Raw genomic sequence first — 54,416 nt, 5'->3', positions numbered from 1 at the left:
ATTTAGTCTATTTTTCAATGATTAAGATGCATGTACTGCTAATGGTACTAACTTCTCCACTTTACGTACTTGGATTTTTACTTTTTTCATACTAAAACCTCCCTTACTTATTTAGTCTATTTTTCAATGATTAAGCTGTATGTACCAATGCTAATGGTACTAACTTCTCTACTTTACGTACTTGAATTTTAACTTTTTTCACTATTTCCACTCCCCTCCATATAATACATAAAATGTCTATCTGAGCTGTTGATACTATCTTAACACACTAATTAGAATTTTCTAACTATTTTTTCCGAAAATCCACCTATATTTTACAAATTTTTTTCGACATTCTACATGTGGATTTGTATTCACACCAATTATAAATCAAATAATTCCATCACTACTTAGTTTTATATCCCCTCCACACTTCTATAATCCAACTTTTTATACTCACATAAAAAGTCCAAACTTGAAACACACAAAAAATCAATCCCTATAAAAAAGTATTTCCCGCAATCAATACTCAATTGCAGAAAATACTTTTCGGATTAATAGGACTATTGGAATTTTATTTACTATCTTTTTCTGTTATATAAGCCCACTTAAAGCTATATTCTGGACTAATGTTATGTTTCACAATGCCTTTTACATTAGGTTTCATTACATATGCTCTACCAGTTTGATATAAAGGTACCATTCCTGCATCTTCAAGTAATAATTTTTCTGCTTTCCCTAATGTTTCCCAACGTTTCTTCGTATCACTCAATAATTCATTACCTGCTTTTTCTACCATTTCATCATATTTTGGGTTTGAATAACTCATCTGATTATTCGGACTCTTCGACTCAAACATGTCGATAAATGTCATTGGATCCGCATAGTCTGGACTCCATCCACCATATGAAATTTCATAGTCTTGCGCTGATTCTAATTTTAGTTTTTGTTTGAACGGCTGAATTTTCGTATTAATTGTTACACCTTTTAAGTTTTTCTCAATTTGATCTTTAAAGTAATCGGCAATCTTCTTCGCAGTTCCATCATCATAGCTTAGTAACTCAATCGTAACTTGATCTTTTCCAAGCTCTTTTTTCGCTTCTTCCCAAGCTGCTGCTCCTTTTTTCGGATTATACTTCAGGCCATTTTTAAATGTATCTTGAAAGTCTTTACCATCCGGTCCTGTCGCCAGCCCTTTTGGAACCAATTGATCTGTAGCTTTTGAACCATTGTTTAAAATAACGTTTGCCAAACCTTTTTTATCAATGGATAATGCGATTGCTTCACGAAGTTTTTTACTTTTCAATGGTGTGTCTTGTCCATTACGTTTTTGATTTAAGCGTAAGAAGAATGTGCTTGCTTCTGAATACTCACCGTATTCACCTTTATTCGATTTATATTTATCTACAAATTCTCCAGAGAGTAGTGCAAAATCAAGAGAATCCGTATCATATAAATTCACTCGTGTAGCAACTTCTTTTACTACACTATAATTAATTTCTTCTAATTTCACAGTCTTTTTATCCCAATACTTATCATTTTTCTTCAATTGCCAGCCTTGTTCATGTTTCCATGAAGACATCACAAACGGTCCGTTATACAACGTTGTATCTGCTTCTAAACCGAACTTAGCTCCTTTTTCTTTTACGAACTTTTCATTTAACGGATAGTAGGATGGGAATGCTGTTAAATTTAAAAAATACGGTACTGGCTTTTCTAATTCTACTTCTAGCGTATAATCATCTATAGCTTTCACTCCTAGGTCAGTTACAGGCTTTTCTCCTTTATTAATTACTTCTGCATTTTTAATATAATAAGCTATAAATGCATATTCAGAAGCTGTATTTTTATCTAATAATCTCTGCCATGCATATACAAAGTCTTTTGCTGTCACAGGATCGCCATTTGACCACGTTGCATCTTTCCTTAGCTTAAATGTATATTTCTTACCATCCTCACTTTTTGTGCTAGATTCCGCAGCAGCTGGAATCGGCTTATTATCTTTATCAAGACGATATAAACCTTCCATTGTATTTCCTAAAATTTGCGCGCCAACAACATCAGTTGACTTTGAAGTATCCATCGTCGGAATTTCTTGAGTTTCTGTACGATTTAATACTTGCTTTGCTGCATATTTAATATCAGATTTCTTCTCTTCTCCACCATTACTAGACGTCGTAGTCGTTTTTTTCTCTCCACCAGAACCAGAACATGCTGTTAAAGCCATACTCATTGCTAGCACTGGTGCCACAACCGCCGTGAACTTCTTCATCTTTTTCTTCATTATTGTACCCTCCCCAATTATATGTACGAAAATAACTTTGAGAGATTTTCCACTAACATAGTTATCAGAAAATTCTTATTAATTAATATTCTACTGTTTTTTTCGGTTTTGTAAAGTTATTTTTAAAATATTTATAATATTTTGTGGTAATGATATATTTTTTATTACTACTATGTGGATTATCCCCCCACCTACTATATGTTAGTACCATTTTCCTTATTCCTCTCTTTTTGTATTTCATTTCATAATAAAAAGCACTTCAAAGTGGCTACTTTGAAGTGCTTTTTCAACTCTATTATTTCTCAGTTACATACGCCCACTTATAGCTATATTGCGGGCTAATATTATGTTTAACAACACCTTTAATATTTGGTTTCATAGCATAAGATCTAGCAAGTTGATATACAGGTACAATTGCTACATCCTCTTCAAGAAGTAACTTTTCTGCTTTTCCTAGCTCTTCCCAACGTTTTTTCGCGTCACCCATTAATTCGCCGCCAGCTTTTTTAATCATATCATCATATTTTGAATTAGAGAAACTCATTTGGTTATGAGAATGATTCGATTCAAACATATCTAAGAATGTCATTGGATCTAAATAATCTGGGCTCCATCCGCCATATGAAATATCATAATCTTGCTCTGATTCCAATTTTAGTTTTTGTTTAAACGGTTGAAGTTTAATATTTACTGTTACACCTTTTAAGTTTTTCTCAATTTGATCTTTTACATATTCCCCAACTTTTTTCGCATTACCAGTATCATAGTTCAAGAGTTCAATTGTCACTTGGTCTTTTCCAAGTTCTTTTTTCGCTTCTTCCCATGCAGCAGCTGCTTTTTTCGCATCTGGTTTGAGACCGTTTTTAAACGTTTCTTGGAAGTCTTTCCCATCAGGTCCAATTGCTAAACCTTTCGGTACTACATAATCAGCCGCTTTAGATCCATCATTTAAAATAACATTTGCTAAATTCTTTTTATCAATTGATAACGCAATTGCTTCGCGTAATTTCTTGCTCTTTAATGGTGTATCTTGTCCACCACGTTTTTGATTTAAGCGTATAAAGAACGTACTTGGTTCATTATATACCCCATATTCCTCTTTATTATTTCTAAATTTGTCAACAAATTCTCCTGTTAATAAAGCGAAATCAATTTGACCACTATCATATAAATTCACAATAGTTGCTGGCTCTTTTACAACACTATAGTTAATTTCATCTAATTTTACAGTCTTTTTATCCCAATATTGATCATTCTTCTTCAGTTTCCAACCTTGTTCATGCTTCCAATCAGAAAGAACGAACGGCCCATTATATACTGTTGTATCAGATTCTAAACCGTATTTATCCCCTTTTTCTGTTACGAACTTCTCATTTAATGGATAGTACGATGGGAATGCTACTAAGTTTAAGAAGTATGGTACTGCTTGTTCTAATTCAACTTCTAAAGTAAGGTCGTCTATTGCCTTTACTCCTAGTTCAGTTACAGGTTTTTCCCCTTTATTAACCGCTTCTGCATTTTTAATCGGGAATGCGATAAATGCATACTCAGCAGCTGTTTTTGGATCTAATAGACGTTTCCATGCAAATACGAAATCTTTCGCTGTTACAGGATCACCATTTGACCATTTTGCATCTTTACGTAATTTGAATGTATATTTTTTACCATCCTCACTCTTCGTGCTTGACTCTGCCGCAGCTGGGATTGGTTTATTATCTTTATCTAAACGGTATAGTCCTTCCATTGTATTACCTAAAATTTGAGAACCTACAACGTCTGTATTTTTCGAAGTATCCATTGTTGGAATTTCTTGGTTTTCTGTTTTATTGAACACTTGTTTCGCTGCTAATTTTTCTTCTGATTTGCTATCTCCACCAGAGCTAGAATTTGTATTTGTCTTCTTATCTCCACCTGATGTAGAACATGCTGTCAATGCCATACTCATTGCTAAAACTGGTGCTACAACTGCTGTTAGTTTTTTCATTTTTTTCTTTTTCACTTTCTGTACCCTCCCTAATTCTTAACGCTCTCATTTAAGAATTTTCTGATAATTCTGTTTTTCTTTATATATTTATCAGAAGATTCTTATTAACTATTATTCTACTAATTTTTCGAGTTTTGTAAAGCGTTATTATTGAAAATTTTTAAAAAATTATTTTTTTACAGTAATATTCATAAAAATTCCATACTCTTTCGAAACACTATATCTCATTGAATTCTATGTATTGATTTAATAGTCTTTATCTCCCTACACTACAAAACACTTGTAAATTATTGTTAATAAATAATGTATATCGTAACAAACCTCTTTTCTACAAAAATAAAAAAGCAGACATTATGCCTGCTTTAATTCTCCTCAATCTGCTTTTCACTTAATCCTAGATGTGTTCTAAGCGTATTACTTAAACTCTGCAAATCTTTTTTATTAGGATTATAATAATATACACGTTTCCCATTTGGACCATTAGGTAAATATAAATCATCACCAGCTAATTGAATCTTTTCAACTGAACCATTTAAACCGTATTTATAAAAAGATAAAATATCATCCATTACTAAATTTGTTTTAAAATCACCGTCAACTGCCTCAACTATTTTTTCTAGCTTCGTAATCGAGCCTACACTTTTTAATTTACTTAACATCGCTTCAATAACAAGTTGTTGGCGCTGACCTCTCATTGCATCACTATCAATATGACGCGTTCTTGCCAGTGCAAGTGCTTCTTCCCCTGTTAATTTTTGTAGTCCTTTTTTCAAATGGATTGCGTCGGGTTCATCTTTACTATTTTGCTCTGTAAATTCAACTGGGACATTTACTTCAATCCCATCTAATCCATCAACAATTTTAGTAAATGCATTAAAATTAAACTTCACAAAATAATCAACAGGCACTTGTAACAATTTTTCTACCGCTTCCACTGAAGCTTGCGGTCCTCCATCTTTACCATTTTTAACGAAACCACTTCCATATGCATGTGTTATTTTATCTTTTTTCTTTTCAACTGGAACATATGTATATGTATCACGTGGTATGCTCGTTAATTTCACTGTCTTATCATCTTTATTAAAAGTAGCTAGCAGTAGTGCATCTGTATGAAAAGCACCATTATACTCCTTTTGTCGTTCTTGATTTTCATCAATTCCCATAATTAAAAGTGAAACATTATTTGTAATTGGTTTTACGGCGTTCTCACGTAAGTTTGATTTTTCACCACGCGCTAAATTCAGACTAGACTTTTGTACGAGATTAGAAGTTTTCATATACACATAAGCACTGTATCCAACTCCGCCAAATAGTAATACTACTAACAAGACACTTATTACCGTTGTCTTCTTATATTTTCTTTTATTTTTCTTTTCTCTTGAAGAAGAGGTATTCTCCATATATTTCCCTCCGTTTTCTATTCACCTAATATGTTTTTCAATTTTTCATAATTAGCGCTATCCTTTTGAAATACATTCTCTTTCAATCCTTTGTTTATTTGTATCCATTCAGTCGTAATCGAATATTGAATCATACCTTCGTGGAAACTAAGGAATTTTAGCATAATCCCCGTATTTTTCTCTACAACCATTTCAAATTTCCCTCTTAAATCTTCAGATGTACTTACAGGCATTTCTATGTTTATTGTCCCTTCTATTTTGTAGCAATCCAGTCCAAGATACTTCGTTTCTTTATAATTCCAATCTTTATATCGAATTAATAGATCAGCAAATTCTGATTGAATACTATACTTAGAGAATCCCACATATTCATCATCATATCTTTTTTTCTCGCCTGATTTTCTCAATAATCTTTCCGTAGGATTTAATTTTAATAGTTCATAGTTTCTTTCTTTCGGGCTCCATTTCGTCTCTTTGTACGTATACTTCTCATCATCAAATTCTTTTTTCTTGCCCTCGTTATATATAATTGTTCGTTTTTTCGTTAGCTTATCTTCTTTCGAAGAGATACCTCTTTGTTGCTCCGTATCAATCGCATATTTGTATGTTGTAGCGATTCTTGACGAACTAGAATATTCCTCAAATTGTCCTGAAATATTTTTAAAATGATCAATGGAATCCAACATCTTTTCATGAATCTTTTCTTTATCTGGATAATTTACGTTCGATTTTATTTCTTCTTCATTTTCATAATCAGAAAACGCCTTTTTCTTTACGTATTCAAATACTCCACCATTTTGAGCAAAAATTTGATCAGAAAACTCCGACATAGACACAATTGAAAGTGTTAGAACCGCTGCACTTATAACCATCATATAAACTCTGTAACCTTTCTTTTTTACAGGGAGATTATGTAGTGTACGATTAATCTTTTCATTTAACTCTGGCGGTACTATAACATTCTCGTCTTTTATTCTCTTTTTTAATTTCTCATCAAATAATTTTTCATTATCCACTCTTTACACCTCCTATTCCATCTTTAATCGTTTTTGCAGTTGTTCCCTCGCACGTGACAATCTCGATTTCACTGTTCCTTTTGGTATTTCTAAAAGCTTTGCTATACTCTCTTGATTCATATCTTCATAATAATAAAGAACCGTAACAGCTCTTAATTCTTCATGTAACGATTGAATCGCATTACACAAATCTATATCTTCATACTGATCACACGCACTCATATTGTAATCATTCTCTTCTGTCACAATTACCTTTTTATACGCTCTAATAATATTGTTACACTCATTCATTAAAATTCGAATTAACCAAGTTTGAAAAAACTCTTCTTTTTTTAATTTTTTTATATTTTCATAGGCTTTTAAAATTGTTGCCTGTATCGCATCCTCTATATTTGTCTCATCACGTAACATAGCCTTTGCAATACGATACATCTTCATTTTTTCTGTATGTATAAGCGCCATAAAAGCTTCATGATCACCTTTTTTCGCTAAGGAAACATCGGTTTCTTCTTTTACAATCATTTTATATAAAGGGATTACTTTCACAATTGCTCCTCCTGTTTCATCCTCACTTCAAATTTAACTTTACATGTATTAGACGGATGAGCCTAGAAAAAGGTTCATTTTTTTGAATATTTCCATAAAAAAAGGTAAACATTCTTCATGTTTACCTTTACTCAGATGTAATTCTAAGGAAATATCCATCTGGATCGACAACTTTAAATCCCCGCATCTCCCACGGATAAGTTTGAATTTCTTCTTGTATTGTGCATCGCTTCTCTTTGCAACGTTCATATACTTCTTCAATCCGATTGACAACAATAATTAGTTCAAAGCCATTCCCCTTCATGTCTTTCCGATTGTAAAAATAGTGATTTTCACTCAATGTTGAATCAGTAGCTAGTAACAGAGAAAACTGATCGTGATTAAAGCGTGCTGCATGCATACTTCTTTTATACAACTGTAAACCAATTACTTCTTCATAAAACAATAATGACTTCTCAATATCATTTACATATAGCTTAACCCGGAACAAATGATTCATTCGTTTCCTCCTCATCAAAAAAAGCCCACTTTCTCAGTGGACTTTCTACTTTACAACGGTAAATCCCTTTTCCTAAACACTACAATTGCTACTATGAAAATACAAAGTGCTCCAGCAGTTAAACCTATACTCACTGGCCATATATTATACGTTCCCTCAGCAATTTCTTTCGGACGAAATAGCGTAAATAATGATATATTTCTCATCCACTCTAACTTATCGCTTAATTTACCTACCATATCCGTTACGAAAAATAAAATAGTTAAACTTGCTGAGTAGCTAAGTGCCTTTCTTTCGTCATTACATATACAAGAAAAGAAAAATGAATACGCACTAACGACTAAAAATATTAACCCACCGACTATATTTATCTTCAGGAATAATTCTTTATTTAAGTTATTATCTTGTAGAAACCACTCTGCACCTACTATACCCGCTACATACGTAACAGTTACTATGATTAGTAGCCCTAATACGAGAATAGCCGCTTGCGTGATTGCAATTTGCACTCTAGATACAGGTGTTGCTAGCAAGTATGCCATCGCTCCTTTATCTACATGACGAGCAATTAAATGCGTTGCAACTGTTACACAAAAAATTGTTAATATGATAATAAACAATAGACTATAATATTCGCCAGCTAAAAAATCCATTACGTTTTGAATCGGACTTTCCATTCCAACAATTTTTTTCACACTATCAGGCATAGCACTTATTAATTCATTTAACCCTTTCGCTGATACCATTGAAGGGAAGATCCAAATTAACAACCATAAATATAGAGCTGCACCAGTTGCATAACTCAAAATACTTTTTTGTGTTTCTTTCAAACTAGCTAAAAACAATTGCTTATTCATGCTTTATCCCTTCTTTCTTATCATAATAATGCATAAATAAATGTTCTAAATCCATTGCTCTCGTTTGAAGCGCCGTTACATTATAGTTTGAAAGTGTTTGTAAAACAGTTTGATAGTTTCCTTGCACAATAATCGATGCTTCTCTACCTTTCACCGCTTCAAATTGCAAATTACATTGTGTAAGAGATTCAATCTCTTCTTGCGATGATACGGTTACATCTATTACCTGTCGTCTCAAGCTTTGTAAATCATGAATATTTTCAACCGTTACAAGGCGACCATCTTTAATTATAGCCACTCTGTCACAAGTTCTCTCAATCTCAGTAAAAATGTGCGATGACATAAGGATTGTTTTCCCTCTTTGCTTTTCTTCTAATATTAAATCTATAAACACTTGCTGCATAAGTGGATCGAGTCCTGAAGTCGGTTCATCTAAAATTAACACTTCCGGATCATGCATAAAAGCAGCAACAATTCCTACTTTTTGCTTCATTCCTTTAGACATTTTTCGAATCGGTGTTTTCACATCAAATTGTAGACGTTCTATTAATTCATCTCGTCTTTTCGTATCCTTTAAGCCGCGCATTCCTTGCATTAACTTTAAAAACTCTAATCCGTTCATTCCTTCAATAAAAGAAATTTCTCCTGGTAAATAACCAACTTCCCTTTGAATCTTCGCGGCATCATTCCAACAATCTAATCCGAAAATTGAAGATTTTCCAGCTGTCGGTTTTATAAATCCCATTAAAGTACGAATCGTTGTGGATTTCCCGGCACCATTTGGTCCTAAGTAACCGAATACTTCTCCTTCTTTCACTTCAAATGTAATATGAAACAAGCCTTTCCCATTTGAAAACTGCTTTGTAACATTTTGAACTGAAATCATAAGCCCACCTCATTTTTTGAAATATTTATTGCGTGATATTTCAAAATTATTGTACTCCTCATCTTTCATGTTCGCAACAATTTTTTGAAATATTTATATGTCCATATTTCAAAATTATTGTTTTCCATTATTTTTTCTTGTATATTTTAATTGAGGTGATTGCATTGAACGGCTTTGAAAGAGTGAAAGAAAAGAAAAAACGTGCCATTAAAGAAGCAGCTTTCGTATTATTTTCAGAACGTGGATTTAATGAAGTGAAAATAGAGCATATTGCAAAAGAAGCAAACGTTTCTCAAGTTACCATTTATAATCATTTCGGCAGTAAAGAAGCATTATTTAGAGAACTGATACAAGAATTTATAACATCTGAATTTCAATATTATAAAAAACTTGCAGCGGAAAAATTCCCTTTTCATGATATGATGCAAAAAATGATTGTAAGAAAAATGAATACTGGTGGGTTATTTCAGCCAGATATGTTACTACAAATGATGCAAAGAGATGAAGAGCTCCGAGAGTTTATTTTTAGTTATCAAAACGAAAAAATCCTACCTTGGTATTTAGAAATATTAGAACAAGCACAGCAAAAAAATGAAATTAACCCTCACCTTACTAAAGAAATGATGTTGCTATACATTCAAATGTTCACTAAATTAGGTGATGATTTCGGAGCACAGCTTCTTGAAGGAGATCGCGAAAAACATATACAAGATATCGTTACGATGTTCTTTTATGGACTGTCCGTCCCAAAAAAATAATTTTTTCTAAAGAATAAATAAAATCACAAAAAAGCCCTTTGGATATTTAAATCTCAAGGGCTTTTTCATCTCAATAAAATCATTAAAACTAACTTTACCTTAAAGCAGTTAAATGCTGCTTTATAGATAATACCTTATTATAGATTAACTCTTTTAGCATAACTGGCTGAATTGAGATAATCGTTTCACCGAAATTCAGAAAATAACTTGAAATAAATTCAACTTCTTGCTTGTTAAAATAGCCTGTTATACTATAATTTTCATTTCCTTTTTGTATCTTCATAGAAGGATAATTCTCTTTATCAAAAATGTCTTTTCCTTTTTGATTAACAATGACACGAAAATCAATTGCATCCGGCTTTCTGTGAAAAGTAGTAAGATAACTTAATAATTCTTCAAGATTTTTTGGATTCGTATTGCTTGTTTCCACAATAGAAAGAATTTTATCACATCTAATTATTTGAACATGATTTGTCTCAAAATTAAAGATTTTAGCATACCACTGGCCAAATTTAGATTCTATTCGAATAAATTGGGCGACCAATACTTTCTCCTCATCTTTTTTTAAATATGTTAAATGATAAACTCGCTCAGCAAAAATTCCCTGTAAAATTTCTTTTAAGAACGGACTAAAATTACTATGATTTGTTACTTCAAAAGAAAGCGTTCGTTCCATAATTGAAATATTTTTACTCACATTATCAGGTAATACATGTTTAAATTTATTTTCAAGTGCAATACTTTCTATATTAAATGGTTTCGTCTTGTATCCATTTAATGTAAGAATCGAAAAGTATAACGCATACATTTCATCCACACTAAAATAAATTGGCGATAACACGCTATTTTCTATAATTTTATAACTTCCATTTCTACCTAGTTCAGAATATAATGGTACACCTATTTCTTCCAATGATTGAATATCTCGTAAAGCTGTACTTTTAGAAATAGCATATCTAACCATTAAATCCTTTAAATTAAAATGCCTTTTATTATTTAAGAAAATAAGCATATCATTAATTCGTTCCGTTTTTTTCATATTTCCCTCCCGAAAGGTGTCATGTATTGAAACCTTTTTAGTCTATATTATAATTATTAACTAATAAAGGAGTTATATATTTATGACATTAGAAATAGCTATTTTTCTTTCAATGAATGGGCATGCAGAGGAGGCAATTAATTTTTATACACGCAATTTAGAAGCTAAGCAGTTAGTGATTGTTACGTATGAAGAACTGGCGAAAAGAGATCGTTCTTTTAAAATTACAAGTGAAAATAAGGATCATATTGCTCACTCTGTTTTAAAAATTGGGAATACAAAGCTAATGATAGCAGAAGATACAATGAATCCTAAGGAACGTTATAACGTTGGAAATAACATGTCACTTTGCATTCAAAGCGCTAATTTAGAAGAAATACAAAGATTTTATAATAATTTAGTTTCCGATAAGAACGTGAAGGTAATCTCTCAGCTAGAAAAAAATATCTTTAGTGAAGCATATGGTATTATTGAAGATCCATACGGCATACAAATCCAGTTAATGTATGACAAACGATTAGGCTAAATAATTAGCCCTATTCACATATTCTCAATAAAAAAAGACACGAAATTCGTGTCTTTTTTATTTTACAGTGATAACTCTACCCGTTTCACTACTTTCAATCGCTAATTGAATAAGTCGAATAACTTCTAAGCCTTCTTGTGCTGTTACAGGTGGTTTCTCACCATTTATAATACTATCTCTTACACCTTTATAATACATATCATAACAGCCAACTTCTGTCGAAATACGCTCTAGCTTTTCTTCCGTGTCTAAAGTAGCGAAATTCTCTTCAGCATCTACTCCATAACCGTTATCGCCTGGCTTCATTCCATTTTTTAATTGTTCTTCCTGTGAATCCATACCGTATTTCACGATAGAACCTTTATCTCCATGCAGTGTAAAGTGTGGACCTGCTTGCTTTACGTAACTGCTACTATGTAAAGTGACACGTTTAACACCGTAGTGAAGTATAACATGGAAGTAGTCATCAATTTCTGCACCTGGTCGTTGTTTGATCACATCTGCACTTATCGCATCTGGTTTCCCAAATAATGATAATGCTTGGTCAATTAAATGCGACCCTAAATCATATAATATCCCTGATCCTGGTAAATTCTTTTCTCTCCAGCGATCACGTACATTCGGACGAAAACGATCGAAATGCGCTTCATATGCGTATAAATTCCCTATTCTGTTTTCTTCTAACAATTTCTTTATCGTTAAGAAATCATTATCAAAACGACGATTATGATATACACTTACTACCACATTATGTTGCTCTGCTAACGAAATAAGCTCTTCCCCTTCTTCAATTGAAACAACGAATGGTTTCTCCACAACTACATGCTTACCATGTAAAATTACCTCTTTTACATATGGAAAATGAGTCGTATTCGGTGAAGTAATGACCACTAAGTCAATATCAGCACGATTTACTAATTCCTCAATTGTGCCAACAACTTCAGCGTTTGGTAATGCTTGTTTCACGAGTTCTTCTTTTGATGATAAAATAGCACGAATATCATATTCTTCTATCGTTTGTAATAATGGAATGTGAAATGTTGTACTAGAAAATCCAAATCCTACAATTCCTACACCTATTTTTTTCATGTTGCCCCTCCATTTATCCCGCTTTAACGGACAGTAAGACCCCTACCTCAAAATTCAGCGAAAGTAAAGAAGTTAGTTGAGGAATCAACTGCTCGTAAAAGTCCGATTGATTAAAGTTTCACTTTATGAGAACGATTTCATTCAGTTATTATAACAAGATTATTATTATTTACATAATAATTTGCCTAGAAAAAAGCATCTTGCCATTATTCATAGCAAGATGCCTTTTTTACTCCGGTCGTTTTTTCGTCCACGTTTCAATAACTTCACCTGTATCGTTAACATCTAGCACTAAACTACCGTTACTATACCGGTCTTTATTTCGATACGCTTTCGGATCAATTTCTTCTACAATGTGTTTCTCTGTCTTCATGTAAACTAGTTCATCGTCTCTAACAATTTCAATACCGACAATACGGTATGGATTACGTTTTAACTCCTTGAAAATAACAAGACCTCGCTTCGCCCTCGTTGATTTCTCAATTTCTGATGCTTTTAGACGTTTTACAGCACCGCGCTGCGTTACGAGAATAAGTTGATCTTTGTCACCATTTAACGGTTTACCAGAAGCGACATAATCATCTTCTTTTAAGTTAATTGCTTTCACACCAGCGGCCCTTACACCGACTGGACTTACTTCATCTTCATGGAAAATAAGTGCATATGCACCATAGGTTGCAAGAACAATATCACTCGTTCCATCTGTTGCAAATATATCTACAACATAATCATCTTTTTTCAAATTCACAGCGACGAACGCTCTTGAATAACGCTGAACTTTATATTGGTTTAATTCTGTTTTCTTAATCATACCATTTCGTGTAACAAATACGATAAATCGTTTTTCTTCTTCAAAGTTCGGTACGACGGTCGCCCAAATAATCATTTCATCCCGCTCGAGCGAAACGAGATTCGCAACGTGTTGACCTAAATCTTTCCAACGAATTTCTGGCATTTCATATACTGGCAGATATATATAGTTTCCTTTATTCGTAAATAAGAGGACTGTCTCTGTCGTATTCGTATCGAATCGCTCCAGTAAGATGTCACCCTCTTTCATACCGAAGTCTTTCCCGTTCGATGCATTATGTGAACGCCAACCTGTTCGTTTCACATATCCTTCTTTCGTTACAGTAACGATGACATCTTCCTGCGGAATCATAACTTCCACATCGATTTTAATTTCCTCAATTTGTTCTTCAATAATAGCACGGCGATCATCACTATATGTTTTCTTTACTCTCTTCAAATCTGTTTTAATAACTTGAAGAAGTCTTTTTTCACTTTGTAAAATTGCCTGTAATTCTGCAATTTTTGTACTTAATTCATCCGCTTCTTTTTCTAGTGCTGTAATATCTGTATTTGTTAAACGATATAATTGCAACGAAACGATTGCTTCTGATTGTGCTTCTGTAAAGCCGAATTTAGCACTTAAGTTATCTTTCGCATTACGCTTATCTTTAGAAGATCTAATCGTTTCGATTACTTGATCTAAAATTGATAATGCTTTCATTAAACCTTCAACAATATGTTGACGATTTTCCGCTTTTCGTAATTCATACCGAGAACGCTTTGTTACAACTTCTTTTTGGTGTCCAATATATGCATCCAAAATTTTTGGTAACGTCATAAGTGTAGGACGACGATTATTTATCGCAACCATATTAAAGTTATATGGAATTTGTAAATCTGTATTCTTATATAAATAATTTAAAATACCTTCAGCATTTACTTCTTTTTTTAACTCTACAACGATACGAAGACCTGTACGATCTGTCTCATCACGTACTTCAGCAATTCCATCTAGTTTTTTATCTAGACGTAATTCATCCATTTTTTTAACAAGGTTCGCTTTATTTACTTCATACGGAATTTCTGTAATAACGATTTGTTGCTTACCACCACGAATCGTTTCAACTTCCGCTTTTCCGCGAATAATAATTTTACCTTTTCCTGTTTCATACGCTTTTTTAATACCATCAATCCCTTGAATAATACCACCGGTCGGGAAATCTGGCCCTTTCATAACTGTTAATAAATCATCAACAGTACTATTCGGCTTATCAATACGCATCATCGTCGCATCAATTACTTCCCCAAGGTGATGCGGAGGAATTTCTGTTGCATAACCAGCTGAAATCCCTGTAGATCCGTTCACTAATAAGTTCGGGAACATTGCTGGTAATACAACAGGTTCTTCACTCGTATCATCGAAGTTTGACACAAATTCCACTGTTTCTTTATCAAGATCACGTAATAACTCAGATGCAATTGGTGATAATCGAGCTTCCGTATAACGCATTGCCGCTGCTGGATCGCCATCAACACTACCATTATTACCATGCATTTCAACTAAAACATTACGTACTTTCCAAGTTTGACTTAAACGTACCATCGCCTCATATACAGAGGAATCACCGTGCGGATGGTAATTACCAATAACGTTACCGACTGTTTTAGCTGATTTACGAAACGCTTTATCATGTACATTTCCTTCTACATACATGGAATATAAAATACGTCTTTGTACCGGTTTTAAACCGTCACGCGCATCTGGAAGCGCGCGATCTTGAATAATATATTTACTATAACGTGCAAAGCGGTCACCTAACACGTCTTCAAGCGGGAGGTCATGAAACTTCTCTGCCTGCATGTTATTCCACCTCCGTCTCCATAATCATTTCATTTTCTAAAATATTTCCTTCTTCTTGCATACCAAATTGTACATTTCGTTCGATCCATTTACGGCGAGGTTCTACTTTATCACCCATCAATGTCGTAACTCGGCGCTCCGCTCTTGATGCATCGTCAATTTTCACACGAATCAATGTACGTGTTTCAGGATTCATAGTTGTTTCCCATAATTGATCGGCATTCATTTCGCCAAGTCCTTTATAGCGCTGCAGCATGTAGCCTTTACCGACTTTTTTTGTTACACCATCTAATTCTTCATCAGACCATGCATACTCAATCACTTCACTCTTACCTTTTCCTTTACTTACTTTGTATAAAGGAGGAAGTGCAATAAATACTTTGCCAGCTTCGATAAGTGGTTTCATATATCTGTAGAAGAACGTTAGTAACAATACTTGAATGTGCGCACCATCTGTATCAGCATCGGTCATAATTACAACTTTATCGTAGTTAATATCTTCAACAGCGAATTCATTCCCTACACCACCGCCAATAGCGTAAATGATTGTATTAATCTCTTCATTTTTAAAGATATCAGCAAGTTTTGCTTTTTCTGTATTGATTACTTTACCACGTAACGGTAATACCGCTTGGAAACGTCGATCTCGACCTTGTTTCGCGGAACCGCCGGCAGAGTCACCCTCTACTAGGTACAGTTCATTTTTTTGCGGGTTACGTGATTGTGCTGGTGTTAACTTACCACTTAATGTACCTTCTGATTTCTTTTTCTTTTTACCAGTACGCGCTTCTTCTCTCGCTTTACGAGCAGCTTCACGTGCTTGCGCTGCTTTAACTGCCTTTCTCACAAGAAGTGTAGCAACATCCGGGTTTTCTTCTAAAAAGTAAGCTAAATGCTCAGATACAATTGCATCAATTGAAGAACGAGCTTCACTTGTACCAAGTTTCCCTTTCGTTTGCCCTTCAAACTGAAGTACTTCTTCTGGTACACGTACAGAAACGATAGCCGCTACACCTTCACGAATATCTGTACCTTCTAAGTTTTTATCTTTTTCTTTTAATAACGATACTTTACGAGCATACTCATTGAACACACGCGTCATTGCTGTTTTAAATCCAGCTTCGTGTGTTCCCCCATCTTTTGTACGTACGTTATTTACAAACGAAAGAATGTTTTCTGAATAGCCATCGTTAAACTGGAATGCTAACTCTGCTTCAATTCCGTTTTGTTCACCAGTGAAGTATACAACCGGATGAATCGAATCTTTCTCTTCGTTTAAGTATGAAACGAAAGCTTCAATTCCTGTTTCATAATGAAAGACATCCTCTAAATCATTACGTTCATCTTTTATCGAGATTTTCATTCCTTTTAATAAGAATGCAGATTCACGTAATCTCTCACATAATGTTTCATAATTGTAATTTGTTGTACTGAAAATCGTTGTATCTGGTTTAAAATGTATTGTCGTACCAGACTCTTTCGTCTTCCCGATCTTCTCCAGTGTCGTTGCAGGAATACCACCATTTTCAAAGCGTTGTTCATAAATATTTCCGTCACGTTTAATCGTTACTACTAACCATTCTGACAAGGCATTTACAACTGATGCCCCAACACCGTGTAAACCACCACTCGTTTTGTAACCACCTTGACCAAACTTACCACCGGCATGAAGTACAGTTAAAATGACTTCAGGTGTAGGTTTCCCAAGTTTATGCATTCCCGTAGGCATCCCTCGCCCTTTATCTATAACGCTAATACTATTATCTTTATGTATTACGACAGAAATTTCGTCGCCAAATCCCGCTAACGCTTCATCAACGGAGTTATCTACTATTTCATATACTAAATGATGCAATCCACGGCTATCCGTACTCCCGATATACATACCCGGGCGTTTTCGAACGGCTTCAAGTCCTTCTAGCACTTGAATTGCATCTTCATTATATTGGAACTGATGCTTCGCCAAACTCCTTGCCCCTTTCCTAATTAAATCAGAACATATGTTTCTATTATAGAATAACGCCTCGACTATAGTTTTGGCAAGTTATCTTATCTCTTTTATATACCATTTTCAATAGAAAAATCCTTGTTTTTTCACAAGGATTCCTCTAGGCTACTATTTCAGAAAAATAATCGTTTGTCAACGAGAAATGGATATGTATGCCAAGATTATACATTCCAAACCTTTATCATGATCCAAATGATCAATATCCAAAATGGGATAACAAGTAACAATCCCCAAAAACAGCCTTTAAAAAATCTCATGATGAACACCTCGTTCATCGGCCCTACTTATTTATAACGAGGGCTGAATCAATCTTTCTCTCTTTAAAACCTATACTATTTTGTCATCGCATGTTCTACTTTAATGCAACGATCCATTATTACAGTATAGCCTGTTTCTTGCAAAAGTTTATATGTATCTTCATCTTGTACTCCTAATTGTGCCCAAAAAACATCTGCATCAATCTCTACAAACTCTTTCGCAACATCCATTAAAAATTCTGAACGGCGGAATACATTTACAATGTCCACATGTTCCTTAATATCCTTTAGTGAAGAAACTGCTTTTTCTCCAAGCACCTCATTTACTGTTGGGTTTACTGGAATAATGCGATACCCAGCATCTTGCATTGCTTTTGAAACCATATACGATGTACGTTCTGGCTTATCCGATAATCCAACAACTGCAATCGTTTTGCTTTTCTTTAATACTTCACCAATTTCCGTACGAGTTGGGTTTTCAATTGTCATAATCTATCCCTCCTATTCCTTTAGTATAGCCGATAAAGAAAGTCTCTTTCAATATGAAAGAGACTTTCTTTTATTTCAATTATTGATTCTTTGTAGCTGAATTATCTGCTAAAGTAGCTGTTTTCGTCATTTTTTGACCGTTACGATAGAATGTAACTTCTACTTTCTCGCCTACTTTTTTCTTTTCATATAAATATTTACGGAATTGAAGTGAATTTTCTACTTTTTGATCATCTAATGATACTACAATATCATATTGCTCTAAACCAGCTTTTTCTGCAGGTGATATTGGGTAAATTTTACCTAATACAACGCCGTTTGTTACTTCTTTCGGTACTTTCAATTGATTTACTGCATAAGCTTGCACATCTTCTAATGAAACGACACCTACTCCAAGAGCTGGACGTTTCACCACTCCGTCTTTTTCAAGTGATTCAATAACTGGCTTTGCAATATTAATTGGAATAGCAAATCCAATTCCTTCAACTTCTTGTTGTGCAATTTTACTTGAATTAATCCCAATTATTTCACCATTTTGGTTAAACAACGCACCACCACTATTACCTGGGTTAATTGCTGCATCTGTTTGAATAACTTGAGCATTCCAATCTGCACGCTTATCGCCATCGATATCTACTGGAATTTCACGTTCTTTGCTACTAATAATACCTTCCGTTACACTTCCATCAAACCCTAGTGGGTTACCAATTGCAATCGCTTTTTCACCCGCACGAAGTTTACTTGAATCACCTAAAGTGGCAACTTTATTTACATTAGATCCATCAATTTCTACAACCGCTAAATCTAACCAAGGGTCTTTCCCTACAAGTTTTGCATCTACCTTTTTACCATCACTTAGTTTTACAGCAAGTTTATTTGCTCCATCTACTACATGATTGTTCGTTACAATATACGCTTTATTTCCTGCTTTTTTATAAATAACACCTGATCCTGAGCCAGCTTGTTGTTCTTGGCCTGTCGGTTGCATTGCAAATGGATCAACACTTTGTTGCATATTAATAACACCTACAACAACATCTTTCGCGCCTTCAATCATGCCAGGTAAATCAGTTTCATTTTTTGCTTTATTGACCACAGGAACTACAGTACCTTCAACTTTTGAATCCGAACTGAATGATGATACAACCGCTCCATTATTTTGAGCCCATGGCATATATGGTGCCGCAAAACTAATTGTGACAGCCCCGACTACTGCTCCAACTAAACCTGTGAAAAAATATCCTTTTTTACTACCTGTTTTTTTCATTTCTCTCGTTTCACTATGCTCTTCATTCAAATTCGGTCCGTCGTAATATCCCATGTTTTATTTCCCCTCTCTGGTGAATTCGTACTTTCAGTATAATCACAGTTTGTGTCCTTCTTGTGAACTCATCGTGAAATCCAATTAAAAAAATACTCTTATCTATCATTGTAGACAAGAAAAGTATTTTTTGTACATTCCACCTACAAAAGAGAGTATAAATTTGCTATATCCCAAAGCCAAAGCGCATAGTAATTTAACGGTTATTCTTCAAATTTGTAACCCACTCGAATAACAGTACCGATATGCTTCGCTTTATCTCCTAGCTTATTTCGTAGTTTTTTAATATGAGTATCAACCGTTCGGTCATCACCGTAGTAATCATATCCCCATAACTGATCTAATAAATGTTGACGTGACAACACAATTCCTTTGTTCTCCATTAAATAAACAAGAAGTTCAAATTCCTTATGTGTCAATATAATTTCTTCTCCATCTACTAAAACGGTTCTAGATAGACGATTCACTTCTATTCCAGCTAAAGACATAGCATTTTCTTCCGCTACTCCTACCACACCATCCGCACGTTTCAATAACGTCTTCGCACGAGCTACTAACACTTTCGGGCTGAAAGGTTTCGTTACATACTCATCCGCACCTAATTCGAATCCTAGTAATGTATCATCCTCATCCGAACGTGCTGTCAACATAATGATTGGTACTGCTGATTCTTTTCTAATTCGTCTACAAACAGACCATCCATCTATTTCTGGTAACATTATATCTAACATAATTAAATCAATTTCATGCTCTGCAAATAATTCTAACGCTATTTTTCCGTCTTCTGCTTCGATTACTTCAAAGCCTTCATTACGAAAATAATCACTAACGATTTCACGTAATCTTCTTTCATCTTCAACAAGTAATACTGTTTTATTCATATAATCTATCCCGCCTTTTTACTCTTTCAATCGAATAATACGTTGATTGGAGCTTCCGCGAAATGGAAGTGTTAAATCTTTTTTCTCGATTTCAAATCTTCCATCGACTAAAACATCCCCATAATGTAACAACTCTATCATATCATTATTTTGAGAACTCTGTATCTCTTCTAACGTATAACCTGTATACATCCAAAGATTTTTTTTCAAGTCTTTCACAGCTTTTGCTACTTTTTTCACTTCAGCAGCTTGAAAAAATGGATCTCCACCTGAAAATGTTACATCAGTTAATGAATTACTTGCAATCTCGTTCACAATTTCTTCTACTGTCATTTCAGTTCCATTACAAATATTCCACGATTTCGGATTATGGCAACCGAAACAACGATGCGGACAGCCCGCAAAAAACACGACTGTCCGCAACCCTTCCCCATCTACTACACTATCATGAATGATGTTCATTACTTTCATTTATGCTTCACCCGATCCATCTCTTCACTACGTTTCGCACTATTCCACTTCGACATATCTCCTACAAGATAACCTGTTATACGGCGAATTCTTTCTATATTAGCCTCGTCTCCATTTCCGCAACTTGGACATTCATTACCAATAACTCCGTGATAACTGCAGCATTTACAACGATCAACAGGATGATTAATTGAACCGTACCCAACGCCATGTTCTGCCATCGCTCGTACAATTTGTTTTAACGCCTGTTTGTTATGCATAGCTGCTCCGTCTAGTTCAATGTACGTAATATGTCCCCCGTTACATAGGGCATGGAAAGGTCCTTCTAAACGAATTTTATTTATCGCTTGCATGTTATAATAAACTGGAATATGGAATGAATTCGTATAATAATTATGGTTCGTTATACCGCTAATCACACCAAATTCTTCCCTATCTTTTTTCACAAACTTCCCTGATAACCCTTCCGCAGGAGTTGCAATTACTGAGAAATTCAGTTCATGTTCTTCCGTTGCTTTATCCATTCTATCTCTCATAAAGGAAATGATTTCATACCCGAGTTTCCATGATTCTTCATCTTCTCCATGATGCTTTCCTGTTAAAGCTACTAAGCACTCCGCAAGACCGATAAAACCAAGACTTAACGTCCCTTGCTTTAAAATGGATGCTACAGAATCTTCAGGCTGTAATTTCTCTCCACCGCGCCATACACCTTGTGAATATAAAAATCGAAAATCTCTTGCTCGCTTCGTACATTGATACTCAAATCTCTCTAATAATTGCTTAATTCCTAAATCTAAGTAATAATTTAACGCTTCAAAAAATGCTTCTTTTGAACCACTAATTAACGCTAATTTCACTAAGTTGATAGACGTAAATGATAAATTGCCTCTTCCAATCGCTGTTTCTTCTCCATGTATGTTAGACATAACACGGGTACGACATCCCATATAACATACTTCACTTTCCGGTCGTCCGTCATAATGTACTGCATTAAATGGCGCATCTAAAAATGAAAAGTTAGGGAATAATCGTTCAGCCGTTGTCTCTAACGCTAATTCAAATAAATCATAGTTCGGATCACATTCTTCAAAGTTCACACCTTTTTTCATTTTAAAAATTTGAATTGGAAAAATTGGTGTTTCCCCCTTACCAAGACCAGCTTGTGTCGCTTTTAAAAGCTGTCTAACTAATAACCGTCCCTCTTTTGATGTGTCTGTTCCATAATTAATAGAAATAAACGGTACTTGTCCCCCGCCCCTACTATGCATACTATTTGAATTATGAACGAAAGCTTCACACGCCTGATACGTATCATTTTCGGTTTCTTTCCATGCAAATTCTTCTATTTGTTCTTTCGTAAGCGGATATGACTCTAATCGTTTCTTATGTCTCGCTACTGTTTTTCTCACATATGGAGCTAAATCAATATCAAAGAGTGCAAATGATTGACCACCGTGCTGCATATTTTGATTCGCCTGAAAAATAATAGACGAAAGAGCCAATGCACTTTTAATATCCTGCGGTTGTCTCATATGCCCATGTCCGGTATGAAAACCGTTCGCAAGCATTTGCGCTAACGGAATTTGCGAACAAGTCGTCGTTCCTGTCGCATAAAAATCTAAGTCATGTGGATATAATATATTTTGATTTATCGCTTTTTTCACTTGATCTGACAATAAATTTTCAACTGCATAATATTTCGCACTCTCTGATGCGAACGTTCCCATTACTCCCATCGGAGAGCGACCATCTACATTTGCATTTTCTTGCATTAAATCTTGCTCACTACCGTGGACAATCGTCTCAAACACTCTCATTAATTCTTCTCCACGTACATTTCGTTGTAACATTTATAACCCTCCACCAATATGTTGTTGTCTTTTGATTAAAATGTTACTACATATAGTCTTGGTGTTTCTGTGAGAAATGTAACATTCCTGTGAAATTTTTTTCACGAAATAATGAATTTTTCATTTACAAAAAAGAAATGTGCTCTTTACAAATGTATGGTACAATATACGGGAAAAACTCTTTTTACCCTTTATCAACACATTTGAATAAAGGAGACTGAACTTATGGTTACTACATATCTTTTATTTATCGTTGCCTACTTACTTGGCTCGATTCCATTCGCACTAGTCGTTGGAAAAATCGGCTACGGAATCGATATTCGTGAGCACGGAAGCGGTAATCTAGGCGGAACAAATACATTCCGCACACTAGGGAAAAAAGCAGGTTTTATCGTTACAATTGCTGACATTTTAAAAGGTACATTAGCAACAAGTCTACCGATTATTTTCGGATTAGATGTTCACCCATTATGGTTCGGGTTAGCAGCTGTTCTTGGACATGTGTATCCGATTTTCGCGAAATTCCGTGGTGGTAAAGCTGTTGCAACTTCTGCTGGCGTGCTATTATGCTACTCTCCAGTTGTTTTTGCAATATTAGCTGTTGTCTTTTTTAGCCTTTTATTTACAACAAGATACGTATCACTTTCTTCTATGGTAACAGCCGTCGTTGCTGTTATTGCATCCATTGTTAGCGGGGATAAAATCTTCATTATTGCGATGTGTTTATTAGCAGGTATGGTTATTTATAAACACCGTGCAAATATCGGACGAATTATAAATAAAACTGAACCGAAAGCAAACTTTTCAAAAAAGCAAAAATAAGATCGTAACCCACATAACGCAAAAAGAAAACGTGAAGCATATTAATAGCGTCTTTTTGCGTTATTTTTTATACTAAAGAAAAAGCAACATAATTTGGAGGAACTATACATGAATCTTTCCGTAACAAAAGAAGCAGCACAATGGTATAAAAACGAATTAAACTTACAATCGGGTGAAACACTACGCCTTTTCGTACAATACGGCGGTTGCAGTACTGTGCAAAAAGGACTTTCTTTAGGTATTCGTAAAGATGATCCTGCACATCCTGCTGTTCAAACTCAAGAAGAAGGTATTAACTTCTTTATTGAAGGCGACGATGAGTGGTTCTTCGATGGACATAATTTAGCTGTTACATTTAACGACGGTGATGATTTCCCGCAATTTAATTATGAAAAATAAAAAAGCGTGGCTTCTGCCACGCTTTTTTATTTTTTCTTAATTTCCTCATATTTCGCATACCACTCTGGATATAACTTTTTAAATGATACGGGCCTGAACCCTTCTTTTTTCGCGCAAATATTCGTCGTACTTGCAGTAATACAAAGTTCACCTTCACCGTTATATATTTCATAACCATATACAACGCGAAGCGGACTAACAGTATCAATCCACGTTTTCACAATTGCTTTTTCTCCGTAACGCATCGCTTTACGATATGAAATTTGCAAGTCTAACACAGGAGAAATAATTCCCTCTTTCTCCATTTCAACATATGAAAATCCTAAATCTTGTATAAGTTTCGTGCGACCTAGTTCAAGCCACACCAAATAGTTTGAATGGTAAACAACACCCATTTGATCTGTTTCCGCATAACGGATTTCAACTTCATGTTCTGCTACAAACATATGTATTCGCCTTCTTTCACTTCTGCTGCCTTGCATACATTTAATCATAATACAGTGACATCAAAAATAAAATAAAAACAGTGAATCTTTTACTGAAAGGAGCAAGCATATGATTCAAATTGTAACTGTTCGTAGCGGTGATAGCGTATATAGCTTGGCATCAAAGTATGGATCAACACCTGACGAAATAGTAAAGGACAATGGACTAAATCCAGCTGAAACACTCGTTGTAGGTCAGGCACTGATCGTTAATACGAAAGGGAATAATTATTATGTACAGCCTGGCGATAGCCTATATCGAATCTCTCAAACATATAACGTACCTCTCGCTAGTTTAGCTAAGGTTAATAACTTATCTTTAAAATCCATTCTCCATGTTGGACAGCAATTATATATACCAAAAGGGACAAAACGCGCAGTAGAATCCATCGCTTATTTACAACCTTCAACAATACCAATAAAAGAAAGTTTGGTTAACGCTACGCGTGCCATTAATCCATTTTTAACATATTTGGCTTACTTCAGTTTCGAGGCAAAAAGAGATGGTACATTAAAAGAACCAACTGAAACAGCTAAAATCGCTAATATTGCAACGCAAGGTAATACCATCCCTATGCTCGTTATTACAAATATTGAAAATGGAAATTTCAGTGCCGATCTGACATCGGTTATTTTACGCGATGCAACGATTCAAAACAAATTTATTACTAACATTTTGCAAACAGCTGAAAAATATGGCATGCGAGACATTCATTTTGATTTCGAGAGTGTGGCACCTGAAGATCGTGAAGCGTATAATCGTTTTTTACGAACTGTAAAAACACGCTTACCTAGCGGGTACACATTGAGTACAACGCTTGTACCGAAAACAAGTTCAAATCAAAAGGGCAAATTTTTCGAAGCTCACGATTATAAGGCACAAGGACAAATTGTTGATTTCGTCGTCATTATGACATACGACTGGGGTTGGCAAGGTGGTCCACCGATGGCTATTTCTCCTATCGGTCCTGTAAAAGAAGTACTTCAATACGCAAAATCTCAAATGCCTCCACAAAAAATTATGATGGGGCAAAACTTATACGGATTCGATTGGAAACTTCCGTTCAAACAAGGTAACCCGCCTGCAAAAGCAATTAGCTCTGTCGCAGCTGTTGCACTAGCTCGTAAATACAATGTTCCTATCCGCTATGATTTCACAGCTCAAGCTCCTCATTTTAATTACTTTGACGAAAACGGCGTACAACACGAAGTTTGGTTTGAAGATTCACGGTCTGTTCAAAGCAAATTCAATTTAATGAAAGAACAAGGTATAGGCGGTATTAGTTACTGGAAGATTGGCTTACCATTCCCGCAAAATTGGCGTTTACTCGTTGAAAATTTTACGATTACGAAAAAGGGCTGACATAAGTCAGCCCTTTTTGACTATTAAAAATCCGTCACAAAAAGAAGAATGACAACATTCTCCCTTTTTAACCGTTATCAACAATCGGTTGTTTGCCTGTTTGGTCTTGCATTTGCTTTCCTTTATTGCCACCAGCTTTTTTTGATTGTGTTCCAATATGATTCGGTGCAAAGTCTTTTGAATTCTTTTTCGGATTACCCATTACTATCGCCTCCTTAACACTAGTATCGTACTAGTGTTAAGAATTATTCAGCTTGCTTAAAAAGTTGCATTTCATAACGTTTTTCAATACGCTCTTCAATGCGATCGATTGCATCACGATCACTTAATAATTGTTGTTTATTTTCTTTCACAAGTTCGTCAAATGATTTACGGCGACTTCTTCTCATGCTGTTCACCCTCTCTCCTTCACATTCTTACTATACATAGTATGAGCAAATGAAAAACTCTTTAATCAGATTTGCAAGAAAATTTTATGTTTTAGTACTCCTAAAAAAACTCCGTGTACAACTTCTTGTACACGGAGTTTTTTATACCATTATATTTAAATATTCTTTTAACTTTTCATCTGCATTCATTTCACTTTGTTTATACTCACTTAGCGCTTGCAGTACGAAATCATACTGTCCTAAAATATAACTTTCTAATTTCAGGACATCCTCTAAGCTATTAAGCATAATTCTCGTATTACCAACTTCACTTTTTAACGCCGGTTCACAATTTAAACTCGTACATATTTCTTTCACATCATCTTCTAATATCTCTGTTAATACGTATTTCTTTCGCCCTTTTACTTTTACTCTCATAACTGGATAAAAAGCTTTTATATCTAAATAGCTTCCTACATTCATACAACGAATCCATTCGATATCACGTTTATTTCGTACAAGTATCTTTTTTACTGCTTCATATACTGCTGTTTCATCAAGTACTTCTGTATTCGATTTCCTGTTTGTTTCTTCTTCAATAGATGCACATTTTTGATAAACAGCTGCACAAGTAATACAATCATCAAATGCATTATGAGAACTTAAACGAATGCCAAGCATTCGCTTTAACGTTTCAAGTTTATGATTAGGTGCGCGCTTCATATATTTCTTCGCTAAAAACACAGTATCAATCACTTTATTTTGAGGTTCAGGCAGCCCAAGCATATTTACATTACTTTTTAAAAAACGCATATCAAAAGATGCATTATGAGCGACAATAACATTTGTATGTAAAAATGCTAAAAATAAAGGTAATACTTCTTCAATCGTCGGTGCATCTGAAACACGATAATTTGTAATACCTGTTAAACTCGTTATTCGGTCCGGAATTGAACGCTCTGGATTCACATAGGAAACAAATTGATCTACTAGTTCATGATTACGATATTTCACTGCTGCTACTTGAATAATTTTATCATTATAAGGGTTAAATCCTGTTGTTTCAAAATCAATTACAACATAATCTAACGGTAAGGATATATTCCCCACTCCAAACACTCCTTTACCTCTAAACGTTTATATTTCTTTTATCATAACATGCTGCTATCACTACGTGAAAAAGAAAAGGCAGAAATGGTAACTTTCCACCTCTACCTTTTCACCGTTATTTTAATTTAGCAATCCGTTTCTCCATCTCTTTTTGCGTCATCGGTCCAATAAACTTATCTTGAATGACACCTTTCGTATCTATAAAATACGAAGTTGGAATCGTAATTACTTTATACGCTGTTGTCACATCAATGTTCTTGTCCAATAAAATAGGAAAAGTAATTCCTTTTTCTTTCGCAAAATTGCTTACCTTTTCTACTCCCCCACCCTTTTCTGAAGGCGTATAATTTATTGCTAAAATTTCTACATTTTCTTTATGTTCTTTATAGAAAGCCTCCATATCCGGCATTTCTTGCTGGCAAGGTCCACACCACGTTGCCCAAAAGTTTAAAATCACTTTCTTTCCTTTCAAATCTGATAACTTTACATTCGTTCCATCTAACTTCGTTAATTCAAAGTTTGGCGCACTCTTCCCTATTTCGATACCATTACTTGCAATCATCTCTTTCATAGCAGCTTCACTTTTTTCTTGCTCCCCTTGTACCGCCTGATCTTTTTTACCAAACTGTTCATAAGCTGCATATCCCGCTAAACAAAGTAACACTACAATAATCGTAAGCTTCCGCCACATTTTATATCACCCTAACGTATTTATCTTCTTATTAACCTAATTACCCAAATACTATATACCTTATTTTAGCTTATACGGACAAGCTTGGAAATATTCACAGTCAAAATAATTAGAATATTCTTATTTAAAGTGAAATTTTTTCCTTTTTATCATATAATTAGAAAAACAGATGACGTGTTTCCTATCTCCTTATGGACCCATTCACCTTTTTACTTTCTTATATAACCTTCAACAAAAGGGGGATTGTTTATGAATTCATTCGAAAAAATAACATTATATATTCTTAGTTTTCTTTTATACCCAATCGGCATTATTACATGGATCATTTCACTCTTTAGTAAAGACCTTGAAAAAAAGAAAGTAGGGCGTATTTGTCTCTACGTCTCTCTAGTCTCATTCGTCCTTTTCTTAATTCTCGGAATTGCAACTTTCCTTATGACTGCTACTTTTAACGTTGATCTGAATCACTCCGAATCGATCGAGTATCAAATAAATGACGCTGAATAAAGATAAGAACAGTGCTCTTATCTTTATTCATATCTCTGTAAAAACGAATGACTATTTATTAATTTTTCAGGACTTCCACATGCCACAATACTGCCTTCTCTCATTATGACAACAAGATCTGCTAGTATCGCTTTCTCTACATCATGTGTTGCCACAATTCGCGTTACATCTCTTCCTAATCCTTCTATCATATTCCAAACAGTTTCTTGATTGCTCGGATCTAATCCTGCAGTTGGTTCATCTAAAATAATAAGATTCGGATTTGAACCAATTGCTCGCAATAATGCAAAACGTTTTCTTTCTCCTCCCGAAAATTCTTCACCACTTTTATGTAGTACAGTTTGAATCCCTTCCGATAAATCTCTAATTATCGGCTTCACATTTACAAGTTCAATATTTTTTTCTAACTGGTTTTCTAAGCACTTTTCCTCGAAATACATATTCTCTTTTACTGTCGTCCGAAAGAAACGAGGTTCTTGCCACACTGTAGTCATACGAGCCTCATCACCATAATAAACAATGTTACCATTAGATGGTTTATACAACCCTGTCATTAATTTTAAAAGCGTTGTTTTTCCTGCGCCACTTTCCCCTACAATAATAACGAGTTCACCTGGATTAATTTGCAAATCAATATTATGAATTCTGCATTTCTCTTCATCATTCTCCTGAAATGAAACATTTGTTACTGTCATCCCCATCGCTCTTTCTAGATTACTATTTGCCACTCGTTTATCTAAAAAGGAAAAAACTCTATTTGCCGAAGCAACTGCAACTTGTGTCATCATTAATAAATCGCCCACGTAGCGGACTGGAAAAAAGAGCATTTCAATTGTGGCTAATACTGCAACAATCGAGCCAACTTCCATTTCCCCTTTCATTATTTTCTGCGCGCCTATAATGAGAACAACGATATATGCTCCTGTTTCAATCACTGTTCCAACTACTCCAATGCAGTGTTGCATCATCGTCTTCTTTACTTCCGATTTATAAGACTGTGCCGTTACTCCCTTAAATAAGCGAATGGCCCATTTTTCTTTTTGCAAACTCCGTAAATCTTGTGCTCCTTTTACAAACTGTGACACCATCTCTACAACACTTGATTGATTGTTTTGAGCAATGCTTGCAATATTTCTTACCTTTTTCCCCATCACCATCGGAACCGTTGCACTAAAAAATAAAAACGGAGTTACCCACAATATGAACTGTATATCTATATGTTGTAGTGCTATGAACGCACCTATAAATTGTGCAATGGCGTGTATATATTCTATTAATATGGACCCATATAATCTGATCCAGTTTGGAATATCAGACACAACTAACGTCTCTAACTCACCTTGTTTAATTTTCTCACTCTCTTCAAACGGTAATGAGAAGAAATGACGCAATACATCTATACGCTTCTCTCTTAATATTCGCTGACTCGCTTTTGAACTTACATAATCAAATGAAAGATTGTTCACCCACATCAACAAGCGGCTAGCTGCAAACAAAGTAATGTAAAGATACGCCTCCTTTAACTCTCGTTGAATAAGGTTATCTACAATTAATCCCATGAATAGTGGACGAGATAAATTTAAAATAGCAGCAAAGCATCCACTACATACAGCTGCTATTACTAATAATTTTTCTTTCTGTAACGGTAACAATATTCTTTTATATTCTTTCATGATGTTCCCTCCATTTTTATAGTAAAAAGAAAGGGATGAAACCAAATGGTTTCATCCCTTTCCATAAAATAAGGAAGCTAACAGTTGTTAGCTTCCTTATCGTTCATTTCAATTATTTAGTTCGACACTTTTGACTCTTCAATTTTCTCACGAAGAACCATTTGTAAGATACCACCGTGACGGTAGTAGTCAATTTCTACTTCACTATCGAAACGAGCTACTACTTCAAATTGTTTTTCGTTGCCATCTGCATCAGTTGCAACTACTTTTACAAGATCGCGTGGTCTAACTGTTTTGTCAATTTGAATTTCAAATGACTCATTACCAACAAGGCCTAACGTTTCAGCGCTTTCGCCATCTTTAAATTGAAGTGGTAATACACCCATTAATACTAAGTTACTACGGTGAATACGCTCGAAGCTTTCTGCGATTACTGCTTTAATACCTAATAAGTTTGTACCTTTCGCAGCCCAGTCACGAGAACTTCCCATACCGTAATCTTTACCAGCAACAACTAGAAGACCTGTGCCATCTTCTTTATATTTCATAGCAGCATCATAGATTGATGTTACTTCACCAGTTGGCCAATATGTTGTGTATCCGCCTTCTGTTCCTGGTGCGATTTGGTTTTTAATACGGATGTTCGCGAATGTACCACGCATCATAACTTCGTGGTTACCACGACGAGAACCGTAAGAGTTAAAGTCAACAGGTTGTACGCCGTTTTCTAATAAGTAGCGTCCTGCTGGTGTATGCTTACCGATTGAACCTGCTGGTGAAATATGGTCTGTCGTTACAGAGTCTCCAAATTTACCAACTATGCGTAAATCTGATAACGTTTCAACTTCACCTGGCTCTTTAGATAATCCTTCAAAGAACGGTGGGTTTTGAATATATGTTGAATCATTATCCCAAGTATATAAAGCTTCATTTGAAGTTTGGATTTCATTCCAGCGCTCATTGCTGTTAAATACTTGTGCATATTCTTTCTTGAACAGTTCAGATGTAACAACGTTTTGAACTACATCTTCAATTTCTTTAGCTGATGGCCAAATGTCGTTGAAGTAAACAGCATTGCCATTTGCATCTTTACCGATTGCATCATTTTTCAAGTCAATATCAACAGTACCTGCAAGTGCATATGCCACAACAAGTGGTGGTGATGCTAAGTAGTTTGCTTTTACAAGTGGATGAATACGACCTTCGAAGTTACGGTTACCAGATAAAACAGATGTTACTAATAAATCGTTTGCTGCGATTGCTTCTTCTAATTCCTCTGCTAACGGACCAGAGTTACCGATACAAGTCGTACAGCCGTAACCAACTGTTTGGAAACCTAATTGATCTAAATATGTTGTTAAACCTGATTTATCTAAGTATTCAGTAACAACTTTAGATCCTGGTGCTAATGATGTTTTTACGTACTCAGGTACTACAAGCCCTTTTTCAATTGCTTTCTTCGCAACTAGACCTGCCCCAATTAATACGTATGGGTTTGATGTATTTGTACAGCTTGTAATTGCAGCGATTGCAATTGCACCTGTTTTCATCGTTACTTCTTTATCTTCTAATGTAACCTTCACTTCTTTATCGAACTCTTGCTCATTAAATCCAAGTCCTTGTGTTCCAACTGGTGCTACAACAGCTTTATGGAACGCATCTTTCATATCTGAAAGTGGAATTAAATCTTGTGGGCGTTTCGGTCCAGAAAGGTTAGATTCGATTGTATTTAAATCAATTTCAACAAGATCAGTGTAAATTGGATCTTTGCTGTCTGCTGTATAGAATAAACCATTTGCTTTACAGTATTCTTCAACAATGCGAATTTGCTCTTCATCTCTACCTGTTAAACGTAAGTATTCTAATGAAATATCGTCAATTGGGAAGAATCCACAAGTTGCACCGTATTCTGGTGCCATGTTTGAAATTGTTGCACGGTCAGCTAAAGGCATGCTTTTTAGTCCATTACCGAAGAACTCAACGAATTTACCAACTACACCTTTTTGACGTAATACTTGTGTTACTTTTAATGCAACGTCAGTTGCTGTAGTACCACTTGGAAGTGTACCAGTTAATTTCACACCGATTACTTCAGGTACTGGGAAGTATGAAGGCTGTCCAAGCATTCCCGCTTCTGCTTCAATACCACCAACGCCCCATCCAAGAACGCCGATACCGTTAATCATTGTTGTATGTGAGTCTGTTCCAACTAATGAATCTGGGTATGCAACTAAGTCACCTTCAGCATTTTTCACAGCATGAACAACTGGTGCTAAATATTCAAGGTTTACTTGGTGTACAATACCTGTAGCTGGTGGCACTGCGCGATAGTTATCAAATGATTTTTGTGCCCAGCTTAAAAATTTATAACGTTCTTCATTACGTTTAAACTCTAAGTCCATGTTGAATGCAAGCGCGTCTGCCGTACCCGCTCTATCAACCTGTACAGAGTGATCAATTACAAGGTCTACAGTAATTTCCGGATTAATTTTATCAGGATCCCCGCCCATATCTGCCATTGCTTTACGAAGCGAAGCCAAATCTACAACAGCTGGAACACCAGTGAAATCTTGTAAAATTACACGAGATGGTTTAAATGGAACATCGATATCTTGCACATCTTTCGTTCCCCATTTCGCTAAATTTGTAACATGTTCTTCTGTAATTACACGTCCGTCTACTTGACGAAGTACTGATTCAAGTAAAACTTTCACGGAATATGGTAATTGAGATACGTTGCCAACCCCTGTATTTTCAAGCGCTTTCAAATCATAATAATGATACGTTTTTCCATCTACTTCAAAAGTTGCACGTGATTGAAATGGATTATGTTTGACCATTATGTTTCCCCCCTGTTAAACGTGGCTAAGTTGTCTGAATATAAAATGTAGACAAACTTTTCAATACCTTACGATAATATCTTATTACAACTTTCTAAATAAGTAAATAATAAGAAACTTATAGATTATCATAAGTTTTCTTTATGTTTCTAAATTTGAATAGTGTTCACGCTCCTTATGAATACTATTACCATAAAGTAAAGTGCTCTATTAGTGCTTTACTTACAGTTCATACATACTATGAACTGCTCATCATTCAACATACAAAAAATATTATAGAGGTGAAATAAAATGGGTAAAAGAAAAGCAAATCATACTATTTCAGGAATGAATGCTGCATCTGCACAAGGACAAGGAACTGGTTACAATGAAGAATTTGCAAACGAACCTTTAACTCCAGCAGAGCGACAAAATAATAAAAAACGTAAAAAGAACCAGTAACGAAAAATCCCAAAAGGCATATTTTCCTTTTGGGATTTTTTCTAATGTTTATAACGTAGTAATTCCGAAACCGTTACAAATCGATATCCTTGTTTTTTCAGCTCAGGTAAAATTTTTGCTAGCGCTGCTACTGTTTGACTACGATCATTTCCTCCATCATGCAATAATACGATATCTCCACTTTTAGCATTTTTCACTACATGATTTACAATGGATTCAACCCCTGGATTCGCCCAATCACGTGGATCTTGATGCCACGACCATAGAACAGTTTGATAACCTGCTTCTTTCGCTGTTTTAAATACAGCATCGTTAATATATCCGCCAGGAGGACGGAATAGTAAAGGTTCTTTCACCCATTTTTTAAAACATTTCTTTCCATCTAAAATATCATTTTCTAATTTTTCATCTGATGAATTACTCGCATACAAATGGTTCATCGTATGATTTCCAATTTCATGTCCCTCTTTTAACACTTGTTTCACTAAATATGGATTACGCTGAACTCGAAATCCAATCATAAAAAAAGTCGCTTCTGCTTTATATTGACGTAATAAATGTAAAATTTGTGTTGTATAAGTCGGATCTGGTCCATCATCAAATGTAATGGCAATAATCTTTTCATTATTAGGTACTTCCCATGTTACATAGCCAGTTGGTTCTAGCTCTTTTCTGAGCAACATTTTCGCTTCCACTTTTTCCACTTGAAATATATGTACTGCGCATAATAAAGAAAAAACCACTAAAAAAATTTTCTGTTTTAGCATAATGTTCATTAAAGTAGGAGGTTGTCGAATACACAACAACCTCATTTACTTTTCTAACTGATCTACATTTCGCATAATGTTTTGGAGATTATTTTCGTATTGCTCAAGTTGTGGACGTTGTGTTTCTGAAGCTACTTCTAACGCATTTTGAATCTGTTCATACGCTTCCTGAACCTCTTGGCGTAATTCTTTTAGATCATGACCGTAGTTTGGATCATTTTTTACAATGTTGTTAAATGCATGTTCTGCTTGTGTAACTCCTTGCTGCGCTGCTTGAAAAGCTTGTTGTTTATCTTTATGATATGGCATTATATAATCCCCTTTCCATAATAGTTAGTCCCATTTATCTTTACCTTTTTTTCTAAAAACATTCTCGTATAAATTTGCAAACTTCTCTCATTCTAAAGAGAAAGAGGAGGTGTCACATACAATGGGAAAAAACAATCGTGAAGCGAAAGAAAAAAAGGGACAACCTGAACCATTAAGCGGATCGCATAAAGTAAAAAACCGTAACCATTCACGCCAAAAAAATCATGCACATCATGATATGTAAAACAAAAGGTTCACACTAGCTACCTTTGTCACATACAATGTTTATATTTTTCCATTTATTCTTCACCCCCACTTCATTCATGCATAACATAGTATGAATTGAGATTTTACGGAGGGTGTCTTACATGGGCAAGAAAAAGAAGGATTGTCTTTTTCATGTTGATGGTTTCGAAGAATGGATGGATCAATTTTGTTCTGATTCTTGTAGTAACTTTAGTTTCCCAAATCAAATTCATATTGACCTTTGCGAAACTGAACAAGAGTACATTTTGGAAACAGATGTACCAAATGTATCCGAACAAAATGTAGTCATTAAAAAGATGGAGACAGGCCTAAACATTTGCATACTTCATGAAAACATTTCTTTGCAGCGGATCATTCCTTTACCCGCTACTATTATTTACAAGAAGATGCTAGCCTGCTTAGAGAATGGATATTTAGCCATTCATATTTCCAAAAATGAAGTTGCTAATAAACATGAAGAAAAAGTTCTTTTTCAAAGTGAGAAGTAAAATAAAGTAAAACTGTAATCAATAGGAGTTTTACTGTCCGCAAATAGCGGGATAAAGTGAAACTTTCATCAGTGGGGCTTCATCCCCCACTGATATTAGTTGAACCAATCGGGCTTTTACGGGCAGTTGATCCCCCACCTAACTTCTTTGCTTTCGCTGAATTTTTAGGTGGGGGTTCTTACTGCCCGTTAATGCGGGATAAATACAAAAATAAGCCCCAGTCATCTGCTGGGGCTTATTTTATTTCGCATCTAATTCTAAATTACAATTTCTATCATATCTTTTTTTCAATAAACCTTTTGTAACTACAAGTACAGGAAATGCTACAGTTGAAAATATAGCTAGTGCTGAAAATACTACAAACCCATTTTGATACCCGTAGTAATCGAGAAGCACTCCCCCAAACCATGGACCAATTACTGCTCCAATCCCTGAAAATCCCATTGCTCCAAAATATGTTCCTTTTAAATGTGAAACAGCTATATCATCAATAAATACATCCGTCATGGAAAACATTAAAACTTCTCCAACTGTAAAAATAATTGTACAAATAGCAGCACCTAGCATAGATTCTGCTATTCCAAATCCAAACAACCCCCCGCTCACAAATAAAGTTCCAACCATAATTGATGTTAACGGTGTATACTTTTTACATATTTGAATAACAGGGTATTGAATTACGACTACAACAATCGCATTTAAAGCTAACATATACGAAAACAATGTCACTCCATCCTGAAATATATGTGAATTTGCAAAATATTGAGATACTGTTGTCGTTAAGTGTGAAAAGCCACAATTACTCAAAATAATACCGACTAAAGCAACTAAAAATACGACATCCTTTCGCAATATACGAACTGCATTTAACATTGTGACAGGCTTTTCTGTATTTACTTTCTTTTTTTCAATTGGATACTTCTTAAATTGGAATGCTAATATAGCTGTATATAGAATATATACTCCAGCTGCTACTAAAAAAGGAATTGTAGATTTTGCACTTCCAATCTGTAATCCGACAAGTGGGCCAATCGCTACTCCAACATTTATTGCACCGTAACGCAAATTATATACGAGTAAACGATACTCTGGTTTCGTTAAATCTGATAATAATGCTCTTGATGTCGGCTCAAAAAAAGACCGACATAATCCATTCAAAGCATTTAATAAAAAGAAACTTAAAACATGATTTGCAAGTGAAAAACCTATAAATACAAACACCCAAGCAACCATGGACCATATTATAATCATGTTTCGGCCGAATCGATCCGATAAATTCCCTCCAATAAAACTAGCAAACACTCCAACAAGTGCACTCGTTCCTATAATAGCACCCGTCATTCCAGCTGATACGCCTTTAACAGTCGTTAAATAAATTGCTAAAAAAGGAATACTCATTGACGTGGCGAATCTCGCAAATAAAGTCCCTATTATAATTGTCATTCCTAATGGATGAATATTTTGTAACTTCCCCTTCATCGTTAAACCTACTCTCCCTGTTCTTACATAAAAAAAGAAAGCAAAGGATCTGCTTTCTTTTCCTTTTTTATACTTGAGCTGTTGATACCCGAGCTGTTCTCGTTATGTCCATATCTATGCCATATGTAAACTGTAATTCTTTACAAACATCTTTAATTAAAATTGCGACATTATATTTCTCATTAAATTGTAAAACGATGTTTTCTACTTCTTCATATGTATACTTATATTCCCCTGTAATGACACTTTTTAAATCAAAGCATTCATTTATACAAAGTTGCACAAGCAGCTGGTCATATTTCTCTATTACATCTTCTTTTTTCCACAGTAACTCTTTTACATATAACCGATCAAACTTCACACTTTCTCGATTACAGTCCGTTAAAATCCGGGTCATTTCATTTAATTCTCGATACAATTCAGAAATATTTTTACTTAAACTAAGCAGTTTATCTACGCCGTTTTCATATAACATATTCATTCCACCCCCGCATTTTCTTCTTATTATAGCAAGAAAATTCTAAAAATAGTTTCTTTCTTCTGAAATATTAGGAAACTAATTTCAATTGCTTTACAATGAAACTAGTGAAAACGAAAGGGGAAAGAAAATTGGAGCAAAAATTATATTACACTGACGCTTATAAGCAAGACTTTACTACAAAAGTTATAAAACAAGATTATGATAAAGACGGTAACTTATACGTTATTTTAAACGAAACGGCATTTTATCCAACAGGGGGCGGACAACCATATGATACTGGTACATTAAATGATATCGATGTAATCAATGTAGAAGAGATAAATGGAGAAATTCATCACTTCATTGTAGAACAATTACATACTGAAGAAGTAGAAGGTAAAATTAATTGGGAGCGCCGTTTTGATCATATGCAGCAACATGCGGCTCAGCACATTTTATCTGCTGCTTTTTGGGACCATTTTAACATACCTACGATTGGATTCCACCTTGGAAAAGAAACGGTAACAATTGATTTAGAAACAGAAAATCTTCATACAGAAACGGTTGAAAAAGCAGTACAAATTGCAAACAAAATTGTTTTTGAAAACCATCCCATCCGCATCGAGTGGATGAACTTAGAAAAAGCGAAAACATTCCCCCTTCGTAAAGAACCGACTATAACAGAAAATATACGTGTTGTTATAATTGAAAACTTCGACTACAACGGCTGTGGCGGAACGCATCCGAAACGTACAGGTGAAGTAGGTCCTATTCAAGTACTAGGGTGGGAGCGCAATAAAGGTGGCATACGATTAACGTTTATCGCTGGTTGGCGCACACTAAATTTAATGGGCCAACAACAACAAATTATGAAAGATGTTTCTAAACAATTAAACAGTAGCGAGAGTGATATCCCAGCAAAAGTAGCACAACTTCTTACTTCTCAAAAAGAAAATGAAAAAGCAATACAAACAATGAATGAAAAATTATTATTTGCAGAGGCAAACGAACTACTTCAACAGCCTTCAGAAAAACATACCGGCATACTTATTTCTAAAGTATTTACAAATCGTTCTATGCAAGAAATCGCAAAGCTTTCTGCCATTATTACAGAACAACAAGAGCATGCCATTACATATTTCGTTATTGAAAATGAGGACAAACTACAATGCATCCTCGCTTGTGGAAAAACAGTCACGCTCGATATGAATGCTCTTTTAAAAGAGGCACTTCCTACAATTGAAGGAAAAGGTGGCGGAAATAAAAAGAGTGCTCGCGGTGGCGGAAAAGCGGTTATGACCGGGGACGAATTTTTAAATCAACTTGTTTCTTCTTTACAGTCAGAAGTGTAAAACATGTTTATGAAGGATAGCTAACTGCTATCCTTCAACTATATTTACAAACCTATATTTTGTTTCAAGCCTTGATAACTCCATGCACTTGCAAAACCTTCACTTATAAGAGTTATAAAAGTTTCCGAAAAACCATATTGACTTAAATCTTTAATCGGTACCATTTGCACATCTTGAATTGGATTATAATCAAACTCATTAGAAGGTAGCGTAATTTCACCTTCAATCCTTTCAAGCAGAAACGTAATATGTAATAAAGATGGACTAGCATCTGGTTTATCACAAACATAGAGTAGATTCTTAATTTTAACTTCTAATCCTGTTTCTTCTCTCATTTCTCAAATCATCGCTTCTTCTAACGTTTCACCATTCTCTACCCTTCCCCCAGGTAAAGACCAATTGCGATTAGCAACTTTTTGCTTTACTAGCAATACTTTTTCATCTTCAATTAAAATTCCCGTAACACGAACTTGCATTACACTTTCCATATGTAATCTCCTCTTCCCGTTATATTTACAAATTAACCCTTCCACAAAAAGAACATACGTTTTATAATTAAAGAAAATTATGGAAGAAAGAAGTTGTTACATCTATGCGTCCACCTTTAACAAAGTCTATATCACTTGAAGATTTCCAAAACTTTTATTGGTTAAAAGCAGAACTCCAAACATTTTGTCGTGAGCATGGTTTGCCAGCTAGTGGCTCTAAGATTGAAATAACCGAGCGTATCTCACATTATTTACATACTGGTAAAATATTAAAAAACAGCTCTAGTCAAAAGGTGAGTAAAGCTTCCCTCTCTTATAAAGAACTTTCTCTTCAAACGATTATTACTAACAATCACCGCTGCAGCGAAGATGTTCGTGCTTTTTTCAAAGAAAAAATCGGAGCAAACTTCCGATTTACAGTAGCTCTTCAAAAGTTTTTTAAAGAGAATGTCGGAAAAACATATGAAGACGCGCTAACGTTTTGGTATGAAGAAAACGAACGAAAAAAAGATCCTACATACAAAACAACTATTAGCGCGCAGTTTGAATACAATCGTTTCACTCGCGACTTTTTCGAAGATCCAAATAACAAAGGGAAATCAAAAGCTGATGCTATCGCTGCTTGGAATGAAATAAAAGCAAAACCTGGTAGCAATGCTTATGTTCCTCAAAAAGTAGAAAACTAGTCCCTTTCTAGTTTTCCACTTTCTCAAATAATAGCGCAAGCCCTATTCCACCACCAATTCCTAACGTCGCAATTCCATATTTCATATGCTCTCTTTTCGCTTGATAAAACAAATGTGTCACAAGCATAGCTCCAGATGCACCGTACGGATGACCTAGCGCAATTGCACCACCATTTACATTTAATTTTTCGAAAGGAATTTGTAACTCCTTTGCACAAGCAACAACCTTTGAAGCAAATGCTTCATTTATTTCAAAATAATCGATGTCCTCTACTTTCATATTCATTTCATTTAATAATTTGTTCACCGCAAATATCGGACCAGTCCCCGGAAGATTTGGATCCACTCCAACTACAGCACTACGAACGAAACGAAGTACAGGCTTATATCCTAATTTTCGGGCTTGCCCCTCTTCCATTACAAGAACGGCACATGCCCCATCATTTACACCGCACGAATTACCTGCCGTTACTGTACCATTTTGTAAAAATGCGGGCTTAGTTCTTTTAATCATTCTTTCATACTTCATTTCTCGTTTTATAGACTCATCTAAAGATCCATTAAAAGAAAGTATTTCATCTTGTAAATATCCATTTTCTACTGCTTGCAGTGTCCGTTTATAACTAAGGCAAGCATACTCGTCTTGCATTTCTCGCGTTATATTATAACGCTCTGCAACATATTCAGCTGCCACTCCCATATTAGGATCACCAATTGTTTCTGGTGAAAATCGCGCTCTATTTTGAAAAGGTGATGTACTTGTACTCTCTACTCCTCCTGCAATATAACAATTACCTGCGCCGCCTTGAATGAAATGACATGCAGTACGAATCGCTTCCAATCCGGCACCACATTGCCGGTCAATCGTTACACCAGGAATATGATAGCCAAGTCCTGCTTCTAAAGCAGATAATCTCGCAACATTCCCTCCCGGCCCCACAATATTCCCTAATATGACATCGTCTATTTCTCTCTCAATTCCTTTACTTAAAAACGTAAGAAGCGGCGTTACTAATTGCTGAACTTCATAATCTTTCAACATCCCATTCTTCTTACCAATAGGTGTCCTTTTTGCTTCTACAATAACCGCTCTATTCATATATTTTCTCCAGGTTTTCAATCATATTTTTTGCTGCAATACGAGCGATTTTCCCGCTATTTGTATACGGTATTTCATCTACAAAATGCCATTCTTTCGGTATTTTAAACGAGGATAATCGTTGTAAGCAAAAACTTTTTAATTGTTGCTTCGTAGCACTTCCTTTTACGATGGCGACAGGTTTTTCACCCCAATAACTATCTTTCACGCCAACTACAACTATTTCATCAACAGCTGTATGTTCATGTAATACACTTTCTATTTCTTCTGGGAAAATATTAATTCCTCCAAATAAAATCATATTCTTCTCTCTACCTACTATATATATAAAGCCTTCTTCATCTTCATAACCTACATCTCGCACTGTCATCCAGCCATCCGCAGTCAACTCTGGAACTAAAACCTTATCCAATATGTAGCCCATAAAAAACTGATCACTTTTCACATAAACAGTTCCTATCTCGCCTTTCTGTACTTCTTCTCCTGCTTCGTTACATATTCGAACTTGCACATTGTGACAAGGTTTTCCTACTGAATTTGGCCTTCTATCACTCTCTTCATCAACTAGTGCTGTTACAAAACTTAGTTCCGATGCACCGTAAAATTCATATTTTTGCGCATAAGGAAATATAATCTTTATTTTTTCTTTCGCTTCAGCTTCCCATTTCGCTCCTGACGAAATAATTTTCATTCCATTTTCTATTACTCTATTTTCTTTATATAAAGATTCTAGCATTGTCGGAACTGTATACATGACCGAAACGTGTTCCGTTTCTAACTTATCCAGCACTTGATCTGGAATAAACTTTTTCATAATATGCACCGTTTGCCCTACATATAATGCACTTATTGCACCGTATAAAAAAAGAGAATGAACGAGCGTCCCAGCTATTAAAATAGAATCTTCTTTTTTCATATGGAAGTCATGTATATTGCAATCAAAACTATGAACCCACGATTGTTGTGCACGTAAAAATGCTTTTGCCTTTCCAGTCGATCCTGATGTAAATCCCATATAAAACGGAGCATTTTGTACACTTTCTACAGGATTATATGTAGGAAGATAGTTCTCTATCATTCTTTTCCACTCATCAATTTCAATTACTCTTCCTTCTTCATCCGGTAGATCATTTACCTTATATCGCTCTGTCACAATCATAGCCGGGTTACTGATCGCAATTCTTTCTTTGAGCTCATCCTCTTTCCACTTTATATCTAACGGCACACAAACCCATCCGGCCATAGCAGCACCAGCAAATAGTTGTAAAAACTCCATACTATTTTCTAATACAATTGCTATCGTTTTATTCTGCGATTCTTTTTCATTCAACCAGTTTGCTACTTTACATACTGACTCAAACCATTCTTTAAATGTTAATACTCGATCATTTTCCTTTATTGCTATTTTATTTGTTTGTAAAGAGGCATACTTTTTATATTCTTTTGTAATCCCCATTTGAGACGTCCTTTCTTTACAAAATAATAAAAAGAAACACGCAATGAACGTGTTTCTTCTCTTTCTTATCCCGCATTTGTATATTTCCCACTCTTGAGAGCAGGCGTAATAATATGTTTCAATGAACGATGTAATTTCGTTACAAGAATTGCTGCTATAATCGCTTTTATGCAATCACCTGGTAAAAATACAGCACTTACTTTCATCGTCTGCCATATAGAAACATCCATAAAGAAAGCTTGTACAATAATACCAAATACATAAACTACGAAAATACCACCAATTATATTAATACATAATACCTTTATTATAGAAACTTCACGTAAACGCTCAATTAAATAACCAATGACAAACGCTCCAACGATATAACCAAGTAAATATCCTGCACTTGGCCCAACAAATACGCCTGGACCACCGCGTCCACCAGCAAGTAATGGTGCTCCAACTCCAACTATAAGTAAGAAAATAAGCTGACTTAACGCACCAAGACGTGATCCTAACAATCCACCAGCAAGCATAACACCGAGTGATTGTAATGTAATCGGAACTGGTGTAATAGCAAGAGCAATTGGAGGTATTAACCCTAACACTCCCATAATAGAACTAAATAAAGCGACGAAAACTAAGTTTTTTGTATTCATATTTGCTTCTCCTATTTGTAAACTTAAAATGATTTTTAGATAACATATTATAGGAGTTATATTATCTTTCTATTTAGTCTTTGTCAACTTATTTTAAATATAGGTTTACAAATATTTTTTCAATTATTTCTCTTTATGCAAATGCTCAAGTTCTTTCCGAAGCGCCTGTTTTAAAAACTTCCCAACAGATGTTTTCGGTATTTCTTCCATAAATACAATATCGTCTGGTAACCACCACTTCGCAAACTGTGGTTTTAAAAACTCATATATTTCTTCTTTTGTTACTGTACTATTTTTCTTTTGAACGACGCAGGCAATTGGTCGCTCTTGCCACTGCGGATGAGGAACGGCAACGACAGCTGCTTCAAATATAGCATCATGTGCCATTAATGCATTTTCAAGGTCAACTGAAGAAATCCACTCACCTCCGCTTTTAATAACATCTTTCGTACGGTCAACAATTTTCACGCAGCCTTCCTCGTCAACCGTAACGACATCTCCTGTATATAACCAACCATCACGAAAACCTTCGACAGTACGTTCATCGTTATAATAACTTTCAGCGATCCAAGGTGCTCGTAAACATAACTCTCCCATCTCAGTACCATCCCACTTCACTTCACCATTTGTACCGACTACTTTCATCTCTACACCAGGGACAAGATATCCTTGTTTTGAGCGAATTTCTAATTGCTCTTCATATGATAATTCTGTTTCATAACTTTTTAAACGTGCAAGTGTTACGAGTGGGCTTGTTTCAGTCATACCATATGCATGTACGAAAGGAACATTATATTTTTGCTCAAATGCTTTAATAACACTTTTCGGTGCAGCAGCACCACCGCATAATATTCTCGTTATACTAGATAAATCGTAACTATTATTTTCTAATTCTTGTAATACACCGAGCCAAATTGTCGGCACACCTGCTGCTATCGTTACTTTTTCAGCTTGAATCATCTCTAATAAAATTTTTGGAGTAAACATTGGTCCTGGCAGAACTTGTTTAGTTCCAAACCAAGTAGCTGCAAAAGGAAGCCCCCAAGCGTTCACATGGAACATCGGTACAATTGCCATCGCCGCATCACTTTCCGATAAAGCAGCTGTATCCGCTAAACCGAGTGCCATACAATGCAATACAGTACTACGATGCGTATATACAACACCTTTTGGGTTTCCGGTAGTCGCTGACGTATAACACATACCAGCAGGTGTATTTTCATCAATATCTTTTACAAATTGGAAAGTTGGATCGCCTTCTTCTAATAGCTTTTCATAATGATATACAGGTTCTAGCGTAGTATTGGGAAGTTCATCTTTATCAGTCATAATAATGTAGGCTTGTACAGTTGATAATTGTGATTGAATATTTTCAACAAGTGGTACAAGATCTTCATCTATAAGTAGAATTCGATCTTCTGCGTGCTGAATAATGTATGAAATATGTTGAGGAGATAAACGAATATTAATTGTGTGTAAAACGGAAGCAATACCAGGAATAGCAAAATACGCTTCCACATGTCGATGATGATTCCACGCTAACGTTCCTATACGCTCGCCTTCTTTAATTCCTAATTTTTTTAGCGCACTTGAAAGTCTTCTCGTCCTTTCACCTAACTGCTTATACGTTAACGTCGTAACTGTATCATGTGTCCGTGAAACAATTTCTTTCTTCGAAAACAGTTTCTCTGCTCTTTCCATCATAGAACTAATTGTTAGCGGTACATTCATCATCATATTGGTTACATCCCCCTTTAAAGCGTTTTCATTTTTTGTTTATTATAACAGACTTCTACAAATGATTACGACATTTTTCTGTATTTTCTGAATTATTTCTTTGGAAATAATTCAGAAAATACTAAGAGAAAATATATTAAAATTCCTTCTTACGATATATAAATACCGAAATGAAATAAGAAAAGATATATATGATAACGCCAAATATTGTATATAGAATTGAAACGTATACAGATGAATTTAAATTTGATATTGGAAATTGTTCTATTAGATATCCAATTACACTTTGTAATCCAAAATAAGTAACAAGTCCCCCACATGCGCCTCCAATTGTAATAGCATCAGATTTTTCTGCTCCAAAAACATAGAGAAGCGGATAAGCTATTGCTCCGGCATTAAGAATGATGAACGTCCCTAAAGAAACACTCTTAAATATACCATCATCAATTGGTGTATCTGAAACTAAACCATGAACATAAAATATGCCATACGATAATAAAGTACCAATAATTACAACTAAAAAATAGAAAAGATAGTGACTTTGTACAATATTATTTCTAGTAACCGGTAAAGTAAGTACATATTTTTCATACCCCGACTTACTCTCATATTTAATAACTTCAAGTGCAGGAATCGCAGCAAATAAGATAATGAACGTAGCAATTAAACGGTACATTGAAGCATTACCAAAATAAAAAACAAATCCCGCTCCTAATATCGCTATTCCCATGAACATAAAGAAAGTTCGATACACTAGATAATAGTTTGTCAATAATAAACCTTTCATTTATTTTTCACTCCTCGTTAATAAAACACTTATTTCTTCTATCGAAATGGTTCTATGAGCAATCCCACTTGGTAATTTATGCACATCTGATACAAGTACATTGAAATAAGAACCATTATTCCTTTTCACCACAACTATATCTTTGTTGATTAAAGTTAGTTGTTCCTCATCAACATCTACAATGGCATAATTGTCCAAAACCTTATCCTTTTCTTCATTCAATAAAATTTCTCCATCTTTTATCACAATAAGGTGACTAGCTATTTTTTCTACATCACTCATAATATGTGAAGAAAGTAATATACCACCATTACTTTTATTCACAAAACTTTTTAATTCCTCTAATACTTCCTCCCTAGATGAAGGATCAAGACCTCCCGTCGCTTCATCTAGGATTAATAATTTTGCATTATGCGATAATGCAACAGCTATAGATAGTTTCATCGACATTCCACGGGAAAATCTACCTACTTTTTCATTAGTAGGTAAAGAGAAAGAATGAACTAATCGGTAAAAATTTTCTCTATCCCAAGATTCAAACATCTTTTCAAAAACCTTATTTAGTTGTTTTATTGTAAGATGAGCCGGTAGATTCATAGCATCAAATACGACTCCAATCTTCCCCTTATTCTTGGCATCTTTATTTATATTTTCTTCACCAAATATTTTTACTGTACCGCTATCTTTAGAAATTAATTCTAGTACTGTTTTAAATGTTGTTGATTTACCTGCCCCATTGTCACCAATGAATCCAACAATTGCCCCTGATGGCACATTGAATGTAACATCTTTTAAAACAACTTTGCTTCCAAATGATTTACTTAAATTTTTAATTTCTAGAATGTTTGACATCATTTCACTCCCATCTTAACTTTTAATAAAATTGATTTTCTCCTATTAAAAATTATCCACTTTATCTCTCACTTTCTTTTTTAGTTTAAAAATAATACGATTGCTATATTCTTTATTTTCTACTAAAATTCGATACATCTCCCACACTCCTACAACACGAACAAAAAGATAGACTCCAATCGCAATAAGTACAACACAGTACGGATAATACTGCACTAATTCTCCTGAAGTGATATGCTTTTTCTCAAACAAAAACGGGATTGCGCCTGCTGCTATAAAACAAAATCCAACAATCATCACTGCAGCATACTTCTTCTTAATAATCGCATATCTTTTTGTCAATTCTTTTAGAAAGTTTTGATCAAATAGTAGTTCTTCCTTTTTCAATACATTGTATCGACTCTCTTCTATCGTTACAGGTACCATCATTGCTCCAATTCCAAGGACAGCAATGATAATGACAAGGAATGTCGACATTGTTGCATTTTCTTTAAATAATAAATACGGTATTGTCGATAAAATGAGCAAACTAAATCCTAACGCAATATATTTAGAAATTTTTTGCCCATACACTATATATCCTTCTGCCATTTCCTGACTTACGTAATAGCCATCCACATTTTCATTACTTTGCTCAGCAGTTTCTTTTAATAAATAGTCGAGTGATACTTCAAATACATTTCCAATCATTATTAACTTTTCAGTTTCAGGAAATCCTTGACCGTTTTCCCATTTACTAACTGCTTGCCTTGTTGTGTTTAATTTTTCAGCTAACGCTTCTTGAGAAAGGCCCTTTTCCTTTCTTAATTTAAAAAGTTTTTCACCAAATCCCATATCTGTGTCCCCCTTTGTTTTCTTACCTAAATTGTATGTAAACATTGCCCTTATCTCTATCTTCCTGTGGTTGCACTTTGTCAACTTACGGTTGCGATTGTGTTATATAGCGGTTTTCTATACGATTTAGCTAGTTTCTTCTATGATTATCGCGTTAACAAAACACCCTCTCCCAATAACCAATTATAACAATTAAAGGTAAATATTGTTACAAAAAACCAAAAAACTCCCTTATTCATTTAAAGGAGCTTTCGATATGAAATATTCCAATAAGGACTAATTTTTCTTCCTCACATTGATTCACAATTTCTTCTATACATATTTGTATGTCATATAACGACAGTATATGTTGTCATCTCCTTATATAAGGCATACTCACATATATGTAAAATATTACTCCTATTAACTTCCCTAATAAAAACACTTCTCCATAATCATAACGGCTTCTGCTTAAACTTTTCATAATGTCGTACTTTTAATAAAAGGATATTCCCGCAATCTGTACAAATATAAGCATCTACTGGTGAAGATGTGAACATCGTCTCCTTTTTCCGTATTTGTGCATAACCGACAAACTCCCCTTCTCCTATGTTATGAGAACCACAATTAGAGCATGTCTGCACGTCTTTCTGTTTCATGAGAGCACCACCTTTAATCTGTTTCCACTCCCTTCGACAGTTCACTTCCATTTCCCTTCCAAAAACCCTCTTATTCTCTTACATTTCAACAGGAATCTCCGAACAAACATCGTATATGTACTATGAAATATATTTATTAACGGAGGAATTTTATGAGTACTATTATGACGCTCAATACAGCACAAGAAATTGAAAGCGCAGAAATACATATGCTTTCTTCTAGATTAAAGGCACTACAAGCAATAAACGGAAATCCAATGCAAGTACAAATGAAAAAGTTCGGGAGTGCCACTGCCTTTTCATCAAAAATAATTGCTGGTCCAGCTTTTAATACGGTAAAAGGGATTACATTTACAAATACAGATGAGATAGATGAAATTATCTCTTATTATCAATCGCTACAAATCCCTTATCGTTTTGAAATTACACCCGCTCAAGGTACAGCTGAATTATTTCAATACTTATCTCAAAGAGGATTTTACCAATCCAGCTTCCATACCGCTTTATATAGTATACCGAGAGAAGACCCATCCCTTCTTCCTTCTACCATTTCAGTACGCCAACTAAAAGAAAATGAATTTCATATTTTTGCAGACATATATGTACGTGGATTTAACATGCCAGCCTTTACAAAAGATGGCGTGCGCCAAAATAACGAAATTCTCTACAATAAACCCGGCTGGCATTTTTTCATAGCCGAAGTTCAAAACACTCCTGCAGGCATTGGTGTCCTGTATATAAATAATGGGATTGCTTCATTAGCTGCTTCTGCTACTTTGCCAGAATTTCAGCGTAAAGGCTGTCATACTGCCTTAATTCAAAAACGAATAGAAAAAGCTCTAGCGAAAAACTGTCATTTAATAGTCGGACAAGCAAGGTTCGGTAGCGGCAGTCAAAATAATATGGAACGTGCCCATATGAAAATTGCTTATACAAAATCAATATGGACTGCAAAAGACATATAATTAACATTCTTTCTCCTTCCATTACAATCTTATACATTCTATGACAATTCCTTTTCTATCCTATTAATCATTTGAATATTCAAACTAGATTTGTTACGCTATTACTAGATACATCATTCAACTTGCAACATGAAAAGAGAATTCTAATCAAACTACAAGGAGGAGAAATGTATGACTAAGAATGATCATGGTTTAAAGGAAAAAGTAGAAGGTGCCATTGATAAAGTAAAAGGTGAAGTAAAAGAAGTTGTCGGGAAAGTAACTGACAATAAGAAATTACAAGCTGAAGGAAAATGGGATAAAGTGAAAGGCACTGCTAAAGATACGGTTGGTAATGTAAAAGAGAAAGTACATGAATATAAAGAACATAAAGAGAATAAATAAAAAAGAACAAAGATGTATGGTGGTGCAAGTAGGGAGTTACTAGATCCGAGAAAAAAGAATTTGTATTTTATATTTACCTGTAAAATCATTTTAAAACGACAAATAGATGCCTTCAGGCATCTATTTGTCTATAAACAGCTATTTTTCTTCTACTATATAACTTCCTAATCACTGAGGCTTCTCCTTACCAACATTCCCCAACATAATACCTTTGCTAGAGTAAAAGATCACTTTGTGAAATTTGGTTTTAGGTCGCCTGTATACGGTTCGTGCTCAACAAAGATTTTTATATCTTTTCCATTCGCATCTTTCCCGATTCTTGTATACGTAAATTTCTCTTTATTTAACTCTGTAAGTTCAAGGACCGCACCATATTTATTATTTCCTAACGAAGCGTGAGCTCTTATTTTATTACCATGTACAACATCGAAGAAACCATAATCCCCACGACTTACCCCTGTGTTCACATTAAAAAACTCATATTTATTTGTATTTTTATCATATTTTGCTAGACTGATTAAGTTTGAGTTGTATTTTGTTACATTATTACCCTGTTCGTCTAATACCACCGTTCCGTTCCATAGTGTACTAGATAAAATTTCATCTCCATCAACGTCTGTAACTATTTTCCCTGTCGAGCTTTCTAAATTTTTATCAGGTTGCGTGAAAGAAAGTTCTTTTTCATGGTAAGGAACATGTTCAACAAACACTTCTACATCGTTCCCTTTTGCATCTTTCCCCATTCTTTTATATGTAAATTTCTCCTTGTCTAATTGCGTTAATTCAACAACTGCCTGATAATTTTGCGTTTCAGAAATTAACACTCTTTTCTTTCCATCATTCGTTATAAAAAAGATACCGCTATCATTACGACTTTCTCCTGTACTTGCATTAAAAAATTCATACCTTGCAGTTTTAGCATCATATTTTGCAAGCCCGATGAAATTTTGATTTTCTTTCGTTACATCATTATGATCTTTGTCATAGACTTTTGTCCCTTTCCAATTTGTTTCACCAAGTATGCTAGCTAGTAGTTGCCCTTTCGTTTGTTGAGTTTGTTTAGTTTCTTGTATTGCATTGTATAAAAATTGTGCGTACTGTTCACGCGTCACATCCATACTTGGAGCAAATTTCCCTCCTCCTACTCCTTTTGCAATATTATTTGTTTGAACAGCACTAATTGCATTTCTTGCCCATGAGTTCGTTGAAACGTCATTAAAAGTATGATCACTCTTTGCCTTTAAATGAAAAGCATTTGTAAGAACTTGTGCCATTTCTGCACGTGTTAAGGATGCCTTCGGTCTAAAGTTCCCATGCTCGTCACCCGTAAAAACGCCCATTTCTGTTAAAGATAAAATTTCCTTTATATAGCTTGTCGAATCTTCGCTTACGTCCCCATATGGGTTCTCATAATTTTTGTTTTCTGCCATATTAAAATAACGATACATTAATGCTGCAACTTGTTCGCGTGTTACGTTATCTCCAAAACCAAATCTTCCATCATCATAGCCAAAAATAATTTTCTCACCTGTTAATTGATGAATCGCCTCATATGCCCAGTGCCCCTTTGGAACATCTTTGAATACACCAGTATGATTCGTTTGTGGTGTAACCTCTTCTGCTTTCACCTCTCCATTTTTTTCACTTAATAGACTTCCACCTAAAACTGCTGATATGATACATGTTTTTAAAATTGTTTTATTCATAACTTCCCAATCCCTTCCTTCATTTAACAAAGAATTACACCACTTATCTTCCAAAAGAAGATTCTATGTGAGCAATTCATGTTTTACATTTTGATTACAGCTAATTGGTTACACCTCCAAAGTTCTTTTTCGTAGTATCCATAGCTGTTATATATAGGAATTATAAATAGCAACTATAAATTGCCCATAAATAAATTATTAAAAAAAGATAAAATTAAGATAATATATTTTTAATCTCAATCTAAAAAAACGTTATTCTTTCTCATCTAGCTTGTTAAGAAAGAATAACGTTTTTAGTTCTAGGGTTCTTTTTGACAAAAAAAAGAGAAACTTTATTTTATATGCCAAAAAACAACTTCACGGCCTTTTCCAAACAGAACATCGGAAAAAGCCGTGGCATAATACTTATTTTATAATTGACGGAATACGGCCAAAATGGCTCTTTTTACTTCCCTTCACTCTTCTCTAACACATACAAATCTTCTTCAATATTAGATAGTTTCTCTGTTACAAGCTTTCTAGCATCTCCAATCGCTTGATTGTATGCAAATGGCCCTACTAATTTAATCATTTCTTCTATTAAACGCTCTGCTTGGAAACGCCCAATTTCATCTAAATCTTCTTCAACGAAAAATTGCTGAATTTGTGCTACTAGCTCTTCTTTTTTATCATTTGGTATTTTTATATTCATCATCATTTCTTACTCCTCTATATTTAAGATAGTACGTTTCTTAACTCTACCATAGAAAAGCGATTGCCAGGACAACTTTTTGTAACTCCTTCTAGCTCCCTATGACCGAGTATATTTTCTTTCTTTATAACAAACTGCTTCATAAACATTTTACATAAAGAATACAATGCATTCATTTGTGCGGTAGTTGGATCATATTTATCAAAATTACCCGTCATACATATTCCAATTGTATCTCTATTATTATCTTTCGCATGTGCTCCAATATGTAAACCTCGCCCTTCGACTACAGTTCCATCTTCTTCAATAAAATAATTGTAACCAATCCCGCTCCATCCTCTTACTTTTTGATGAAATTCATGTGTTTTATACACATCCCATCCATCTTCGGATGTATGGTGGATAATCAGTTTATTAACTTTCTCTAAAGGAACTAATTCATCTTGAAATGTTAAATTAACACATTTGATTTCCATTTGAACGTCCTCCCTTAAAAATCAATCATCATAATTGTTTTATCATCTGGTCTTATTCTCTTTTCCTCTTCTAGCTCTTCAATAATTGCTACATATTCATTTATACTATTCCTTCTTATATATGCAACAGTTTGTTCAAGTGGCCAATCTGGGTGGAATAATCCGTCTGAACAAATAAAAATCCCGCTCACTTCATCTATATGTAGTTCACCATGTTGTAAATAATGTATCGCTTCTTTCATTCCATTCGCAACAGAATACCCGCCCTGCATATTTGCAAGATAACGATTATATTTTAACTGTTCTCGCACATCTTGAAAAACATGTTCTTCTGGTACAGATAACCCTTTTTTACGATCCTCTTCTCTCTTCTTTTTTGCTCGTTTACTAATTCCTTCAACCGTGTCTTGCGTTAATACTTGCATCGTTCCATTTTGAAGTATTGCGACAATCATACAGTCCCCTAACTGTGCGTATTCAATTTTCTCACCATCTATTTGAACTGCCGCAATACATGTACACCACAAATGCTCTTTCTTTCTCGTATCTACTTCATACTCTAACATTTTGCTTTGCAATGCTTCATTTGCTTTTGCAACGGCAACTTGCAAACTATGATTTTCACGTAATGAAGTAAAATAACTTGCAAATAAATGCGAAGCGATGTATGCTCCATTATGTCCCTTTTCATCACGAAACGGGACGAGCGGTGTTGCACCATCACATACACCATACATCTTTTTTTCTTCATTACAAAAATAAGAATCCTCACATTCTTGCTTCAACGGGCTTTTCTGTTGATATGTTTTTACCTTCATATCTGTATCCCCTTTCAAATGATAAAATACTCGAATTCTTTTGATTAATCTAATTTCCCGAAATAAACTGTTTTTACGCAAAACTTTCAATATCATATATAATCTTGAAATAATATGAATTTTTTAGTGAAGGACGGGAAAGAGATGGTCAGATTTCTTGGTGTTATTATCGGTTCTATTATTATTGCGATTGCATTTAATCTTTTCCTTATCCCCCACAAAATTTTAAGTAGTGGAATTGGCGGAATTGCTATTATTTTAGGGATTGTAACGCCTGTAAACACAGGTATTATTAACTTTGTATTAAACTTACCTATCCTTATTTTAGGATACATAGGTCTTGGAAAAAAAGTGATTTTTAACACTGTTATCTCTGTTATTGTATTATCTGTTGCATTATACTACGTTCCAGTAAAAGTCGTAGCAACAGACCCACTTTTATCATCTATCTTTGGTGGTGTCATTGCTGGAGCTGGTATCGGCCTTGTTTTTAACTGTAATGGATCAACTGGTGGATTTGATATTATCGGTATGCTATTGTCTCGAAAAAGAGACATTAAACTTGGTGGATTCCTTATTATTTTAAATGCAGTCGTTGTAATAATTGCAGGATTCTTCTTCACTTGGGATGTTGCTCTTACAAGCTTACTATCAATTTATGTAACTGGTAAAGTCATCGATGCTATTCATACGAAACATCGAAAGGTTACACTTATGATTGTAACAAATGAAGCAGAAAAAATGAAAAAACAACTTCTTTCAACTGTTGTACGTGGAATTACATTACTTGATGGTGAAGGTGCTTATTCCAGCGAAAAAAAACGTGTACTTATGACCGTCATTTCTCGTGAAGAATTAGCAAGTATGAAATTAACAATTTCCGAAATTGACCCTCATGCATTCGTTAACATTACCGAAACGGTTGAAGTATTAGGATTGTTTAGAAAAGGTTAAAAAACTAGGTGGATTTCCACCTAGTTTTTATTTTCCATAAATTCAATTCGATTTCCGAACGGATCTGACACATAAAATCTAATTACATCTGGCCGTGCATGATCATCTATTACTTCAATGCCTTGCTTTATTAACTCCTGTTTAAATTCATCAATTTTTAAAACATAAAAAGCTGGATGCGCCTTTTTAGCTGGATTGAAGTTTTTCTCAACTCCGATATGAATCTCTTGATTTCCACACTTAAACCAGCACCCACCACGCTTCTTTAATTCCTCTGGCTTCGTTATTTCCTCCATACCAATTTTATTACCGTAAAACTCTCGTGCTTCTTCTTCACACCCTACAGGCGCAGCTACTTGCACATGATCGATACCTTGAATATAATTTCTCATTTTCTCTCCCCCTCTTCTACCCTAATGTTATAAAGAAAACCTACTCCTGTAACTTACAAAAGATTTATAAAACAATATAAGCTCCCCTTATTACGACCTTACACTCACTTTTCCAAAATAAAGAAAACAAAATTTATTATATAACTTCCATTTTTTATAGAAATACACATTACATCTATATTATAGTTATGGATA

53 protein-coding genes and 4 pseudogenes are annotated in these 54,416 nt (G+C 34.8%); 15 read left to right on the top strand and 42 right to left on the bottom strand.

Going from position 1 to position 54,416, the window contains the following annotated elements:
• Nucleotides 1–553: 553 nt before the first annotated feature.
• The 4 genes and pseudogenes from FS802_RS25055 to FS802_RS25040 form a co-directional block, all read right to left on the bottom strand.
• Nucleotides 554–2,266, bottom strand: a complete 1,713-nt coding sequence (locus tag FS802_RS25055; RefSeq protein WP_176545839.1) for a peptide ABC transporter substrate-binding protein — start codon at nucleotides 2,264–2,266, stop codon at nucleotides 554–556.
• A 568-nt stretch (nucleotides 2,267–2,834) separates the two neighbouring features.
• Nucleotides 2,835–4,007 (bottom strand): annotated as a pseudogene (locus FS802_RS25050) (peptide ABC transporter substrate-binding protein); the annotation flags it as partial.
• Nucleotides 4,008–4,609: 602 nt separating this feature from the next.
• Nucleotides 4,610–5,647, bottom strand: coding sequence for an LCP family protein (locus FS802_RS25045; protein ID WP_098654632.1), 1,038 nt, complete (start codon nucleotides 5,645–5,647; stop codon nucleotides 4,610–4,612).
• Nucleotides 5,648–5,664: 17 nt separating this feature from the next.
• Nucleotides 5,665–6,663, bottom strand: a complete 999-nt coding sequence (locus FS802_RS25040) for an anti-sigma factor (RefSeq protein WP_098654631.1) — start codon at nucleotides 6,661–6,663, stop codon at nucleotides 5,665–5,667.
• Here FS802_RS25040 and FS802_RS32105 point away from each other — a divergent pair.
• Nucleotides 6,633–6,728 (top strand): annotated as a pseudogene (locus tag FS802_RS32105) (hypothetical protein); the annotation flags it as partial. The gene FS802_RS25040 and the pseudogene FS802_RS32105 overlap by 31 nt on opposite strands.
• Here FS802_RS32105 and FS802_RS25035 read toward each other — a convergent pair.
• The 4 genes and pseudogenes from FS802_RS25035 to FS802_RS25020 form a co-directional block, all read right to left on the bottom strand.
• Nucleotides 6,700–7,125, bottom strand: a pseudogene (locus tag FS802_RS25035) (sigma-70 family RNA polymerase sigma factor); the annotation flags it as partial. The pseudogenes FS802_RS32105 and FS802_RS25035 sit on opposite strands and share 29 nt — an antisense overlap.
• 211 nt (nucleotides 7,126–7,336) lie before the next feature.
• Nucleotides 7,337–7,708, bottom strand: coding sequence for a VOC family protein (locus FS802_RS25030; protein WP_048544029.1), 372 nt, complete (start codon nucleotides 7,706–7,708; stop codon nucleotides 7,337–7,339).
• Nucleotides 7,709–7,758: 50 nt separating this feature from the next.
• Nucleotides 7,759–8,565: an ABC transporter permease subunit gene (locus FS802_RS25025; protein WP_001041452.1), complete on the bottom strand. Its 807-nt coding sequence runs from the start codon at nucleotides 8,563–8,565 to the stop codon at nucleotides 7,759–7,761.
• A complete protein-coding gene (locus FS802_RS25020; RefSeq protein WP_098654630.1) occupies nucleotides 8,558–9,451 on the bottom strand; it encodes an ABC transporter ATP-binding protein in 894 nt (297 codons plus the stop codon). Before FS802_RS25020 ends, FS802_RS25025 begins: the two co-directional genes overlap by 8 nt.
• A 137-nt stretch (nucleotides 9,452–9,588) precedes the next feature.
• Here FS802_RS25020 and FS802_RS25015 point away from each other — a divergent pair, with 137 nt between their 5' ends.
• Nucleotides 9,589–10,209 (top strand): TetR/AcrR family transcriptional regulator, encoded by a 621-nt coding sequence (locus FS802_RS25015; protein WP_142336901.1) that lies wholly within the window; start codon nucleotides 9,589–9,591, stop codon nucleotides 10,207–10,209.
• A 94-nt stretch (nucleotides 10,210–10,303) separates the two neighbouring features.
• On the opposite strand, the gene FS802_RS25010 is transcribed toward FS802_RS25015, so the two are convergent.
• Nucleotides 10,304–11,248 (bottom strand): helix-turn-helix transcriptional regulator, encoded by a 945-nt coding sequence (locus FS802_RS25010; protein ID WP_098654628.1) that lies wholly within the window; start codon nucleotides 11,246–11,248, stop codon nucleotides 10,304–10,306.
• A gap of 82 nt (nucleotides 11,249–11,330) precedes the next feature.
• Between FS802_RS25010 and FS802_RS25005 the strand changes: the two genes are divergently transcribed.
• A complete protein-coding gene (locus FS802_RS25005; RefSeq protein ID WP_098654627.1) occupies nucleotides 11,331–11,774 on the top strand; it encodes a VOC family protein in 444 nt (147 codons plus the stop codon).
• A gap of 57 nt (nucleotides 11,775–11,831) precedes the next feature.
• Here FS802_RS25005 and FS802_RS25000 read toward each other — a convergent pair whose 3' ends face one another.
• From FS802_RS25000 to FS802_RS24965, 8 genes are all read right to left on the bottom strand, one after another.
• Nucleotides 11,832–12,863, bottom strand: coding sequence for an oxidoreductase (locus FS802_RS25000; protein ID WP_144525544.1), 1,032 nt, complete (start codon nucleotides 12,861–12,863; stop codon nucleotides 11,832–11,834).
• Between the two features lie 229 nt (nucleotides 12,864–13,092).
• Entirely contained in the window at nucleotides 13,093–15,516 is a 2,424-nt protein-coding gene (gene parC / locus FS802_RS24995) for a DNA topoisomerase IV subunit A (RefSeq protein ID WP_098654625.1), read from the bottom strand.
• A 1-nt stretch (nucleotide 15,517) separates the two neighbouring features.
• Nucleotides 15,518–17,482 (bottom strand): DNA topoisomerase IV subunit B, encoded by a 1,965-nt coding sequence (parE, locus tag FS802_RS24990; RefSeq protein WP_001062190.1) that lies wholly within the window; start codon nucleotides 17,480–17,482, stop codon nucleotides 15,518–15,520.
• A gap of 374 nt (nucleotides 17,483–17,856) precedes the next feature.
• Nucleotides 17,857–18,270, bottom strand: coding sequence for a CoA-binding protein (locus FS802_RS24985; protein WP_000151395.1), 414 nt, complete (start codon nucleotides 18,268–18,270; stop codon nucleotides 17,857–17,859).
• A gap of 79 nt (nucleotides 18,271–18,349) precedes the next feature.
• The gene (locus FS802_RS24980) at nucleotides 18,350–19,591 is read right to left on the bottom strand and encodes a S1C family serine protease (RefSeq protein ID WP_000542628.1); all 1,242 of its coding nucleotides are present in this window, start codon (nucleotides 19,589–19,591) and stop codon (nucleotides 18,350–18,352) included.
• A 203-nt stretch (nucleotides 19,592–19,794) separates the two neighbouring features.
• Nucleotides 19,795–20,472: a response regulator transcription factor gene (locus tag FS802_RS24975; RefSeq protein ID WP_001044675.1), complete on the bottom strand. Its 678-nt coding sequence runs from the start codon at nucleotides 20,470–20,472 to the stop codon at nucleotides 19,795–19,797.
• Between the two features lie 18 nt (nucleotides 20,473–20,490).
• The gene (gene nrdG / locus FS802_RS24970; RefSeq protein WP_000867068.1) at nucleotides 20,491–20,943 is read right to left on the bottom strand and encodes an anaerobic ribonucleoside-triphosphate reductase activating protein; all 453 of its coding nucleotides are present in this window, start codon (nucleotides 20,941–20,943) and stop codon (nucleotides 20,491–20,493) included.
• Nucleotides 20,940–22,796 carry an anaerobic ribonucleoside triphosphate reductase gene (locus FS802_RS24965; RefSeq protein ID WP_098654624.1) on the bottom strand — a complete coding sequence of 619 codons (1,857 nt, stop codon included), beginning with the start codon at nucleotides 22,794–22,796 and terminating at the stop codon, nucleotides 20,940–20,942. The genes nrdG and FS802_RS24965 overlap by 4 nt, the downstream gene beginning before the upstream one ends.
• Nucleotides 22,797–23,021: 225 nt before the next feature.
• Here FS802_RS24965 and plsY point away from each other — a divergent pair, with 225 nt between their 5' ends.
• Both plsY and FS802_RS24955 read left to right on the top strand, forming a co-directional pair.
• Nucleotides 23,022–23,618, top strand: coding sequence for a glycerol-3-phosphate 1-O-acyltransferase PlsY (gene plsY, locus FS802_RS24960; protein ID WP_000258967.1), 597 nt, complete (start codon nucleotides 23,022–23,024; stop codon nucleotides 23,616–23,618).
• A 108-nt stretch (nucleotides 23,619–23,726) separates the two neighbouring features.
• A complete protein-coding gene (locus tag FS802_RS24955) occupies nucleotides 23,727–24,017 on the top strand; it encodes a HesB/YadR/YfhF family protein (RefSeq protein ID WP_001054448.1) in 291 nt (96 codons plus the stop codon).
• 26 nt (nucleotides 24,018–24,043) lie between these two features.
• Here the strand turns inward: FS802_RS24955 and FS802_RS24950 are convergent, their stop codons facing one another.
• Nucleotides 24,044–24,463, bottom strand: a complete 420-nt coding sequence (locus tag FS802_RS24950; protein WP_000495804.1) for an acyl-CoA thioesterase — start codon at nucleotides 24,461–24,463, stop codon at nucleotides 24,044–24,046.
• Nucleotides 24,464–24,572: 109 nt separating this feature from the next.
• Between FS802_RS24950 and FS802_RS24945 the strand changes: the two genes are divergently transcribed.
• Nucleotides 24,573–25,865, top strand: coding sequence for a glycoside hydrolase family 18 protein (locus FS802_RS24945; RefSeq protein ID WP_000614842.1), 1,293 nt, complete (start codon nucleotides 24,573–24,575; stop codon nucleotides 25,863–25,865).
• 67 nt (nucleotides 25,866–25,932) lie between these two features.
• Here FS802_RS24945 and sspN read toward each other — a convergent pair whose 3' ends face one another.
• The 4 genes from sspN to FS802_RS24925 all read right to left on the bottom strand — a co-directional run bounded on the left by sspN (nucleotide 25,933) and on the right by FS802_RS24925 (nucleotide 28,034).
• Entirely contained in the window at nucleotides 25,933–26,067 is a 135-nt protein-coding gene (sspN, locus tag FS802_RS24940; protein WP_000527987.1) for an acid-soluble spore protein SspN, read from the bottom strand.
• A gap of 43 nt (nucleotides 26,068–26,110) precedes the next feature.
• A complete protein-coding gene (locus tag FS802_RS24935; RefSeq protein WP_001254698.1) occupies nucleotides 26,111–26,254 on the bottom strand; it encodes an FbpB family small basic protein in 144 nt (47 codons plus the stop codon).
• 141 nt (nucleotides 26,255–26,395) lie between these two features.
• Entirely contained in the window at nucleotides 26,396–27,343 is a 948-nt protein-coding gene (locus tag FS802_RS24930; RefSeq protein WP_098654623.1) for a 3'-5' exonuclease, read from the bottom strand.
• 115 nt (nucleotides 27,344–27,458) lie between these two features.
• Nucleotides 27,459–28,034 carry a TlpA family protein disulfide reductase gene (locus FS802_RS24925; protein ID WP_000269060.1) on the bottom strand — a complete coding sequence of 192 codons (576 nt, stop codon included), beginning with the start codon at nucleotides 28,032–28,034 and terminating at the stop codon, nucleotides 27,459–27,461.
• Nucleotides 28,035–28,283: 249 nt separating this feature from the next.
• Here FS802_RS24925 and FS802_RS24920 point away from each other — a divergent pair, with 249 nt between their 5' ends.
• Nucleotides 28,284–28,541, top strand: coding sequence for a hypothetical protein (locus FS802_RS24920; RefSeq protein WP_001083871.1), 258 nt, complete (start codon nucleotides 28,284–28,286; stop codon nucleotides 28,539–28,541).
• 23 nt (nucleotides 28,542–28,564) lie between these two features.
• Here the strand turns inward: FS802_RS24920 and FS802_RS24915 are convergent, their stop codons facing one another.
• Together FS802_RS24915 and acnA are read right to left on the bottom strand one after the other, a co-directional pair.
• Entirely contained in the window at nucleotides 28,565–30,214 is a 1,650-nt protein-coding gene (locus tag FS802_RS24915; protein ID WP_141546025.1) for an ABC transporter ATP-binding protein, read from the bottom strand.
• 116 nt (nucleotides 30,215–30,330) lie between these two features.
• The gene (gene acnA / locus FS802_RS24910; protein WP_000238584.1) at nucleotides 30,331–33,054 is read right to left on the bottom strand and encodes an aconitate hydratase AcnA; all 2,724 of its coding nucleotides are present in this window, start codon (nucleotides 33,052–33,054) and stop codon (nucleotides 30,331–30,333) included.
• Nucleotides 33,055–33,345: 291 nt separating this feature from the next.
• Between acnA and sspO the strand changes: the two genes are divergently transcribed.
• The gene (gene sspO, locus FS802_RS24905; RefSeq protein WP_000518057.1) at nucleotides 33,346–33,495 is read left to right on the top strand and encodes an acid-soluble spore protein SspO; all 150 of its coding nucleotides are present in this window, start codon (nucleotides 33,346–33,348) and stop codon (nucleotides 33,493–33,495) included.
• Between the two features lie 41 nt (nucleotides 33,496–33,536).
• On the opposite strand, the gene pdaB is transcribed toward sspO, so the two are convergent.
• The gene (pdaB, locus tag FS802_RS24900) at nucleotides 33,537–34,262 is read right to left on the bottom strand and encodes a polysaccharide deacetylase family sporulation protein PdaB (protein WP_098654658.1); all 726 of its coding nucleotides are present in this window, start codon (nucleotides 34,260–34,262) and stop codon (nucleotides 33,537–33,539) included.
• 45 nt (nucleotides 34,263–34,307) lie between these two features.
• Entirely contained in the window at nucleotides 34,308–34,571 is a 264-nt protein-coding gene (locus tag FS802_RS24895) for a hypothetical protein (protein ID WP_001146292.1), read from the bottom strand.
• 121 nt (nucleotides 34,572–34,692) lie between these two features.
• Here FS802_RS24895 and FS802_RS24890 point away from each other — a divergent pair, with 121 nt between their 5' ends.
• The gene (locus FS802_RS24890; protein WP_000517650.1) at nucleotides 34,693–34,815 is read left to right on the top strand and encodes a small acid-soluble spore protein P; all 123 of its coding nucleotides are present in this window, start codon (nucleotides 34,693–34,695) and stop codon (nucleotides 34,813–34,815) included.
• Nucleotides 34,816–34,939: 124 nt separating this feature from the next.
• A complete protein-coding gene (locus FS802_RS24885) occupies nucleotides 34,940–35,326 on the top strand; it encodes an Hsp20/alpha crystallin family protein (RefSeq protein WP_000516734.1) in 387 nt (128 codons plus the stop codon).
• 240 nt (nucleotides 35,327–35,566) lie between these two features.
• Here the strand turns inward: FS802_RS24885 and FS802_RS24880 are convergent, their stop codons facing one another.
• Both FS802_RS24880 and FS802_RS24875 read right to left on the bottom strand, forming a co-directional pair.
• Nucleotides 35,567–36,805 (bottom strand): MDR family MFS transporter, encoded by a 1,239-nt coding sequence (locus FS802_RS24880; RefSeq protein ID WP_098200987.1) that lies wholly within the window; start codon nucleotides 36,803–36,805, stop codon nucleotides 35,567–35,569.
• Nucleotides 36,806–36,872: 67 nt separating this feature from the next.
• On the bottom strand, nucleotides 36,873–37,280 hold the full coding sequence (locus tag FS802_RS24875) for a hypothetical protein (protein WP_000965133.1): 408 nt from the start codon (nucleotides 37,278–37,280) through the stop codon (nucleotides 36,873–36,875).
• A 134-nt stretch (nucleotides 37,281–37,414) separates the two neighbouring features.
• On the opposite strand from FS802_RS24875, the gene FS802_RS24870 reads away from it, so the two are divergent.
• Nucleotides 37,415–38,617, top strand: a complete 1,203-nt coding sequence (locus tag FS802_RS24870; RefSeq protein ID WP_176520830.1) for an alanyl-tRNA editing protein — start codon at nucleotides 37,415–37,417, stop codon at nucleotides 38,615–38,617.
• 44 nt (nucleotides 38,618–38,661) lie between these two features.
• On the opposite strand, the pseudogene FS802_RS24865 reads toward FS802_RS24870, so the two are convergent.
• Nucleotides 38,662–39,105, bottom strand: a pseudogene (locus tag FS802_RS24865) (NUDIX hydrolase).
• A 104-nt stretch (nucleotides 39,106–39,209) separates the two neighbouring features.
• On the opposite strand from FS802_RS24865, the gene FS802_RS24860 reads away from it, so the two are divergent.
• Complete coding sequence (locus tag FS802_RS24860; protein ID WP_001247733.1) at nucleotides 39,210–39,791, top strand: DUF6434 domain-containing protein; 582 nt, start codon at nucleotides 39,210–39,212, stop codon at nucleotides 39,789–39,791.
• A gap of 7 nt (nucleotides 39,792–39,798) precedes the next feature.
• Here FS802_RS24860 and FS802_RS24855 read toward each other — a convergent pair whose 3' ends face one another.
• From FS802_RS24855 to FS802_RS24820, 8 genes are all read right to left on the bottom strand, one after another.
• Entirely contained in the window at nucleotides 39,799–40,890 is a 1,092-nt protein-coding gene (locus tag FS802_RS24855) for an acetyl-CoA C-acyltransferase (RefSeq protein WP_098200985.1), read from the bottom strand.
• The gene (locus FS802_RS24850) at nucleotides 40,883–42,346 is read right to left on the bottom strand and encodes an acyl-CoA synthetase (RefSeq protein WP_098078795.1); all 1,464 of its coding nucleotides are present in this window, start codon (nucleotides 42,344–42,346) and stop codon (nucleotides 40,883–40,885) included. Before FS802_RS24850 ends, FS802_RS24855 begins: the two co-directional genes overlap by 8 nt.
• Nucleotides 42,347–42,411: 65 nt before the next feature.
• The gene (locus tag FS802_RS24845; protein ID WP_001093321.1) at nucleotides 42,412–42,987 is read right to left on the bottom strand and encodes a biotin transporter BioY; all 576 of its coding nucleotides are present in this window, start codon (nucleotides 42,985–42,987) and stop codon (nucleotides 42,412–42,414) included.
• A 123-nt stretch (nucleotides 42,988–43,110) separates the two neighbouring features.
• Nucleotides 43,111–44,724, bottom strand: coding sequence for a long-chain fatty acid--CoA ligase (locus tag FS802_RS24840; RefSeq protein ID WP_046957728.1), 1,614 nt, complete (start codon nucleotides 44,722–44,724; stop codon nucleotides 43,111–43,113).
• A gap of 136 nt (nucleotides 44,725–44,860) precedes the next feature.
• The gene (locus tag FS802_RS24835) at nucleotides 44,861–45,511 is read right to left on the bottom strand and encodes an ABC-2 transporter permease (RefSeq protein WP_048562571.1); all 651 of its coding nucleotides are present in this window, start codon (nucleotides 45,509–45,511) and stop codon (nucleotides 44,861–44,863) included.
• Nucleotides 45,512–46,363 carry an ABC transporter ATP-binding protein gene (locus FS802_RS24830; RefSeq protein WP_098720300.1) on the bottom strand — a complete coding sequence of 284 codons (852 nt, stop codon included), beginning with the start codon at nucleotides 46,361–46,363 and terminating at the stop codon, nucleotides 45,512–45,514.
• A 45-nt stretch (nucleotides 46,364–46,408) separates the two neighbouring features.
• Complete coding sequence (locus tag FS802_RS24825; protein WP_098720299.1) at nucleotides 46,409–47,197, bottom strand: helix-turn-helix domain-containing protein; 789 nt, start codon at nucleotides 47,195–47,197, stop codon at nucleotides 46,409–46,411.
• A 434-nt stretch (nucleotides 47,198–47,631) separates the two neighbouring features.
• On the bottom strand, nucleotides 47,632–47,835 hold the full coding sequence (locus FS802_RS24820) for a hypothetical protein (RefSeq protein ID WP_000810206.1): 204 nt from the start codon (nucleotides 47,833–47,835) through the stop codon (nucleotides 47,632–47,634).
• A 152-nt stretch (nucleotides 47,836–47,987) separates the two neighbouring features.
• Between FS802_RS24820 and FS802_RS24815 the strand changes: the two genes are divergently transcribed.
• Both FS802_RS24815 and FS802_RS24810 read left to right on the top strand, forming a co-directional pair.
• Nucleotides 47,988–48,800 carry a GNAT family N-acetyltransferase gene (locus FS802_RS24815; RefSeq protein ID WP_098654618.1) on the top strand — a complete coding sequence of 271 codons (813 nt, stop codon included), beginning with the start codon at nucleotides 47,988–47,990 and terminating at the stop codon, nucleotides 48,798–48,800.
• A 171-nt stretch (nucleotides 48,801–48,971) separates the two neighbouring features.
• Nucleotides 48,972–49,184, top strand: a complete 213-nt coding sequence (locus tag FS802_RS24810) for a CsbD family protein (protein ID WP_016077378.1) — start codon at nucleotides 48,972–48,974, stop codon at nucleotides 49,182–49,184.
• A 227-nt stretch (nucleotides 49,185–49,411) separates the two neighbouring features.
• Here FS802_RS24810 and FS802_RS24805 read toward each other — a convergent pair whose 3' ends face one another.
• The 4 genes from FS802_RS24805 to FS802_RS24790 all read right to left on the bottom strand — a co-directional run bounded on the left by FS802_RS24805 (nucleotide 49,412) and on the right by FS802_RS24790 (nucleotide 52,875).
• Nucleotides 49,412–50,890 (bottom strand): DUF4822 domain-containing protein, encoded by a 1,479-nt coding sequence (locus FS802_RS24805; RefSeq protein ID WP_142336900.1) that lies wholly within the window; start codon nucleotides 50,888–50,890, stop codon nucleotides 49,412–49,414.
• Nucleotides 50,891–51,335: 445 nt separating this feature from the next.
• The gene (locus FS802_RS24800; RefSeq protein ID WP_001983516.1) at nucleotides 51,336–51,587 is read right to left on the bottom strand and encodes a DUF2164 domain-containing protein; all 252 of its coding nucleotides are present in this window, start codon (nucleotides 51,585–51,587) and stop codon (nucleotides 51,336–51,338) included.
• A gap of 17 nt (nucleotides 51,588–51,604) precedes the next feature.
• Entirely contained in the window at nucleotides 51,605–52,057 is a 453-nt protein-coding gene (locus FS802_RS24795) for a peptidoglycan recognition protein family protein (protein ID WP_000402968.1), read from the bottom strand.
• A 14-nt stretch (nucleotides 52,058–52,071) separates the two neighbouring features.
• Nucleotides 52,072–52,875, bottom strand: a complete 804-nt coding sequence (locus FS802_RS24790) for a protein phosphatase 2C domain-containing protein (RefSeq protein ID WP_000865497.1) — start codon at nucleotides 52,873–52,875, stop codon at nucleotides 52,072–52,074.
• A gap of 144 nt (nucleotides 52,876–53,019) precedes the next feature.
• On the opposite strand from FS802_RS24790, the gene FS802_RS24785 reads away from it, so the two are divergent.
• Nucleotides 53,020–53,829, top strand: coding sequence for a YitT family protein (locus tag FS802_RS24785; RefSeq protein ID WP_000251341.1), 810 nt, complete (start codon nucleotides 53,020–53,022; stop codon nucleotides 53,827–53,829).
• Between the two features lie 20 nt (nucleotides 53,830–53,849).
• Here the strand turns inward: FS802_RS24785 and FS802_RS24780 are convergent, their stop codons facing one another.
• Nucleotides 53,850–54,221 carry a VOC family protein gene (locus tag FS802_RS24780; RefSeq protein WP_001246940.1) on the bottom strand — a complete coding sequence of 124 codons (372 nt, stop codon included), beginning with the start codon at nucleotides 54,219–54,221 and terminating at the stop codon, nucleotides 53,850–53,852.
• Nucleotides 54,222–54,416: the final 195 nt, after the last annotated feature.

Origin of the sequence: Bacillus sp. DE0042 (assembly GCF_007680225.1) — a bacterium.
GTDB lineage: Bacteria > Bacillota > Bacilli > Bacillales > Bacillaceae_G > Bacillus_A > Bacillus_A wiedmannii.
Note: the sequence above shows the minus strand (reverse complement) of the source record. Positions and strands in the feature narration are given on the sequence as shown.

Coding starts and splice junctions, on each gene's coding strand:
- FS802_RS24980 (WP_000542628.1), bottom strand. CDS start 19,591: ATGGGATATTACGACGGACCGAATTTGAATGAAGAGCATAGTGAAACG.
- FS802_RS24895 (WP_001146292.1), bottom strand. CDS start 34,571: ATGCCATATCATAAAGATAAACAACAAGCTTTTCAAGCAGCGCAGCAA.
- FS802_RS24975 (WP_001044675.1), bottom strand. CDS start 20,472: ATGAATAAAACAGTATTACTTGTTGAAGATGAAAGAAGATTACGTGAA.
- FS802_RS24835 (WP_048562571.1), bottom strand. CDS start 45,511: ATGAAAGGTTTATTATTGACAAACTATTATCTAGTGTATCGAACTTTC.
- FS802_RS24935 (WP_001254698.1), bottom strand. CDS start 26,254: ATGAGAAGAAGTCGCCGTAAATCATTTGACGAACTTGTGAAAGAAAAT.
- FS802_RS24890 (WP_000517650.1), top strand. CDS start 34,693: ATGGGAAAAAACAATCGTGAAGCGAAAGAAAAAAAGGGACAACCTGAA.
- FS802_RS24985 (WP_000151395.1), bottom strand. CDS start 18,270: ATGACAATTGAAAACCCAACTCGTACGGAAATTGGTGAAGTATTAAAG.
- plsY (WP_000258967.1), top strand. CDS start 23,022: ATGGTTACTACATATCTTTTATTTATCGTTGCCTACTTACTTGGCTCG.
- FS802_RS24920 (WP_001083871.1), top strand. CDS start 28,284: ATGAATTCATTCGAAAAAATAACATTATATATTCTTAGTTTTCTTTTA.
- FS802_RS24810 (WP_016077378.1), top strand. CDS start 48,972: ATGACTAAGAATGATCATGGTTTAAAGGAAAAAGTAGAAGGTGCCATT.
- FS802_RS24885 (WP_000516734.1), top strand. CDS start 34,940: ATGGGCAAGAAAAAGAAGGATTGTCTTTTTCATGTTGATGGTTTCGAA.
- FS802_RS24855 (WP_098200985.1), bottom strand. CDS start 40,890: ATGAATAGAGCGGTTATTGTAGAAGCAAAAAGGACACCTATTGGTAAG.
- FS802_RS24815 (WP_098654618.1), top strand. CDS start 47,988: ATGAGTACTATTATGACGCTCAATACAGCACAAGAAATTGAAAGCGCA.
- parC (WP_098654625.1), bottom strand. CDS start 15,516: ATGCAGGCAGAGAAGTTTCATGACCTCCCGCTTGAAGACGTGTTAGGT.
- FS802_RS24825 (WP_098720299.1), bottom strand. CDS start 47,197: ATGGGATTTGGTGAAAAACTTTTTAAATTAAGAAAGGAAAAGGGCCTT.
- FS802_RS24875 (WP_000965133.1), bottom strand. CDS start 37,280: ATGTTATATGAAAACGGCGTAGATAAACTGCTTAGTTTAAGTAAAAAT.
- FS802_RS24805 (WP_142336900.1), bottom strand. CDS start 50,890: ATGAATAAAACAATTTTAAAAACATGTATCATATCAGCAGTTTTAGGT.
- pdaB (WP_098654658.1), bottom strand. CDS start 34,262: ATGCTAAAACAGAAAATTTTTTTAGTGGTTTTTTCTTTATTATGCGCA.
- FS802_RS25030 (WP_048544029.1), bottom strand. CDS start 7,708: ATGAATCATTTGTTCCGGGTTAAGCTATATGTAAATGATATTGAGAAG.
- FS802_RS24785 (WP_000251341.1), top strand. CDS start 53,020: ATGGTCAGATTTCTTGGTGTTATTATCGGTTCTATTATTATTGCGATT.
- FS802_RS25020 (WP_098654630.1), bottom strand. CDS start 9,451: ATGATTTCAGTTCAAAATGTTACAAAGCAGTTTTCAAATGGGAAAGGC.
- FS802_RS24820 (WP_000810206.1), bottom strand. CDS start 47,835: ATGAAACAGAAAGACGTGCAGACATGCTCTAATTGTGGTTCTCATAAC.
- FS802_RS25025 (WP_001041452.1), bottom strand. CDS start 8,565: ATGAATAAGCAATTGTTTTTAGCTAGTTTGAAAGAAACACAAAAAAGT.
- FS802_RS24915 (WP_141546025.1), bottom strand. CDS start 30,214: ATGAAAGAATATAAAAGAATATTGTTACCGTTACAGAAAGAAAAATTA.
- sspN (WP_000527987.1), bottom strand. CDS start 26,067: ATGGGTAATCCGAAAAAGAATTCAAAAGACTTTGCACCGAATCATATT.
- FS802_RS24800 (WP_001983516.1), bottom strand. CDS start 51,587: ATGATGATGAATATAAAAATACCAAATGATAAAAAAGAAGAGCTAGTA.
- FS802_RS25045 (WP_098654632.1), bottom strand. CDS start 5,647: ATGGAGAATACCTCTTCTTCAAGAGAAAAGAAAAATAAAAGAAAATAT.
- nrdG (WP_000867068.1), bottom strand. CDS start 20,943: ATGAAAGTAATGAACATCATTCATGATAGTGTAGTAGATGGGGAAGGG.
- FS802_RS24950 (WP_000495804.1), bottom strand. CDS start 24,463: ATGTTTGTAGCAGAACATGAAGTTGAAATCCGTTATGCGGAAACAGAT.
- FS802_RS24830 (WP_098720300.1), bottom strand. CDS start 46,363: ATGTCAAACATTCTAGAAATTAAAAATTTAAGTAAATCATTTGGAAGC.
- FS802_RS24860 (WP_001247733.1), top strand. CDS start 39,210: ATGCGTCCACCTTTAACAAAGTCTATATCACTTGAAGATTTCCAAAAC.
- FS802_RS25010 (WP_098654628.1), bottom strand. CDS start 11,248: ATGAAAAAAACGGAACGAATTAATGATATGCTTATTTTCTTAAATAAT.
- FS802_RS24925 (WP_000269060.1), bottom strand. CDS start 28,034: ATGTGGCGGAAGCTTACGATTATTGTAGTGTTACTTTGTTTAGCGGGA.
- FS802_RS24965 (WP_098654624.1), bottom strand. CDS start 22,796: ATGTTACAACGAAATGTACGTGGAGAAGAATTAATGAGAGTGTTTGAG.
- FS802_RS24790 (WP_000865497.1), bottom strand. CDS start 52,875: ATGAAGGTAAAAACATATCAACAGAAAAGCCCGTTGAAGCAAGAATGT.
- FS802_RS24845 (WP_001093321.1), bottom strand. CDS start 42,987: ATGAATACAAAAAACTTAGTTTTCGTCGCTTTATTTAGTTCTATTATG.
- FS802_RS24795 (WP_000402968.1), bottom strand. CDS start 52,057: ATGGAAATCAAATGTGTTAATTTAACATTTCAAGATGAATTAGTTCCT.
- FS802_RS24840 (WP_046957728.1), bottom strand. CDS start 44,724: ATGATGATGAATGTACCGCTAACAATTAGTTCTATGATGGAAAGAGCA.
- acnA (WP_000238584.1), bottom strand. CDS start 33,054: ATGGTCAAACATAATCCATTTCAATCACGTGCAACTTTTGAAGTAGAT.
- FS802_RS25000 (WP_144525544.1), bottom strand. CDS start 12,863: ATGAAAAAAATAGGTGTAGGAATTGTAGGATTTGGATTTTCTAGTACA.
- FS802_RS24850 (WP_098078795.1), bottom strand. CDS start 42,346: ATGGGGATTACAAAAGAATATAAAAAGTATGCCTCTTTACAAACAAAT.
- FS802_RS24955 (WP_001054448.1), top strand. CDS start 23,727: ATGAATCTTTCCGTAACAAAAGAAGCAGCACAATGGTATAAAAACGAA.
- FS802_RS24945 (WP_000614842.1), top strand. CDS start 24,573: ATGATTCAAATTGTAACTGTTCGTAGCGGTGATAGCGTATATAGCTTG.
- FS802_RS24780 (WP_001246940.1), bottom strand. CDS start 54,221: ATGAGAAATTATATTCAAGGTATCGATCATGTGCAAGTAGCTGCGCCT.
- sspO (WP_000518057.1), top strand. CDS start 33,346: ATGGGTAAAAGAAAAGCAAATCATACTATTTCAGGAATGAATGCTGCA.
- FS802_RS24880 (WP_098200987.1), bottom strand. CDS start 36,805: ATGAAGGGGAAGTTACAAAATATTCATCCATTAGGAATGACAATTATA.
- FS802_RS25005 (WP_098654627.1), top strand. CDS start 11,331: ATGACATTAGAAATAGCTATTTTTCTTTCAATGAATGGGCATGCAGAG.